At 57.7% G+C, this 41,935-nt stretch carries 40 protein-coding genes and 1 pseudogene (1 of these 41 running past the window's edge); 22 read left to right on the top strand and 19 right to left on the bottom strand.

The window, feature by feature from the left end; translation table 11 throughout:
* Positions 1-209: the 5' portion of a metal-sensing transcriptional repressor gene (locus N7422_RS09430; RefSeq protein WP_019751578.1), read on the bottom strand. It extends 97 nt beyond the left edge of the window; only the first 209 of its 306 coding nucleotides appear in the window; it begins with the start codon at positions 207-209; its stop codon lies beyond the left edge, outside the window.
* Positions 210-723: 514 nt separating this feature from the next.
* Between N7422_RS09430 and N7422_RS09435 the strand changes: the two genes are divergently transcribed.
* The 3 genes from N7422_RS09435 (at position 724) to N7422_RS09445 (ending at position 2,972) form a co-directional block, all read left to right on the top strand.
* A complete protein-coding gene (locus tag N7422_RS09435) occupies positions 724-1,461 on the top strand; it encodes a HupE/UreJ family protein (protein ID WP_023629703.1) in 738 nt (245 codons plus the stop codon).
* Between the two features lie 12 nt (positions 1,462-1,473).
* Complete coding sequence (locus tag N7422_RS09440) at positions 1,474-2,151, top strand: hypothetical protein (RefSeq protein ID WP_023629704.1); 678 nt, start codon at positions 1,474-1,476, stop codon at positions 2,149-2,151.
* 350 nt (positions 2,152-2,501) lie between these two features.
* Entirely contained in the window at positions 2,502-2,972 is a 471-nt protein-coding gene (locus tag N7422_RS09445; RefSeq protein ID WP_279806299.1) for a hypothetical protein, read from the top strand.
* Between the two features lie 542 nt (positions 2,973-3,514).
* Here the strand turns inward: N7422_RS09445 and N7422_RS09450 are convergent.
* The 3 genes from N7422_RS09450 to N7422_RS09460 all read right to left on the bottom strand — a co-directional run bounded on the left by N7422_RS09450 (position 3,515) and on the right by N7422_RS09460 (position 5,635).
* Positions 3,515-3,994, bottom strand: coding sequence for a hypothetical protein (locus N7422_RS09450; RefSeq protein WP_004577578.1), 480 nt, complete (start codon positions 3,992-3,994; stop codon positions 3,515-3,517).
* Positions 3,975-4,619, bottom strand: coding sequence for a DUF6036 family nucleotidyltransferase (locus N7422_RS09455; protein WP_004577577.1), 645 nt, complete (start codon positions 4,617-4,619; stop codon positions 3,975-3,977). Before N7422_RS09455 ends, N7422_RS09450 begins: the two co-directional genes overlap by 20 nt.
* Positions 4,620-4,753: 134 nt before the next feature.
* Complete coding sequence (locus N7422_RS09460; RefSeq protein WP_004577576.1) at positions 4,754-5,635, bottom strand: DNA-binding protein; 882 nt, start codon at positions 5,633-5,635, stop codon at positions 4,754-4,756.
* A 181-nt stretch (positions 5,636-5,816) separates the two neighbouring features.
* Here N7422_RS09460 and N7422_RS09465 point away from each other — a divergent pair, with 181 nt between their 5' ends.
* The gene (locus N7422_RS09465) at positions 5,817-6,776 is read left to right on the top strand and encodes a site-specific integrase (RefSeq protein WP_004577575.1); all 960 of its coding nucleotides are present in this window, start codon (positions 5,817-5,819) and stop codon (positions 6,774-6,776) included.
* Between the two features lie 28 nt (positions 6,777-6,804).
* Here N7422_RS09465 and N7422_RS09470 read toward each other — a convergent pair whose 3' ends face one another.
* On the bottom strand, positions 6,805-7,092 hold the full coding sequence (locus N7422_RS09470; protein ID WP_016487034.1) for a hypothetical protein: 288 nt from the start codon (positions 7,090-7,092) through the stop codon (positions 6,805-6,807).
* A 315-nt stretch (positions 7,093-7,407) separates the two neighbouring features.
* On the opposite strand from N7422_RS09470, the gene N7422_RS09475 reads away from it, so the two are divergent.
* A complete protein-coding gene (locus tag N7422_RS09475; protein WP_004374692.1) occupies positions 7,408-8,022 on the top strand; it encodes a DUF6088 family protein in 615 nt (204 codons plus the stop codon).
* A 36-nt stretch (positions 8,023-8,058) separates the two neighbouring features.
* On the opposite strand, the gene N7422_RS09480 is transcribed toward N7422_RS09475, so the two are convergent.
* Together N7422_RS09480 and N7422_RS09485 are read right to left on the bottom strand one after the other, a co-directional pair.
* Entirely contained in the window at positions 8,059-9,435 is a 1,377-nt protein-coding gene (locus tag N7422_RS09480; protein WP_016487036.1) for a heavy metal sensor histidine kinase, read from the bottom strand.
* A gap of 2 nt (positions 9,436-9,437) precedes the next feature.
* Positions 9,438-10,115: a heavy metal response regulator transcription factor gene (locus tag N7422_RS09485; RefSeq protein WP_004577572.1), complete on the bottom strand. Its 678-nt coding sequence runs from the start codon at positions 10,113-10,115 to the stop codon at positions 9,438-9,440.
* Between the two features lie 207 nt (positions 10,116-10,322).
* Between N7422_RS09485 and N7422_RS09490 the strand changes: the two genes are divergently transcribed.
* The 8 genes from N7422_RS09490 to N7422_RS09525 all read left to right on the top strand — a co-directional run bounded on the left by N7422_RS09490 (position 10,323) and on the right by N7422_RS09525 (position 18,399).
* Complete coding sequence (locus N7422_RS09490; protein ID WP_016487037.1) at positions 10,323-10,682, top strand: co-regulatory protein PtrA N-terminal domain-containing protein; 360 nt, start codon at positions 10,323-10,325, stop codon at positions 10,680-10,682.
* A 167-nt stretch (positions 10,683-10,849) separates the two neighbouring features.
* Positions 10,850-11,407, top strand: coding sequence for a plastocyanin/azurin family copper-binding protein (locus N7422_RS09495; protein WP_004577570.1), 558 nt, complete (start codon positions 10,850-10,852; stop codon positions 11,405-11,407).
* A gap of 147 nt (positions 11,408-11,554) precedes the next feature.
* Positions 11,555-12,088, top strand: coding sequence for a cupredoxin family protein (locus tag N7422_RS09500; RefSeq protein WP_004577569.1), 534 nt, complete (start codon positions 11,555-11,557; stop codon positions 12,086-12,088).
* Positions 12,089-12,167: 79 nt separating this feature from the next.
* Complete coding sequence (locus N7422_RS09505) at positions 12,168-12,416, top strand: DUF2933 domain-containing protein (RefSeq protein WP_003246761.1); 249 nt, start codon at positions 12,168-12,170, stop codon at positions 12,414-12,416.
* Positions 12,417-12,421: 5 nt separating this feature from the next.
* On the top strand, positions 12,422-14,782 hold the full coding sequence (locus N7422_RS09510) for a heavy metal translocating P-type ATPase (RefSeq protein WP_023662984.1): 2,361 nt from the start codon (positions 12,422-12,424) through the stop codon (positions 14,780-14,782).
* A 173-nt stretch (positions 14,783-14,955) separates the two neighbouring features.
* Positions 14,956-16,683 (top strand): ATP-binding protein, encoded by a 1,728-nt coding sequence (locus N7422_RS09515; protein WP_004577567.1) that lies wholly within the window; start codon positions 14,956-14,958, stop codon positions 16,681-16,683.
* Positions 16,673-18,100, top strand: a complete 1,428-nt coding sequence (locus N7422_RS09520; protein ID WP_004577566.1) for a UvrD-helicase domain-containing protein — start codon at positions 16,673-16,675, stop codon at positions 18,098-18,100. Before N7422_RS09515 ends, N7422_RS09520 begins: the two co-directional genes overlap by 11 nt.
* Before the next feature lie 98 nt (positions 18,101-18,198).
* The gene (locus N7422_RS09525) at positions 18,199-18,399 is read left to right on the top strand and encodes a heavy-metal-associated domain-containing protein (RefSeq protein ID WP_003139539.1); all 201 of its coding nucleotides are present in this window, start codon (positions 18,199-18,201) and stop codon (positions 18,397-18,399) included.
* Positions 18,400-18,418: 19 nt separating this feature from the next.
* Here N7422_RS09525 and N7422_RS09530 read toward each other — a convergent pair whose 3' ends face one another.
* The 5 genes from N7422_RS09530 to N7422_RS09550 form a co-directional block, all read right to left on the bottom strand.
* Complete coding sequence (locus tag N7422_RS09530) at positions 18,419-18,733, bottom strand: hypothetical protein (RefSeq protein ID WP_003139538.1); 315 nt, start codon at positions 18,731-18,733, stop codon at positions 18,419-18,421.
* 51 nt (positions 18,734-18,784) lie between these two features.
* Positions 18,785-19,576: a DNA-binding domain-containing protein gene (locus N7422_RS09535; RefSeq protein ID WP_004577565.1), complete on the bottom strand. Its 792-nt coding sequence runs from the start codon at positions 19,574-19,576 to the stop codon at positions 18,785-18,787.
* Positions 19,573-20,409, bottom strand: coding sequence for a DUF692 domain-containing protein (locus N7422_RS09540; protein WP_003139536.1), 837 nt, complete (start codon positions 20,407-20,409; stop codon positions 19,573-19,575). Before N7422_RS09540 ends, N7422_RS09535 begins: the two co-directional genes overlap by 4 nt.
* 44 nt (positions 20,410-20,453) lie before the next feature.
* Positions 20,454-20,714, bottom strand: coding sequence for a membrane protein (locus N7422_RS09545; RefSeq protein ID WP_004577564.1), 261 nt, complete (start codon positions 20,712-20,714; stop codon positions 20,454-20,456).
* A gap of 342 nt (positions 20,715-21,056) precedes the next feature.
* A complete protein-coding gene (locus N7422_RS09550) occupies positions 21,057-22,037 on the bottom strand; it encodes an IS5-like element ISPa41 family transposase (RefSeq protein ID WP_023662985.1) in 981 nt (326 codons plus the stop codon).
* Between the two features lie 139 nt (positions 22,038-22,176).
* Between N7422_RS09550 and N7422_RS09555 the strand changes: the two genes are divergently transcribed.
* From N7422_RS09555 to N7422_RS09580, 6 genes are all read left to right on the top strand, one after another.
* Entirely contained in the window at positions 22,177-22,383 is a 207-nt protein-coding gene (locus N7422_RS09555; protein ID WP_003139535.1) for a co-regulatory protein PtrA N-terminal domain-containing protein, read from the top strand.
* Positions 22,384-22,576: 193 nt separating this feature from the next.
* The gene (locus N7422_RS09560; RefSeq protein WP_004574334.1) at positions 22,577-24,409 is read left to right on the top strand and encodes a copper resistance system multicopper oxidase; all 1,833 of its coding nucleotides are present in this window, start codon (positions 22,577-22,579) and stop codon (positions 24,407-24,409) included.
* Between the two features lie 12 nt (positions 24,410-24,421).
* A complete protein-coding gene (locus N7422_RS09565) occupies positions 24,422-24,733 on the top strand; it encodes a hypothetical protein (RefSeq protein ID WP_003246749.1) in 312 nt (103 codons plus the stop codon).
* A complete protein-coding gene (locus N7422_RS09570; protein ID WP_023662987.1) occupies positions 24,723-25,814 on the top strand; it encodes a copper resistance protein B in 1,092 nt (363 codons plus the stop codon). The genes N7422_RS09565 and N7422_RS09570 overlap by 11 nt, the downstream gene beginning before the upstream one ends.
* 9 nt (positions 25,815-25,823) lie before the next feature.
* Entirely contained in the window at positions 25,824-26,666 is an 843-nt protein-coding gene (locus N7422_RS09575) for a cytochrome c (protein WP_023662988.1), read from the top strand.
* Positions 26,656-27,099, top strand: a complete 444-nt coding sequence (locus N7422_RS09580) for a DUF411 domain-containing protein (protein WP_004574337.1) — start codon at positions 26,656-26,658, stop codon at positions 27,097-27,099. The genes N7422_RS09575 and N7422_RS09580 overlap by 11 nt, the downstream gene beginning before the upstream one ends.
* Before the next feature lie 177 nt (positions 27,100-27,276).
* On the opposite strand, the pseudogene N7422_RS09585 reads toward N7422_RS09580, so the two are convergent.
* From N7422_RS09585 to N7422_RS09605, 5 genes and pseudogenes are all read right to left on the bottom strand, one after another.
* Positions 27,277-28,602, bottom strand: a pseudogene (locus N7422_RS09585) (OprD family porin).
* A gap of 157 nt (positions 28,603-28,759) precedes the next feature.
* On the bottom strand, positions 28,760-29,092 hold the full coding sequence (locus N7422_RS09590) for a DUF2790 domain-containing protein (protein WP_004574339.1): 333 nt from the start codon (positions 29,090-29,092) through the stop codon (positions 28,760-28,762).
* A gap of 145 nt (positions 29,093-29,237) precedes the next feature.
* Entirely contained in the window at positions 29,238-32,387 is a 3,150-nt protein-coding gene (locus N7422_RS09595; protein WP_004374632.1) for an efflux RND transporter permease subunit, read from the bottom strand.
* Positions 32,384-33,844: an efflux RND transporter periplasmic adaptor subunit gene (locus N7422_RS09600; protein WP_004374629.1), complete on the bottom strand. Its 1,461-nt coding sequence runs from the start codon at positions 33,842-33,844 to the stop codon at positions 32,384-32,386. The genes N7422_RS09595 and N7422_RS09600 overlap by 4 nt, the downstream gene beginning before the upstream one ends.
* Positions 33,841-35,103, bottom strand: a complete 1,263-nt coding sequence (locus N7422_RS09605) for a TolC family protein (protein ID WP_004574340.1) — start codon at positions 35,101-35,103, stop codon at positions 33,841-33,843. The genes N7422_RS09600 and N7422_RS09605 overlap by 4 nt, the downstream gene beginning before the upstream one ends.
* 705 nt (positions 35,104-35,808) lie before the next feature.
* Between N7422_RS09605 and N7422_RS09610 the strand changes: the two genes are divergently transcribed.
* Both N7422_RS09610 and N7422_RS09615 read left to right on the top strand, forming a co-directional pair.
* On the top strand, positions 35,809-36,543 hold the full coding sequence (locus tag N7422_RS09610) for a helix-turn-helix domain-containing protein (protein WP_004574341.1): 735 nt from the start codon (positions 35,809-35,811) through the stop codon (positions 36,541-36,543).
* Positions 36,544-36,616: 73 nt separating this feature from the next.
* Entirely contained in the window at positions 36,617-37,471 is an 855-nt protein-coding gene (locus N7422_RS09615; protein ID WP_004574342.1) for a sterol desaturase family protein, read from the top strand.
* A gap of 29 nt (positions 37,472-37,500) precedes the next feature.
* Here the strand turns inward: N7422_RS09615 and tnpC are convergent, their stop codons facing one another.
* Together tnpC and N7422_RS09625 are read right to left on the bottom strand one after the other, a co-directional pair.
* Complete coding sequence (gene tnpC / locus N7422_RS09620) at positions 37,501-37,863, bottom strand: Tn3 family transposase post-transcriptional regulator TnpC (RefSeq protein ID WP_004374622.1); 363 nt, start codon at positions 37,861-37,863, stop codon at positions 37,501-37,503.
* Positions 37,863-40,880 carry a Tn3-like element ISPa42 family transposase gene (locus N7422_RS09625; RefSeq protein WP_023662990.1) on the bottom strand — a complete coding sequence of 1,006 codons (3,018 nt, stop codon included), beginning with the start codon at positions 40,878-40,880 and terminating at the stop codon, positions 37,863-37,865. The genes tnpC and N7422_RS09625 overlap by 1 nt, the downstream gene beginning before the upstream one ends.
* A gap of 190 nt (positions 40,881-41,070) precedes the next feature.
* Between N7422_RS09625 and N7422_RS09630 the strand changes: the two genes are divergently transcribed.
* On the top strand, positions 41,071-41,935 hold an 865-nt coding region (locus N7422_RS09630; protein ID WP_279806300.1), incomplete at its 3' end, for an ATP-binding protein.

Consider the following 41,935-nt stretch of genomic DNA (forward strand, 5'->3'; position numbering starts at 1 on the left):
TCTTGAATGAGCGTGCGCTTGGCTTGGCAAACTGCCTTTTCGACAGCATGTAGCTGCTGGGCGATGTCTACGCACTCACGGCCTTCTTCGATCATGGTAATGATGCTGCGCAGATGGCCGTCAGCACGTTTCAGGCGTTTGATGATTGCTTCGTGACTCTGATGAGTATGGGTGTGGCCATGGATATGTTCATGGACTGGCTCGGTCATGGCTTGAGTCTCGGACGGCTTTACATTAGGCTTGCATGCTATCCCCCTAGGGGGGTTAGGTCAAACGTGTCCGTTTGCTAGTCCGTATCCGTTACGAAGGCGTCAGGATGTCTCGCCGTCTACTTTCAGCGACCATGACTGTGTTTCTGGCTATAGCCTTTCTGCTGGCTTGGACCGGTCACGCCTATTCGCTTTCAGTGCCGACGCAGAGCCCTGTGTACAGCAAGCAGGTAGTCCAGCACGGGCATGACCATGCTGAGTCCTCCTGGAGCTGTGCCCAGTGCGCAGACCACTATCACTCACCGCTTACCCCTGACCATCAGCACGAGACGCCTCAACTCACGTCCTCCGTCCAGCTTTTTTCTACTTTCGAGCCCTCGGTTCGCATGGGATTACCCGGCGATTCAGTGCCTCGACCGCCTATTTTCCGCATCGAGCGCCCACCTCGTCCTCTACTTGCCTGCTGACATCAGCCGCTTAGCGGCTCACGATCATTGCAAGAAAGGGTTTATCCATGCATCTGCACTCGATAACGGGTAGGGGACTGTTCGCCACGCGTTCACGCCACCCATTGTTTCTGCTGTTCCTGTTGGTTGCTTCCCTGTTCATTGGCATGCCAGAAGCCTTGGCCCATGCTGTAGCAGAGGGTGACAAGGGCTTTATCCAGGAAAGCACAGGGGTCATGTTGATCCCGTTCATCTACATGGGCGCCAAGCACATGATGACGGGCTACGACCATCTGCTGTTCCTTTTCGGCGTCATCTTCTTCCTCTATCGCCTGAAGGACGTTGGCCTTTACGTCACGCTGTTTGCTGTTGGCCACTCGGTGACCTTGTTGTTTGGGGTGCTGACGGAGATCAGCATCAGCTCGTACATCATCGACGCGATCATCGGCTTCTCGGTGGTCTACAAGGCTTTGGACAACCTGGGCGCCTTCAAGCGCTGGTTCGGCTATCAGCCTAATACAAAGGCCGCGACCTTGATCTTCGGCCTCCTGCATGGTTTCGGCCTGGCCACCAAGATCCAGGAGTACGAGATTTCGGCGGATGGCCTGATCCCCAACCTGATTGCCTTCAACGTAGGCGTCGAAATCGGCCAGCTTTTGGCGCTGAGCGCAATCCTCATCCTGATGGGGTTCTGGCGCAGCACACCAAGCTTCTGGCGCCATGCCTATACCGCCAACGTTGCCATGATGAGCGCCGGTTTCCTCTTGATGGGTTACCAGATTACCGGCCTGTTTATCTCTGCTTAAGGACCTTCGATCATGTTCAATTCTCCACTTCCTTCGGCAAGTGAACTGCCGTCCAGCCGTCAACTCGTCCGTTCCTCTGTTATCGCGTTTGCCGTTGCGATGGGGCTGCTCGTTACCGTTGTAATGCCATCGGAATACGCGGTGGACCCGACAGGCGTCGGTCGTGCCATGGGCCTCACCCAGATGGGGGAGATCAAGATCACATTGGCTCAGGAGGCTCTGGCTGATGAGTTGGCTGCGCAACAGGCCAAAGCACCTGTTGCCGCGGTAGCGGCTACACCGGCTCCGGCTCCTGCACCTGTTCAGGCACCTGCACCGGTTCAGCAGCTTGCAGCTGTGCAACCCGCTCAGCCAGCCGCTCAAAAGTCAGCCGCGAAGTCTGACGAGGTTACGTTGACCCTCAAACCTGGCGAGGGTCGTGAGATCAAGCTGGAGATGCTCAAGGGCAGCGTGGTTTCTTACCAATGGACGGCCTCCGGTCCAGTCAACCACGATACCCACGGTGAGACTTACAACGCTGCGCAAGGCGATTTCCACAGTTACAGCAAGGGGCGTCAGGTCAAAGGCGATAACGGCGAGCTGACAGCGCTGTTCGATGGAACCCACGGCTGGTTCTGGCGTAACCGCACCTCGGGCAATGTGACCATCGCGCTGCAGACATCAGGCGACTATCTGAACGTCAAGAAGTAAACCGCGACCGGCGCCCATGTCGAGTGCGGGGGGCCGGTTTTACCTACAGTCAATTTTCCGGAATTTTGCCAAATGGCTATCAAACTGACCCGTTCCATCATGATGATCTGCTTGCTCGGCCTCTTGACCGCCTGTGGCGGTACAGAAACCGAGGGCACCTCTGGTTCAGAGGGCCATGGGCACTCTCACGAGTGATTGAACGTTGCGGGGTCGCTCGGCCCCGCAACTGTCTCCGTTCATCCCCCATCGATAGGCCACCACGCTAATTACCTGACGTGTAACAGGTGGGGTGATCAGGTTGAGCTATAACCCGTAATGCACATGTCAGAAAGCCTGGGAGAGGGCCTCACATGCGTTTACGGGACTTTTTCGTTGGAAGGGATGCAACTGCGCGCCTTATGCAGTTCGATTTGCTGCGCTGGTTTTCCATTGTGAGTGTCCTGATCATCACTCTGGTCGCATTGGGCCTGGGTTTCATCGCCTCTCGATTCGTTGTGAACGAAAGCATCCAGCGCGATGCGGCCCTCACTGCACAATTCATTCAGTCGCTGGCTTCCAGTGAGTTGAGCAAACATTACTTGCCAAACCGTCAGATGGGGGAGGTGTTGGACCCTCGGGCCGATATCGTTCTATCGAACCAGGAGCGCATTCGGCGACAAACTGCCCGCCGAGAGTTTCTGGCACACATCGACAACATTTCGAAGCAACCTGATTCGTTACTGATCAACATCTACGCCCCTGACAACGTCGTGATCTGGTCAAGCAATCCAGCACTGGTCGGCATGCAAATATGGGGTCATGCCGAGATAAAGGAAAATTAGGACATACGCGCTGCAACTGATTGTATTTAAATATTTTTCTAGCGTCGCTGAGCTGCTCAGGGTGGGCTTTATAGGCTTTTATAGTCAATTATAGAAACGGCTCTGAACGCCTGATTGAGGTTATGCCGAGGCAAGGGGGAAATTCACTCATTTGTCCTGTAACTCATTGTTATTAATGAGTTTATTTCGACAAGAGGGCGTGCCGAGATAAGGCAAAAATTAGGGCATTCGCTCTGTAACTTGCCGCACTTAAACGAACAGATTGGAAATCCTGCTCAAGCGAAGGCGCGCTTAGCGTAATGGCTTCAGCCAGATACCGCTGAGGATCAGTTCGGCCTGCTGCGAATTAAGTAGGCCGATCTGGAGTTGGCAAAGGTACTGGGGTGTCGGTATCAAGGCTCTGAGCCCAAGTCTCGACCAATGCGTGATCGATCACCAAACCCTCGCTCACGTCGGCCAATGCCTCGCGTGTTAGATCAGCGAGTCGTTGGTCGTGATTTATTGAATTGGCCATTCCCCGTCCATTTTGCCGTGCTCTGCTGCTAGCTGACGGGCGTTGGCTCTGAATAGCCCGTCTTCACGCCCTGGGTGGCCGCGTAATGGCGGGTTTGGAAAGCCAGGACATCCTGCATCTGCTTGCTGACGTCCTCTTCAAGCCCCCATTCATAGGCCAGCTTGTCGAGTTGGTAGCGAGAGACAAGCTGGGTCGCACGCGGTGAGCGCTCTGCTGGTTTCAGGTTTGACCAACTGCTGACAAAGCCTTTTAGGCGCGCGGCTTTGTCCGTTGATACACAGGGAAAGCGACGCAGCAGGTCGACGAGATAGAGGGCACGCAGCTTCTGTTCAGGCTGGCGCAGCTTGCCTGCCACTTCACGCTGCAGTACTGGCACGAGGTCGCGCTCTTCGTACCACAACTGCTTGGCGAGCTCCACAAGAGCATCGGACGCAACTTGGCTAAGACGCTGCTGGGTGACAGTCTCCAGAAGCGTGCCAAAGCTTTGTTTACGATCCAGACGTGGCATCTCGCCCATCCTCCAGGTACTTCGCTGTGACCAGTTTCAGGCAGCCTAGCATTGCACTTCGGTTGCCCACGGCATAATCGATTGCCTCTGTTGCTAGTGTAACAAACTGGCCGACATCGACACGGCCACATTCGATGAGCTGTTCGATATCAGATTGATCGTTTTCCGTAAAGCGGCCGAGCTTGGAGATGGCCAGATCCACGCCGGCGGCAACGAAGATATGTAGCGGCTGCTCACCCTCGAAACCCTCCATGGGGATGGCGCGCTCGCGGTAATCCTCGTGCAGTGGCCCGAGGGCATTGGTGTAGTTCTGGTCCAGGTACACCTGCAAGTCGCGGCCGTCGCCGTCCTCATATCCCTCTGGCGGTGTGTAGACGGCCATGATCTCGTCCTTACGCAGCACACGGGCCGCCTCGATCTCCGCATCGATGTCCGCACTACCACGCGCATGGGTGAGCAGGTGCACCGCGCAGCCGCCGAAGACGAAGACCTTGAGTGAGCCTGGCGGATTGCCATCCAGTAGCGGCAAGGCCCGGGCGAACAGATTACCAATGGCCTGGCCCAGCGGCGTAGTCAGCCGGACAGGTTCCGCAGCCCCCTCATCGGCAGTCTCAAGTAGTGTCATCTCCACCTCCGCTCAGTGCATAGGCTCAGTGTGCCGGTTCATGTGCTACGTGCGCCATCGCTGTTCACAAGCGGCACCCCGAGTAGCTTTAGCTGTGTAGTGGCTTCGACCAAGCGCTCCTGCAGGCCCTGCGTCTACTGCACCTGAAGCGCGGATGCTTCGCTCAGCCGGGACACCTCCTCCTGCAATGTGCGACAACGCTGTTCAAGGGCTTCATTCGAGCGTTCGGAGCCGGCCAGCGTGCTCTGCAGAGCCTCCAGGGCCTGAGTTTTCTGCGCCACTAGCTGTTGCTGTGCATGTCGCTCTTTTTGCAACTGCCGCGCCTCGGTGAGCAAGCGTGCATTGTCGCGGTTCAGTTGCGTCAGTTCGTCCTGCTTGATTATCAAGGTCTGCTGCAGTTGCCGCAGTTCTAGTTGCAATTGTTGTATCTGCGACTCGTGTCGGCGTTGTTCCTGCTCACGCTGTTCCTTGCTGGCCTGCCGGTAGTGCTCCAGGGTGTCGCGCGCATGTCGGTGTTTTTCCTCCAGCGAGTGGATCTGTGCGTCGCGATCCTTGTGCCGCTCCTCCAGGTCGCGATTAGCCTGCTGTAGGCGGGCGTTCTCGATCTCGGCCTGCTGCAACTCGTGATGAGTGGTCTGAAGTCGTTCCGCGTCGAGCGCGGTCTGGCCTTCCAGTTGTTGGATGCGGTTTTCGGCCTGTCGAAACCGATGCTGGTAATCGAGCCGTTCGCGGGCCAGTTGTTCGCGCTCCTGGGCCACGGCGGCCTGCGCCTCCTCCTCTAGCTGATCTGCCAGTTGGCTGACCAGATTGGCCAACTGTTCGCTGAGCGGGATCAAGGCCGCATCCCGGCCGCGCTCGGCGTCTTCAAGCTCTTTCAGGTAGCGGTGAATGGTGGTCTTTGAACCGGTATTGCCCAGCTCGATGCGCACCGCATCAATACTGGGGTGGATATCGCGGGCGAGTAGAGAATTCCGGGCTTTCTGCACGATTGCTTTGTTGATGCCACCGCGGGCCATAAGTGGAACTCCTGACGATTTCGTTCTGTGGTATGTACTATGTAAATACATAGCATATTATCAAGAACTTCGTTTTTTTCCGCTCGTATTCTAGAATTGGATAATCATGAATTATCCAAGGTGATGCGGTGTTTTTGTCGTTTGGCAGTCGCTCACCGGTACACCAAGGGGATGCGCTCAGATGAGCCAGGAGATCGAGCGGTACCTGCAGGCCGGCACTCGTGCCAACACCCGGCGGAGCTATCAGCAGGCGCTTGAGCACTTCGAGGTGACGTGGGGTGGCTTTCTGCCGGCGACTAGCGATACAGTCGTGCGCTATCTGGTCGATCACGCCGCCACCCTGTCCAGCAATACCTTGAAGTTGCGCCTCGCGGCGTTGGCGCAGTGGCATGTCAGCCAAGGCTTCCCGGATCCGACCAAGACTCCGCTGGTCCGCCAGATCCTCAAGGGCATTCGTACTTTGCACCCACGCCAAGAGAAGCAGGCCGAACCTTTGCAGCTGCGCCAGTTCGAACAGTGCGTGTTGTGGCTGGAACAAGCTTTGGAGCAGGCCCGCGCGGAAGACGACTTGCCACGGCTACTGCGCTGTTGCCGCGATCGCGCTCTGATACTGATCGGCTTCTGGCGGGCCTTTCGCAGTGATGAGCTATGTCGCCTACAGGTCGAGCACATCCAGGTGCGGACCGGGGAGGGCATGCAACTGTTCCTGCCCTGGAGCAAAGGTGATCGGGACAACCAAGGCCAGACCTTCAACGCGCCGGCGCTGGCCAGGCTGTGCCCAGTACAAGCCTACGTCGACTGGATCAGTCTTGCGGGTATCGCACGCGGGCCGGTATTCCGTGGAATTGATCGCTGGGGGCACTTAGGTGAGCAGGGCTTGCACCCAAATAGCGTTGTCCCACTCATGCGCGCCGTACTGCAGGCAGCAGGGCTGCCTTCGGAGCTGTACAGTAGCCACTCGCTGCGCCGCGGGTTTGCCACCTGGGCCACCCGCAGCGGCTGGGATATCAAAGCGCTGATGCAGTACGTAGGCTGGAGCGATGGGCAATCCGCATTGCGCTATGTCGAGAGCACAGGAGTGTTCCCTGGGCAACTGAGTGCGCTACAACACATCTCAAACTGGCCCGAGGGACTGCCATAAGACCGCCTTCCGCGGCCCCGATCTGCACCTAGCTGCGCACTGGGAACACCAGCTCGTCATGTGCGGTGCAAATGAGTCGATGATCCAGCACATGGAAAATTGCAGGGTTCTTGGCATCCTGGGCACCCACAAAGAAGAGGTAACTGCGGGATGCCTGCTTGTCTTTTTTGGCTTTTATGTTCTCTTGCCGGGCTATTTCCAGCTCATTTTTCAGTCGCCCGCGGGCAGCTGCTGACCACTCGCTCCAAAGGACGACCACCTGGTAAGGCGTTAGTTTTTTCTCTTCCCATTCGCCCGCGTTGAGTGAAATGGTCAAGTGTTCATGCTACAAAGACGCGCTGAGGGAACGCTGGTCGAGGCAGTCCAGGTTGTACTGCCTGCGAGGCTGAATGGATCCAATGACTGGACGATGGAGAAGCTGACCGAGCTGATAAGGGTCTATGACCGGGACGAACGAGTCTTGGGCTACGACTTCCAAACGGCATCAGGCCAGACCTACTCGCACAGAGATTGCCTGTACTCACAGGACGGAGCCAAGCACCAGGTCTATTGTTCGATGATGTGTCCCGCATGAGATGGTCGCCACCTCTGGTGGTTCTTGGCAGGGCCACTCACGAGGTTTGACAGGACAATGAAGGCTCTTCCCGAGAAAATCCTGGACATCATTCAACAGCTTCCAGAAGGTGAGGTTCTGACACCTAGCAGATTCCTGCATCATGGTTCTCGCCATGCTGTGCAGCGAGGACTCTCTCGCCTGGTCGAAGGTGGAAAGCTGTTTCGCGTTGCTCGGGGCATTTATGTTGCCGCAGTCGAAACTCGGTTCGGCGTGCGCCCGCCGGCACCGGAGAAGGTTGTCCACTCGCTGGCTAATGCGCTGGGTGAAGTGCTGGTCGACCACGGGGCTCGTGCCGCGAATAAATTAGGGCTGAGCACACAGGTTCCAGTTCGCTATGTCTTTCTAACCGACGGACGCTCTAGGGAGCTTCAGGTAGGCAAGACCACCGTGTCGATTCGGTATGCGCCTCGATGGTTGATGGCTCTAGGCGCTACTGGAGCGGGGGAAGCCATTCGAGCATTGGATTGGATTGGCGAGGCAAGCGTGGGGTATGCCGTTTTCAAACTTCATAAACTACTACCCGAGAGCGAATGGGGTGATCTGGTGTCAGCTCACCGCTCGTTACCTATCTGGATGGCGAATGCAATCTGCGCTCAGTCGAGTTGCACCCACCCTGTCAAGTTGGGCTAGCGGTTTAGCTGTAGCCTACTTACCGCCAGATCGGCATCATCTGGAATGGGGCAATTCGATGTGAAAGCCCGTGAGGCCGGCGGCTGAGGTGCACCAGATGCGGCCTTTGTGAGCCTCAATGATGGATCGGGTGATGGCAAGTCCGAGCCCGGCGTTGCTCGGGCTTCCCTCCCGCCGAGCGGGGTCGACCCGGTAAAAGCGGTCGAAGAGCTTCTCTAAATGCTCTGAGCTAATTGTGTCCCCTGGGTTCTCGATGCTGAAGGTTGTGGAGTCCGCTGTCTCGCGGATCAAAACCGAAATTGTATGTCCCACCGGCGTGTAGCGCAGCGCATTGGACAGCAAGTTGGAAAGTGCACGATCAAGCATCAGCCGATCTCCCAGCACTTGGCCTGTGCCTGTGAGCGATAGTTCAATGCCATGTTCTTCGGCCAGAAGGTGGTAGTAGTCAAACAGCTTGAAGACTACGTCAGCCAGTTCGATCCTGGCCTGCTCGGGGATGATCAGGCCATTATCAGCCTTGGCCAAGAAAAGCATGTCATCAATCATCCGAGACATGCGCTTCAAGTCCTCCAGGTTGGAGTAGAGATTCTCTTCATAGGCATTGATATCGCGTTTCTTGCTCAGCACGACCTCGGTGTGGGTCATCAGGTTGCTAACGGGCGTGCGTAGCTCGTGGGCAATGTCGGCCGAAAAATTGGAGAGCCTAACGAAGGCATCCTCTAGCCGAGCCAACATCGCATTGAAGGATAGAACCAGTTGCTGAAGTTCCCGCGGCACTGGTTCGAGAGGGATTCGTTCCTGTAACGAGCGAGCGGACATCCCGGAGGCCACATGAGTGACTTGCCGCAGAGGCCTAAGGCCGCTGCGAGCAACCACCCAGCCGAGCGCGGCACTGAACAGGGCACTGATGACCAATCCAATCCAGAACCATCGTTGCAGCGTGTCGAAAAAGTGTGTGTGATTGGTGACGTCAAGAATCAGCAAAGCTGTGAGCGGCTCAGCCTGATCGGCTACCGAGATTTGCGCCGTCATGCCGCGGTACATGTGTTGGCCGTTCTGCCACTCCCACATGCTCTGCTCATTTTCACGTCTGAAACGCTCTGGTACTTCGACTGCTCTGGGGTCGGAGAACAGTACAGAACCGTCACTGGCCAGGATAGTGGCCGCCAGATCCTGATGGGCTCCCAGCAAGGCTCGCAACTGCGGTAATTCTTCCGAAAGGCTCGCTTCACCGCGAGCATTGTTGAGGATATGTTTGGCGGATTCGAGTTTCTCCACCAGGGCCTGCCGATCCAGCATCTTGAAGTGGTGCTGGCTGAGCATATTGAAACTCAGCCCTGCTACCGTCAGGACTGCAATTACCGCGGACATGAACATCAGGCTCATGCGTGCTGTCAGCGAAAGGTGCTTCATATTCACTCCGGCGCATCCATCATGTATCCCATGCCGCGGGCGGTATGAATCAGCTTGAGATCGAAATCGTCATCGATTTTTGCGCGTAGCCGGCGTACCGCAACCTCAATGACATTGGTGTCGCTGTCGAAATTCATGTCCCAAACCTGAGAGGCAATCAGCGACTTCGGGAGCACCTCGCCGCGCCGGCGCAGTAGCAGTTCCAGCAGTGAAAACTCCTTCGCGGTCAGGTCAATTCTTTTCCCGCCACGGATCGCACGCCGCTTCATCAGATCGACTTCCAGATCGGCAATTTTCATCGTTGTTTGCGTGGGTGAGCCATTGCCTCTACGCAGCAGCGTTCTGACCCTGGCCAGAAGTTCTGAAAAAGCAAATGGCTTGATTAGGTAGTCGTCCGCACCTAGCTCCAACCCTTTAACGCGGTCCTCCACACCATCGCGTGCCGTCAAGAACAATACGGGAACGTCTTTTCCTGCGGCGCGCACCATGCGCAGCACTTCCCACCCGTCCAGCCCAGGCATCATCACATCCAGGATCAGGAGGTCATAGGACTCACTCAGCGCGTGCTGTAGAGCATCTGTACCGGTCATAACCCGATCGACATTGAAGCCCGCTTCACTCAGGCCTTGCTGCAGGTATGCACCGGTTTTGGGTTCATCTTCAGCTACCAGTAGTTTCATGCGAGCAGACTCCAAAAATCGGGTGGCCTGAGTTTGCAGGCAAACCGCGGCCCCAACCAGAAGCTTACGAAAATGTAATTCTGACTTCAGGTCTCTGACAGGGTGGCTTGTCTAGGGTGCTAGCATGAGCATTAGGTTGTGCTCTCGGCCCTCGACAGACCAAAAGCAGAGGTGCCGGCCATAGTTTGCACTGATGGAGACTGCCCTATGAAATCGCTGAAACCTTTGCTTCTGGTTGGTTCGCTACTGCTGTCTTCTATGGCTTGGGCCGAAGGGGGCAGCGACCGTGTATTCGAGCGCATCCAGCAGATGCGCGACAAAGCAGAAGCCGTGCTGATCCAGGCGGAGAAGGCCCCGGTCGGCGAGCGGCATGTGCACATGAAGGAGCATATGAACATGCTCGAAGAGATCATGAGCCAGCTGCACAACGAACATCCCGCGCCAGACATGTCAGCCGAAGAGCATCTAGCCTGGATGGAAAAGCATGACAAGCTGGTAGACGACGTGCTGGGTCAAATGATTCGAGAGCACAAGCTGATGATGGCCGACAAGGAATGCCATCAGTAAAGATTTCCCCCATCTTCCAGGCCTTTCGTGATTGCTCCTTTGGCCTAGCGGCGCCTTTATGGCGCCGTGCTTTTTCCCAGCTGACGCAATTGTAGTTTTGGGGTCAGCGGCCTGGCAGCAAGCGGGGAATAGCATGAGATTTCCAGCATCCATCGCGAGGTCTCACCATGAAACGCATACCCCTTAAGCTGCTGATCAGCACTCTGTTCATCAGCACCACTTTTCCGGCATTTGCCGAGGCCGGCGGCAGTAGCAATGGCATTGGGCAGCAGGCCCAGGCGACGCCAGCGACTCGTACCATCTTGGTAAAGATGGACGACATCAACTACAGCCAGAAAACGATCGATGTGAAGCCAGGTGAAACCGTGCGCTTCGTTCTGAAGAACGAGGGCGCGTTGATGCACGAGTTCAACATCGGGCAGGCAGCGTCCCAGCTGGAGCACCAGCGCAAGATGGCGTCCTTGTTCAAGGACGGCACACTGACCCCGACCGGCATGGCCGAGCGCATTGTCTGGCATGAGCGTTATGGCACGGGAGACTCCAACCCTCCAGGCTATCCGAAAGTCATCAAAGCCAAGCATGACGACCCGAACGCGGTTCTCGTCGAGCCCGGCACAACCAAAGAGTTCGTGTGGACCTTCCCTAAGGCGGGCAGTTTGAGCTTCGCCTGTACATTGCCTGGGCATTACCAGGCGGGGATGGTCGGTGAGTTTGCTCTGCGTTAGTCCGGCACCGGTGCTACCCGTTGGCCGCGAGCTGGCTAGCACCGATTTGACGAACCTTACTGCGATGTAGTTTTCACGTCAGCGTACCGCCAGCTGCACCTCATTAGCATCGGGACTCATCCCTCCTCAACACCTCAGAGGCACACCATGAAACTCAGACCCGCTTTCATAATCACCACCCTTGGCTTGCTGCTCAGTGCTGCCAATGCGCTGGCCAGCCCGGGCCACAAGAAAGACAGTATTGGGCAACCGGGAGACGGTCAGGCAGTAGATCGCACCATCGAAGTCCGGATGGGGGACATCTTCTTCGAACCCAAAGCAATGGAGATCAAAGCAGGCGAGACAGTTCGCTTCGTCCTGAAAAATGACGGTGCACTGCTACACGAATTCAATCTTGGCAAAGCGGCATCCCATGCCGCGCACCAGAAAGAGATGGCCGCGATGTTTCAGAACGGCACGCTGTCCCCTACAGGTGTGCATGACATGAGCAATATGGGCCATGCCATGGGCGGCATGAAGATGGTCGGTATGGAACACGATGACCCCAACAGTGTTCTTGTCGGACCTGGAGCAAGCGAAGAGTTGATCTGGACCTTCTCCGCCGCCACCGAACTGGAGTTCGCCTGCAATATTCCAGGACATTATCAGTCGGGAATGGTCGGTAAGGTGACCGTACGCTGACGTTTATTGATACTCGCCAACTCCGTCCAGTCTGAGACACCTATACTGATCCGGCCGCCATTGAAACGAGGCTATTGTCGTGGACCATACCCATCACACCAGTACCACTGAGCCGCCTTTTTGGAAGAGCAAGATTGGCATTGCGCTGATCATGCTGGCCGTAATCGGCATCTTCTATGTAGCGCGTGAGCATTACGGTCATCTTTCGCAGGCCCTGCCGTACCTCATCCTGCTGCTATGCCCGCTGATGCATCTGTTTGGCCACAATCACGGCGGGCACTCCCACTCCAGCAGCACCGCTGTTTCCAAGGACGAAGAAAGGACATAGATCGCATGCAAAAGACCTCCTGCCATCATGACCAGGATCATTCACATAACTCGCACGCCCACTCCGAGAGCCAGCGCGACCCGGTGTGTGGCATGGAGGTGAAATCTGATAGCCCATACCGCGAGAGCGTTGAAGGGAAGACCTATCGCTTCTGCAGTGCCAAATGCCTGCAGAAGTTTCAAATTGATCCCCACTCGTACATGGGCCACTCGTCTCATGAAGCACATCAGCATACGAGTCACCCTACGATATCGGCACCAGAAGGAGCCGCATATACCTGTCCGATGCATCCAGAGATTCGCCAACCGACCCCTGGCAACTGCCCGATCTGTGGCATGACGCTGGAGCCTGTCATCCCGGAGCTGGAAGAGGAGGAAAACCCGGAGCTGAAGGACTTCTCTCGGCGATTCTGGTGGACCCTACCGCTGACCGTCATCGTGACCGTGCTGGCGATGGCTGGCCATTCCTTGCAACTGTTTCATGGCACGACCCAGAACTGGGTCGAGCTGGCTCTGGCGACGCCCGTGACGCTATGGGGTGGCTGGGTGTTCTTCGCCCGCGGCATTGACTCCATCCGGCACCGCAGCCCCAACATGTGGACGCTGATCGGATTGGGAACTGCAGCTGCCTACCTCTACAGCGTGGCCGCTACCTTGGTTCCGCAGTCGTTTCCGGCGGCCTTTGTCCAGGACGGACGTATCGGCGTCTATTTTGAAGCAGCCGCGGTGATTATCTCACTCACGCTGTTGGGCCAAATGCTCGAACTAAAGGCCCGCTCGCAGACGTCCGCAGCTATCAAATCGCTGCTGGGACTGGCACCAAAGACAGCGCGGCGCATCATGCCCGATGGAGTAGAAGAGGACATTCCTCTAACCCATGTCCATCAGGGCGATCATCTGCGTGTCCGGCCAGGCGAGAAGGTTCCTGTAGATGGCACTGTGCTGGAGGGTGAGAGCGCAGTCGACGAATCGATGCTTACTGGAGAACCGTTACCCGTGACCAAACGGGCAGGGGATGCCCTTATCGGTGCCACCCTAAACACCCACGGCAGCCTAGTTATGGAGGCGCAGAAAGTCGGTGCCGAAACCATGCTGTCGCAGATCGTGCTGATGGTGGCCAAGGCCCAGCGCTCTAAGGCACCCATGCAGCGTATGGCCGATGCCGTTGCGGGGTATTTCGTGGTCGGGGTGATCCTGATCGCGATTCTGACCTTCTTCGGCTGGGGGCTGTTCGGGCCGGAATCTGGCTGGGTATTTGGCCTGATCAATGCGGTGGCGGTGCTGATCATTGCGTGTCCCTGCGCCCTGGGTCTGGCAACCCCGATGTCCGTCATGGTTGCGACTGGCAAGGCCGCTAGCAGCGGTGTGTTGTTCCGCGATGCCAGCGCCATCGAAAATCTATGCAAGATCGACACGCTCATCGTCGACAAGACCGGAACCCTGACTGAGGGGTGCCCCGTATTCCATAGTGCGGAAGGGACAGGCGGTTACGACTCCAATGAAGTGCTGCGCCTGGCTGCCAGTCTCGACCAGGGTAGTGAGCACCCGCTGGCTCATGCCATCGTCGATCATGCGCGGGGTCAAGGCATTGCACTGGTCAAGCCGGACACTTTCGAGTCGGGCTCGGGTATTGGCGTGCGCGGTCAGGTCGATGGCCATCAGCTGCAGCTCGGCAACACCGCACTGATGGACGAGGCGGGCGTCGATATTACCCCGCTGCGCAATCGCGCCGAGCAACTGCGTCTGGAAGGCATCAGCATCATCTATTTGGCCGTTGATGGTCGCCTGGCGGGACTCCTGGCCGTTTCCGATCCGATCAAGCCTACTTCTCAACAGGCTGTCTCCAAGCTTCAAAGCGAAGACGTAAAGGTCATCATGGCCACTGGTGATGGCCTCACCACAGCAAGAGCCGTGGCGAAGCAGCTCGGAATCGAGGAAGTGCATGGTGAGGTCAAACCGCAGGATAAGGAGAAACTGGTCGCCGATTTGCAGGGCTATGGCCGTCGTGTCGCCATGGCGGGTGACGGCATCAACGATGCGCCCGCCCTGGCCAGGTCTGACGTAGGTATCGCCATGGGCACCGGTACCGATGTGGCGATGAACAGCGCCCAAGTGACGCTGGTCAAGGGAGATCTGATGGGCATCCTGCGAGCGCGCACCCTGTCAGTGGCAACCGTGAAAAACATGAGGCAGAACCTCGCCTTTGCGTTCCTCTACAACGCGATGGGAATCCCGCTAGCAGCGGGGCTGCTGTACCCGCTGACGGGGCATCTTCTGTCGCCCTTGATTGCTGCGCTGGCGATGAGTGTCAGCTCGGCGTCGGTGGTCTTCAATGCTCTGAGGTTGAAATCAACGGACATCGGATAGGCTTCCATACCACCGACCAGGTGATTATTCAGAAGCGCATCTGACCGGAAAATGCCGTACGGTAGTTTCCGGTCCGACCTATCTGTCGCAACACATAGTGACGAGGTGACGTTCGATGGACTGTTGCCGCTGCGGGTAGGAGACTGGTCGTCGTTAACCCATGAGGACTCTCGGTGGCCCGCATTCGCAGACTGATTATCAGCAACTTCCGATCTATCCAGGCGCTCGACTGGGTGCCGGCCCCAGGAATTAACTGCCTCATAGGTCCTGGCGATAGTGGAAAGTCCAGCATTCTAGATGCGATTGACCTTTGCGTCGGTGCCCGCCGGGGCGGCACGTTCGGCGACATGGACTTCTTCGCTCTGAACGTCGAAACACCCATCACCATCAGTGTGACGCTTGGCGATTTGCAGGTATCGCTGATGGATATCGATGTTTACGGCGAGTTCTTGCGTGGATTCAATCCAGGAACGGGAGAAGTCGAAGACGAACCGCGAGCGGGGCTGGAGACCGTTATCACCTTGCTTCTGCAAGTTGGTGCCGATTTGGAACCTACCTGGACACTTTTTTCTGAGCGTGCGGAGCAGCAGCAACTCGAACGCACTCTTCCCTGGAAGGAACGAGCGGCACTAGCACCCGCCCGTATCGGCAGCTTTGCGAGTTCGAACTTGTCGTGGAGTCGTGGCTCAGTGCTCAATCGACTTACTGACGAGCGTGCAGAGCTAGGTGCCGAACTTGCGCGCGCCGCGAGGCAAGCAAGAGCGAACTTTGGCAATCAAGCCGTCGGACATCTAACTCAGACGCTTGAGGTGGTGCAACGCACGGCTCAGCATCTTGGGGTTTCGGTTGGAGCGATGCCACAAGCACTCCTTGACGCACATTCTGTGTCGATTGGCGAGGGTGCGATCGCGCTGCACAGCGACACAGGCATTCCCCTTCGCTCCCTTGGCACGGGCTCGTCGCGATTGCTAGTGGCAGGGTTGCAAAGAGCTGCAGCTAGCGCCGCGCCAATTGCTCTTGTCGATGAGGTGGAATATGGGCTTGAACCTCATCGGCTCATGCGATTCCTGGACTCCCTGGGCGCAAAGGACGCTGCCGCTCCGCTGCAGGTCTTCATGACGACTCACTCACCGGTCGCGCTGCGCGAATTGTCCGGCAGCCAGTTATTCGTTGTTCGGTCTGGGCCTCAACGCCACAGCGTTATGGCGGCAGGGGAGGCCAACGAAGTACAAAGTACCCTTCGGAAGGACCCAGAGGCATTCCTCGCCAAATCCATTATCGTTTGCGAGGGTGCCAGCGAGGTTGGCTTCGCGCGTGGCCTTGACCAATGGTGGGGCAGCCTTGGCGCTACCTCATTCCTGGCTCATGGTGGCGCTTATGTGGACGCCGGCGGGGGAAGTCCCGATAACAGTCTTATCCGCGGAACGGCACTTCAGAACCTAGGCTATCGCGTGATGGTTTTTGTAGACGCCGACAAACCTTCGACCGCAGGGCTACCTGAAGCATTCTTGGCCGCAGGCGGACAAATTCTGACATGGCGACCAGGTCTCACTCTGGAGGACGAGATCTTCCGCCATCTCAGTGACCAAGCACTCGATGCACTTCTGGCGAAAGCCGAAACAATAGTGGGTGCAGAGCTGATGAATGCGCACATCCAGACGAAGTCCCAAGGACGTATGACACTACATGACATCAAAGCTGAAAGACTTATTCAGGGCTACTTGCCCGCGACGCGAGAGCTTTTGGGAGCTGCATCTCGTATCCGCAACAGCGGGTGGTTCAAGTCGTTGACAACCTATCAGGAGGTTGCAAGGGACATCGTCGGCCCGTCTCTACAGAACGCCGACCAGGGCTTCATGGCAGTCACGAATCAGCTCTGGACGTTTACAAGTGCCCCTTGAGATCGATCTTTTCGCTATCGAGCGTGGCTCCATAACAGCCCCCGCAGGTTGTGGAAAAACGCAATTGATTGCCGAGACGCTCATCGCGCATAGGCAGAGCAAACCCATACTCGTACTAACGCACACGAACGCAGGCGTTGCGGCCTTACGGGCACGCCTGAGACGAGCCGGCGTTCCTAACTCCGCATATCGAGTCTCCACCATTGATGGATTCTCGATGCGCCTCATCGCTAAGTTCCCAGCGCGAAGCGGCCATAACCCACAGATCTTACAGCTCCACCAGCCCAACACCGACTACCCTGCAATTCGGCACGCCGCCATGCTGTTACTGCAGGCAGGCCACCTTGCTCAGCCTCTCCGTGCCACTTACGCGCGCTTGCTTGTCGACGAATACCAGGACTGCAACGTCGTCCAGCACGCCATCGTGTCAGGTTTGGCCCGGGTGCTACCGACCTGCGTGCTCGGTGACCCAATGCAAGCCATCTTCGACTTTCGTGGCAATCGACTGGTGCATTGGGCGAATGAGGTGCAGCCCCTGTTCCCCGCGGCAGGAGAGCTGAGGATACCCTGGCGCTGGCGGCTGGCCGGAGCTGAGAACCTTGGGCAGTGGCTACTCGCCATACGGCAGCAACTTCAAGTTGGCCAGCCGGTGGATCTGCGCACGGCTCCGGCAGAAGTGCGCTGGGTGCAGCTCAACGCCGGGACCGAAGTCCAGCAGCGGCTGGTGGCCGCTAGAACCGAGTCACCCAACGCTCGGGGCAGCGTCCTCATCATCGGGGACTCCATCAACGTGCAAGGTCGCCATCAGCTCACGAGCCAGACACCCGGCGCCATGGCCGTCGAAGCCGTCGACCTAAGGGACCTCGTCAACTTCGCCAGGAACTTTAACCTGCAGGGTGCCAATGCTCTGGCACAACTTGCGGAATTTGCTTCAAGCGTGATGACGGGGGTAGGTGCAGCAAACCTGCGAACGCGTGTGGAGTCTCTGCGCACAGGACGTGCCCGAACGCCACCGACCCCAGCCGAGGCCGAGGCCGTCGCATTCGTCGGGGAGCCAACACCGCAGCGAGCACTCCTTGTGCTCAACGCCCTCGCCGAACAGCCGGGGGCACGGGTGTACCGACCGGAAGTTCTGCACTGCTGCCGGTCCGCTATGCAAGCTGTGGCGGGAGGTACAGCCGACTTTCTGAGTGCAGCCATTCAAGCGCGAGAACGCAATCGACACCTTGCCCGCCCCATCGCAAGACGCTCGGTAGGCAGCACATTACTTCTCAAGGGGCTCGAGGCGGATGTCTCGGTTGTTCTGCATCCTGAACTTATGACCGCTCAGAATCTGTATGTCGCCCTTACGAGGGGCGCAAGGCACGTAGTGGTGTGTTCATCGAACCCCATCCTGATGCCTGTGAACAACGGCTGAGCCTTACTGTTGCGTTTGCGCACTTGACCTTGCCATCGTGTCAAGGTCGATGCTGTCTGTGCGGTAACTTGAGCCGCGGACGAAATGAGGTGAGAGAGATGTTCAGCCTGAATGTTTCGGGTATGGGTTGTGGCAGTTGTGTCAGCAAAATCACGAAGGCCATCCAGACGCTGGATCAGGACGCACGCGTAGAGGTGGATCGGGCAGCCGGCAAGGTCACTGTAGAGAGCACAGAAAGTGCCGAATCGATCCGCGAGCTGATCCAGGAGCTTGGTTATGCGGCCCAGGTCAGCGCTTGAGCGCTGGCCTGCCGACCGACTAAATCTCCAGTTCTGAGAGCTCTTTCAGCCCGTGAATACTGGTGACCTCGTTAGTAATACCTTCATCCCCATCTCGGCCGCGAAGCCAGTTTGAGTGATCGCCTGGCTCGCGCATTTCCAGCGTGTCATAGGAGTAGCGCTTTCGCTTGAACAGGCTTTTCAATGCGGCGAACTCGTGGCTTTTCTCGTCTTCTATTCCGACGACTTTTCCTACAAGCGCCTCCCAATGACCGACGCCGTCGGCCAGCATCGCCTGGTAAGTCTCTGGGTCCAGCAAGGCTTGCTGTTTGAAATGAATGATGCGGTGTGTCATAGACGCGCTCGGGAGTGGCCAAAGAGAAGCCGCTAGCCTATAGGTTCCGGGTCATTCGTGAATAGTTGCCCTGAGCTTTAGCAAACCTTCGTTGACCCACAATTTCAACCAAGTTGCGGCCTGCAGGGGGGCTTGCTCTCCATGTGTTGCGCTCAATGACTCGCAGAGTTCGGCGAACGATCCACCCTCGACGAAAAACCGCAATGCTGACGCCTCTTCTGGCTCCAGGCTTCGGTAATGGCATACGAGGTTATGACGCCAGACCAGACAGTCTCGATTCCCGGCTGGTTGGGTGGCAACGGGAAGCAGATCCCCAGACTTGGCAGCCTTCCACAGCGCCAGGGTGTTGTACTGCAATCGCAGCCATCTGGCAGATGGAGTCAGGGAAACCCTGAATGAAACCCAGTCTTCAGCCGAAAACTCACTGATGGCCTGCAGTGAAAGCGCTTCGACATCCTGAGCATCGAAAGCCAGTGTAAAAGCCCACTCCAGCTCCGCGAGTTCGCGCATCGGTGAAAGTTGAGGTTCCGCAATGTAGCTGCGAATGAACTCGGGCAGCTTTTCACCCAGCCAGCGAATGCTGAAATGCCGCGGTGGCCAGGCGGCGATATAGGCCAGTGCGAGTTGCTCGAACGACTGTTCTCCCAGCCATTGCTGCAGCGCCGGGAAATCCTCGCGCAGCACCGCCAGCAGGCGCGAGCGATAGGCGTTATGGTAGATCCGCAGGCCTTCGAGGGCACTCAGCGCAGTGCAACCCCGGACTTGCTCCAAAAGCTCGTTGGAGGGCAGGGCACCATCTGTCAGGTAAGTTTCAAATGCAGTCTGTAAGGCGCTTAGGCTCAAAGGGTTGCCCTCGATATCACGCCATTGGCGATAGCTCGGGCATGCTCCAACTCGGATAACAGATCCTCGAACGGTGGAAAATGATCATCCCGCTCGATCAACGTCGACGTTGGACCCAAGTAGCTCAAAGTCTTGCTGTAGAGCGCCCAAACCGGGTCAGCGATGGGCTGGTCGTGGGTGTCGATGAGGTATTGCCCGTAATCGCTATGCCCGGCCAGGTGAATTTGACGAATCCGCTCGTGCGGCAATTCCAAGATGAACTGCCATGGGTCGAAATCCTGATTTCGTGCGCTGACGTAGACGTTGTTCACGTCAAGGAGCAATTCGCAACCGGTCAGGAAACTCAGTTCCGAGAGAAACTGCGATTCGCTCATGCTGGACGTCTTCCACTGCACGTAAGAAGAAACGTTCTCCAGCACAATGGGACGTTCCAGAACATCCTGCACTAGACGCACCCGCGCGGCGACATGCAGCAGGCTTTCTTGGGTAAACGGCAGCGGCAGCAGGTCGTGGAGTTGATGGGCGTTGCCGCGACTCCAGCACAAGTGGTCGGAAACCCACTGGGGCTGTACCCGGTCCGCCAGTTGCTTGAGCTGTCGTAGGTAGCCCATGTCCAGGTTATGCGAACCGCCGATCGACAGCGATACTCCGTGCATCACCAACGGGTATTGCTCGCCAATCGCATCGAGAAAGTAGAGGGCCTTGCCACCGCCCACCAGGTAATTCTCGGAAATGATCTCAAACCAGTCGACCGCAGGTCGCTGTTCAAGAATCTGCTGGTAATACTCACTGCGAAGGCCAAGACCGAAACCCAGTGTTTTGCGCTTACTCATTCAAGACTCCAGCAGGGGAGTGGCAGGCACTCCCCGCAACGGCATTATTCGCTGGTCTTGCCACCGGCCTCATCGCACTTGGCCTGAGTCATCAGCTTGAAACCCTGGCCTTTACATTCTCCCTGGCCTTTGCAGGCATTTTTGGCGGTCATGCAGTCGTTCTGGCCCTTGCAACCGTTGACGCCGAAGCACTTCACTTCAGCTGCTTTGGTGTCCTGGGCGGCCTGGACAGGCAGGGTAGCAAACAGGCTGGCGGCCACGAGAGCCAGAGCGGCACCGGTAGCGACGTTGGATTTATTCGACATAGTGACAATCTCTCTTAATTGTTGGTGGTCTTATCCGCGGGTGCGAATGACCCTGAGTAGCTTAGGCATCGCTGCCGAGCATGCCCTCTCAAGAAATTCGCAAGGCTTTATGAGGGCATGAAAGACAGTACCGAGCCTTCTGGATGGGCTACAAGAAAGAAATAGCAACCTGACAGAACTGTAATGTTCGGCTCAGGTTGCTGACAGGCCCTCTTAGGGATGCTCCGATCAACTTGTCGTGCAGCCGCGGCAAGTTGCAATTTTCCAGGCACCTACAGCGTCATTGGACGAAAAGTGACCGAAAAATCATGTACGGAGAGCTTTTTCGACCGGTTCTCCGTGTTAAACGCGAACCTCACCCATACCCATGAGCTGTTTTCGAACCCTCCACAGGTTTGCCAGGGCGAACAGCGTGGTCAACTGAGCCGTGTTTTTCATCAGCCCACGAAAACGTACTTTCACGTAACCAAACTGCCGCTTGATCACGCGAAACGGATGCTCGACCTTGGCCCGTGTCTGAGCCTTGCAGAACTCGATCTTGCGCTTGGCTTTGTACAGTACGCTGCGCTGGTTCAGCTTGGAATAGGTGCTGCGACGCGCTGCAATCTGCCAGATCACCCCCCGATTTTCATGCTCTTCGCGCCTTTCGACACCGGTGTAACCGGCATCTGCATACACGGCGTTTTCTTCGCCATGCAGCAGTTCAGCCACCTGCGTGACATCGGCCACATTGGCAGCGGTGCCATGGACGTGATGCACCAGGCCGGACTCGACATCGGCACCGATGTGCGCCTTCATCCCGAAGAAATACTGACCGCCTTTCTTGGTCTGGTGCATCTCGGGATCACGCTTGCCTTCTTTATTTTTGGTCGAGCTGGGGGCATGAATAATGGTGGCATCGACGATGGTGCCTTGGCGCAGCGACAGGCCTTTTTCCTGCAGATAACCATTGATGACCGCAAGGATTGCCGGTGCGAGCTGATGCTTCTCCAGCAAGTGCCGGAAGTTCATGATCGTGGTGTCTTCGGGGATTGGCGCGCTCAGCGTCAGGAGTGCGAACTGGCGCATGGGCGTGATTTCGTAGAGCGCTTCTTCCATGGCCGGGTCGCTCAGGGAGAACCAGTTCTGCAACAGATGGATGCGCAGCATGGTTTCCAGAGGATAGGGTTTGCTACCGCCGCCGGCCTTGGGGTAGAACGGTTCGATCAGCTCCAGCAGGCCTGCCCAGGGCACCACCTGATCCATTTCGGCGAGGAAGCGCTCTCGGCGGGTTTGCTTGCGCTTGCCGGCGTACTCAAAGTCGGAAAAGCTCATCTGGCTCATGGGCGGCTCGGATCAGGTGTTGCGGGGATTCTCGCATAACTGAAGGCTTGTTCGGAGATTCCTTAGTTAACGTGACATCGAGCCTAAAGCTCGGCCTCTGCAGTTGCAGGGACCACTTAACTTACGAGGAATACCCAAAATGAAATCGATCAAAGCTCTGCTTGTAGTTACTGCTCTGAGCATCTCCAGCTTGGCAATGGCTGAAGGTGGTGCTGACCGAACCTTCGCGCGCATGGAGCAGGCACGCCAGACGTCTCTGGAGGCCTACCGGGTGGCCCAGCAGCAGAAAGTTGAGGCTCCTGTAGCCAGCAGTCCAACCGAGCAAGCAGAGCACACCAACTGCTGAAGTCATCTACCTTACAGAAATGTAATCACCCGGATGGTTGGGATATGGCAGTTTCATACTGCTCATCGTCGGTAAGGCTTGTGCAATGCACCGACGTGGAAAGTTGAGGGGTAAATACCCGACATTGAAGCAGCCATGAACCCGAGACCGGGCACACCATCACCGGCTCATTTGACGGATTGGACAAAACGGCATGCAAAGCAAAACCACAAGGCGCACCTTCGTCAAAGGCCTGGCAGCCACCGGTATTATCGGCGGACTTGGCCTGTGGCGCACGCCGGTCTGGGCGGTGAACAGCCCCGGCCAGCCCAACGTACTGACTGGTAACGAATTCGACCTATTCATCGGTGAAACCCCGGTGAACATCACCGGCGCAGCGCGCACGGCCATGACCATCAACGGCTCGCTCCCTGGGCCGATTCTTCGTTGGCGCGAAGGCGATACCGTCACATTGCGCGTGCGCAACCGCCTCAAGGAGGACACCTCCATCCATTGGCACGGCATCATCCTGCCGGCGAACATGGATGGCGTTCCTGGCCTGAGCTTCCATGGCATCGCCCCTGATGGCATGTATGAGTACAAGTTCAAGGTCAACCAGAACGGCACCTACTGGTATCACAGCCATTCTGGGCTCCAGGAGCAGGTCGGCGTATACGGTGCGCTGGTCATCGATGCCAAGGAGCCCGAGCCCTTCAGTTACGACCGTGATTACGTCGTGTTGCTGAGCGACTGGACGGATGAAAATCCAACGCGGGTACTGGCCAAGCTCAAGAAACAGTCGGACTACTACAACCAGCACAAACGCACCGTTGGTGACTTCATCGATGACGTAAGCGAGATGGGTTGGTCCGCCGCCGTAGCCGACCGTAAGATGTGGGCCGAAATGAAGATGAGCCCGACTGATCTCGCCGACGTCAGTGGCTACACCTACACCTACCTGATGAACGGCCAGGCACCTGATGGCAACTGGACCGGCATATTCAAACCGGGCGAGAAGATTCGTCTGCGTTTTATCAATGCCTCGGCCATGACGTACTTCGATGTGCGTATCCCCGGCCTGAAGATGACGGTAGTCGCGGCCGATGGCCAGCACGTCAAACCAGTCAGCGTCGATGAGTTCCGTGTCGCCGTAGCCGAGACCTACGACGTGATAGTCGAGCCCGATAGCGAGCAAGCCTACACCGTCTTTGCTCAATCCATGGATCGCACTGGCTATGCGCGCGGCACCCTTGCGGTACAGGAAGGGTTGAGTGCACCGGTACCAAGCCCTGACCCGCGCCCACTGATTGCCATGGGTGACATGGGCATGGACCACGGCAGCATGGGCGGCATGGATCATGGGAGCATGGCCGGGATGGATCAGGGCAATATGGCGGGAATGGATCATGGCAGCATGCAGGGTGGCATGGCTGGTATGGATCACAGCCAGATGGCCGGAATGGATCATTCAAACATGGCTGGCATGGCTGGCATGGCTGGCATGGCTGGCATGGCTGGCAACATGCAGGCACACCCGGCCTCAGAGACCAACAATCCTTTGGTCGACATGCAGACCATGACGCCGACGCACAAGCTGGACGACCCAGGTATCGGCCTGCGTGATAACGGCCGGCGCGTCCTGACTTACTCTGACCTGCGCAGCACCTTCCCTGATCCGGACGGGCGTGAGCCAAGTCGCACCATCGAGCTGCACCTCACCGGGCATATGGAGAAATTCTCCTGGTCCTTCGATGGAATCAAGTTCTCTGACGCCGAGCCTCTGCGCCTCAAGTACGGCGAGCGTGTTCGCATCACGCTGGTCAACGACACCATGATGACTCACCCGATCCATCTTCATGGCATGTGGAGTGATCTGGAGGATGCGAACGGCAATTTCCTGGTGCGTAAACACACCATCGACATGCCGCCAGGTTCCAAGCGCAGCTATCGGGTGACCGCCGATGCGTTGGGGCGTTGGGCCTATCACTGCCACCTGTTGCTCCACATGGAAATGGGCATGTTCCGTGAAGTCCGTGTGGATGAGTAAAGGAGATTTCTGATGAGTACTTTTATGAAGCGTAATGCCCTGTTTGGCAGCGCAGCGATGTTCAGTCTTTTGGCTGTTCTGCACGCGCCGACGTCATTGGCAGGTGAGGGGCACAGCGAGCACGAACAACATGCTGCCGAGTCGGCTGCGCCCGACGCCAGTGACAAGCCTGCAGATCAATCGAAAGGCAAGGCCGCTGGCCATCAGATGGATCATGGCGCCATGGATCATGAGGGTATGAACCATGACGATATGGGGCACGAGAAGATGATGGATAAGCATGGCGGCACCGAAGCCGAAGCAGGTTCGAACCATGACCACTAGGTTTTCACGCCCGTCCCTCATAGCGCTGGCCGTGTCGCTGAGTGCACTCAGCGGCGGCGTTACCCAGGCTGCGGAAGAAATGGATCATTCGGCAATGGGGCACGGCTCCATGTCGATGGACCACAGCCAGATGGGCCACGGTTCCGCCAAAGCGCCGATGGTGGGCATGGATCACAGCAAGATGGATCATGGTGCCATGCAGAGCGAATCGGGCAGCATGGACCATAGCCAGATGGGCCACAGCCAGAGCCAAGAGAAGGCCCCAGCCATGGACCACAGCAAGATGGGACACGGCACCATGCAGGGACAGATGGAGGGCATGGATCATTCGAAGATGAACCATGGCTCCGCTGAAGCCCCGAGAACTACCAGTCGTACGCCGATTCCCGTTCTGACGGATGCTGATCGCCAAGCGGCTTTCCCGCCACTGCCTGGCCACAAGGTGCATGACAGCGCCATCAACAGCTTTTTCCTGCTCGATCAGCTCGAATACCAAGACGCAGATGAGGGCAGCACCCTGGCCTGGGATGCGTCGGGTTGGGTAGGCGGTGATATCAACCGGGTCTGGTTCCGCTCCGAAGGCGAGCGTACCAACGGCGTTACCGAGGACGCTGAATTACAGCTGCTGTACGGCCGCTCGATCGGCCCTTGGTGGGATGTCGTCGCGGGCGTTCGCCAGGACTTTAAACCGGAGTCGCCGCAGACTTGGGCTGCCTTCGGTATCCAGGGCATGGCGCTTTACGCCTTTGAGGCCGAAGCCACGGCCTTCGTCGGCGAGAATGGCCAAACTGCTGCCCGACTGGAGGGCGAGTACGACATTCTGCTGACCAACCGGCTGATTCTCCAGCCAACTGCCGAAATGAACTTCTACGGCAAGAACGATCCTGAGCGAGGTGTGGGGTCTGGGTTGGCAAATACCGAGCTCGGCTTGCGTCTGCGTTACGAGATTGTCAGACAGTTTGCTCCCTATGTCGGGGTTTCCTGGAGCCGCTCCTATGGCAACACGGCAGACATGGTGCGCGACGAGGGCGGTGATGTAGACGAGGCGCGTTTTGTCGCCGGTATCCGGATGTGGTTTTGAGAACCTGACATGAAAAGAACAATTAAAACTTTGGTGGCGGCCGGCGTGGTCGGTAGCACAGCTGTCCTGGCCGGCGCCTACTTTGGCGTGGTCAACGTGGGGGCCGATGATCCCCATTTTCCTGCAGTGCATGCGTTTCTCACGATGGCCCGCGACCGCTCTATCGAAGTCCGTTCGCAGGACATCGAGGTTCCCAACCTGGATGATCAAGCTCTTATTCGCGCCGGTGCGGGCAACTACAACTCCATGTGTATCGGCTGTCATTTGGCGCCAGGTGTGGCGGAGACCGAGCTAAGCCAATCGCTTTACCCTGCGCCTCCCAACCTCGCCAAGATCGGTGTCGATGGCAATCCGTCAGCAGCGTTCTGGGTGATCAAGCATGGCATCAAGGCAACGGGTATGCCTGCGTGGGGCAAGAGCATGGGCGATGAGTACATCTGGGGCATGGTTGCCTTCATTGACCAATTGCCGACGATGGATGCCAAGCAATACCAAGCACTCGTCGCATCCAGTGGCGGCCATCAGCATGGTGGTGGGGAAACGCAAATGCACAATCATGAAGGTCAGCACGGCGACAACAAGCCTGGCCATCATGGCAATAGCGGCGGTGGCGAAGACCATCATGGAACAGGTGATGCCGGAGAGCCTGGCCATCACGATGCCGCGGCTACTGATAGCGAGGGTGGCTCCGCACCTGAGGCAGGTCACCATTCGGACATGAGTGGCGATGATCACCATGCCGGGGATGAGGCCGCCCCAAGCGGCGGAGACCATCATTCCGAGCAAACTCCGAATGCCTCGCCCAAGACCCACACCCACGCCGATGGCAAAGAGCACGTGCATGAAAGCTAAATATCTGGCCTTGCTGGCCGCTCTCTCCGTCACAACTGGAGTTCAAGCCGCTGATGCCCTGACGATTGATGTCCATCGTGATGCTAATTGCGGATGTTGCAAGAAGTGGATCTCACACCTCGAAGCGAATGGCTTCAAAGTCGTCGACCATGTCGAAAGCAACATGTCGGCAGTGAAGCAAAGTCTGGGCGTTGCGCCGCGGTTGGCGTCTTGTCACACCGCGGTGATTGACGGCAAGTTCGTCGAAGGTCATGTGCCGGCGGCTCAGGTCATCGAGCTCACCAAGCGCGATGATCTCGTGGGCATCGCTGTTCCCGGGATGCCGGCGGGCTCCCCCGGTATGGAAGTCGATGGCGTACAGCATGCCTACCAGGTCATTGGCTTGACCAAGGCGGGGTCTGATCAGGTCGTTGCAGAATATCCCGCTCAGTAGTACTGCCTGCCAGCACGGCCGCTTGTGTGTAGTGGCCGACTCTTTTTCATACGCCATTTAACCTAAGTAAAAAAGGCGCCCGAGGGCGCCAAGGGCTGTCTCCAAACCAAAGGAGCACTACGAGGGGACAGCAGGACCAAGGCGCGAGCGGGCAATCAACCCGCCCGCTTGCCAGGGTTAGAGAACTTCCAGCGGGTACTCGACAATCAGGCGGACTTCATCCAGATCCGACTCGTAATCGGTCGCGCGAGTGGTCATTTGGCGAACACGGAAAGACATATCCTTCAGTGATCCAGTCTGCACAACGTACTTGGCCTCGATGTCCCGCTCCCAGCGCTTCTGGTTGGTCAACGGATCGCCGTTGTCATCACGGCGCATATAGACTTCGTTGGCCTTGCTGTAGTCGGCATCCCAGCCCTGGGCATATCGAGTCATGAAGCTCAACCCAGGCACACCGAAAGACTCCATATCCAGGTCGTAGCGCACTTGCCATGACTTCTCCTTCGGCGAGTTGAAGTCGCTGTACTGGATGGAGTTGTCGAGGTAGATGGAGTCCGATTGGCGCAAGTAATCGAAGTCATCATCGCCATTGTTGCGCTGGAGACCCACCAGTACTGTGTGAGCGCCGAATTGGATGCCGACCTTGCCGCTCCAGATGTTGTTATCGAAGCTCCCGAGGAGCTGCTTCCCTTCATCGACCGCCTTGTAGTAGTTCAGCCCGCCGATCAAGGCGACATCGTCCGCAAGCGGGTAGCTCAGCGTGGTGCCCGCGTAATATTGATTCCAGGCATCCTTGAGGCGGCTGGTGTAGAGACTAAAGCCGACGTTGTCATTAAGCGTGTAATCACCACCGAAATAGGCGATCCATGGCGAGTCCACTTCGCCTGCGTAGAAGGTAGCGAAGCCGTCGCGCATGCTGCTGGTATTGGGTTGGCTCATCGAGTGGAGGCGACCGCCTTGAAGCGACAGTCCTTCCACGCTGCTGTTGAGCACGGTGATACCTCGGAAACTCTCCGGTAAAAGCCGCGCATCACCGTATTGGACGACAGGGCTGACAGGAAAGACGTCGCCTACCTTGATCTCGGTATCCATGAACCGAGTTTTCACCGCGCCCCCCAGTTTTGAGTAGTTGTCCTCAGCCTGCCCGAGGCTGTTGTAAGGCATCACGTCGACTGAGCCGCCTGCTCCAGAACGGCCGTCGCCGGTGTCAAGCTTGAGCCCTAGCATGGCAAAGGCATCGACACCAAAGCCTATGGTGCCCTCGGTGAAACCAGACTCGAATCTGCCTATCACGCCATGCGCCCACTCTTCCGAATAGCCATTACCCGAGCTGCTGGACTGGCCTTTACGGAAATCGCGGTTGAAGTAGAGATTTCGATTGAGAATGGTCAGGCTGCTGCCTTCGATAAATCCCTAGCCTTTCTCGCCGGCGGCCATCGCAGCTTGCCCGGTACTGACGCTCAGAGTGAGCAGAGAAAGTCCTAACAGGGTTCTGTTATTCATAAATGCTCCTGATGTTATTGGCAGTTGTCATTGTGTGGTCGCATATATGTGCCAAGCGCGCCGGGCATAGCCAGGCACGCCTTGGTCATATTTCCACATGCCAAATAACGTCAGGGTGACTTGGAAATTACATTTCAGTCAGCGCGATGTCATTTATCTAGTTTTGATTACGGCAACCTGTCCCGGCTGCCCGGTATTCAAGAATATTCAGATCGCCATTGGAGTCCTCGTAGGTCATCTGGGCCGGCATCACACCGCAGCTAGAGTCCGTCGGGGTAGTGGCCACGACCCTGGCGATATCGAGTTTCATGCCGTAGCGGTAATGAATAACTTCAGGCGGATTCTTTCCGTTAGCGGCAGCATACTCTTGCATGGCCTGCTCATTGGCCTGAATCATCCGACCATAAACACGATCAGCGCCGCCTTCTGCCAGAGTGGCAGAGGAAACAACCATAGCGGCAAGGGCTGCAATAACTTTGAGGCTTTTCATGTTTAATCACTCCTTCAAAGTGGTGATTAAAATATATCCGCTCAACCTGTCATAAAAATGAAGTCAAAGTTACATCGCCGTAATGCTTCCTGCCGCGTTACCCGGGCGAGTCAGCTTGGCGCGTGGCTTGCCCGGGTTTGTAAAGCTATAGCTCCTGCGGTGCGCGAACCTTCTGTGTACGCTGCCTTCGCATCAGCCAGTACGCGGCCGGCAAAACCAACATGGACATCAGCGGCGCGGTAATCATGCCGCCGACCATGGGCGCGGCGATGCGCTTCATCACTTCAGATCCGGCACCTCCGCCCCAGAGGATTGGCAACAGGCCGGCGATGATCACGGCCACCGTCATCACCTTGGGCCGCACGCGCAGCACTGCGCCTTCACGAATTGCCTCCAGTAGTGCCGGGTCACCGCTGCGCCCGGCATCCATACGTGCATGCCAGGCATTCTTCAGGTACAGCAGCATGATCACCCCAAATTCCGCCGAGACGCCGGCCAAGGCGATAAAGCCGACCCCAGTGGCAACCGACAGGTTGAAGCCGAACCAGTAGAGCAGCCAGATGCCGCCCGATAGGGCGAAGGGCAGGGTTGCCATGATCAGTAGGGCCTCACCGAAGCGGCTGAAGGTCAGGTAAAGCAGCACGAAGATGATCAACAAGGTCGCCGGTACCACCCAGGCCAGCCGTGCATTGGCGCGCTCCAGGAACTCGAACTGACCGGAGTAGGAGACGGTCATGCCAGCATCGAGTTGTACCTGCTCAGCTACGCGTTGCTGCAACTCGCGCACGGTCGATGCCAGGTCGCGCCCACGGACATCGACATAGACCCAACCGGACAGACGCCCGTTCTCGCTGCGCAGCATTGGCGGCCCTTCGGTCAGACTAACCTGGGCGACGGTGCCCAAGGTGATCTGCTGGCCGGCTTGCGTGAGGATCGGCATACGCCGTAGTGCCTGCGGACTGTCTCGCCACTCCTTGGGATAGCGCAGGTTGATCGGGAAGCGGGCCAGTCCTTCAACCGTCTCACCAATATTGCTGCCGCCGATGGCGCCCGATACCACCGCCTGCACATCGGCGATGCTCAGGCCATAGCGCGCCGCGGCCAGTCGATCGATCTGGATGTCCACGTAACGGCCGCCAGTAAGGCGTTCTGCCAAGGCCGAACTCACCCCAGGCACCTCTTTGGCCACGGCCTCGATATCGCGCGTTATGCGCTCGATGTCGACCAAGGAGGTTCCGGACACTTTCACCCCAATGGGGCTCTTGATCCCCGTCGCCAGCATGTCGATGCGGTTGCGGATGGGCGGCACCCAGATATTGGACAGCCCCGGAACTTTTACCGCGCGATCCAGTTCCTCGATCAGCTTTTCGGGTGTCATCCCCGCGCGCCATTGATCGCGTGGTTTGAACTGCACCGTGGTCTCGAACATTTCCAGCGGTGCTGGATCGGTGGCGGTCTCTGCTCGCCCGGCCTTGCCGAATACCCGTGCCACTTCGGGCACCGTGAGGATCATCCGGTTGGTTTGCTGCAGCAGCTGGGTGGCCTTGCTGGCCGGCAAGCCGGGCAGGGCTGATGGCATGTACAACAGGTCGCCCTCGTCCATCGGCGGTAGAAACTCTCCTCCGAGTCTGCTGAGGGGCCAGAGACTGGACAAAAACACTAGCAAGGCCAGCGCTAGGGTCACCTTAGGCCAAGCCAGCACCCACTCCAGCACCGGCCGGTATGCACCGATCAGCCAACGATTCAAGGGGTTCTGTTGTTCGCTGGGGATATGCCCACGAATCCAATAGCCCATCAGCACCGGTACCAAGGTGATCGAGAGGCCAGCAGCGGCAGCCATGGCATAGGTCTTGGTGAATGCCAGCGGGCCAAACAGGCGACCCTCCTGGGCCTCCAGGGTGAAGACCGGGAGGAAAGACAGGGTGATGATCAAAAGGCTGAAGAACAGCGCCGGCCCGACCTCGGCCGCAGCTTCGCCGATCACCCGCCAGTGCGCCTCGCCCTGAAGCGGTTCACCGGGGTGTCGAGCCTTCCAGGCCTCGATGTGCTTGTGCGCGTTCTCGATCATCACCACGGCGGCATCGACCATGGCGCCGATGGCGATTGCGATCCCGCCGAGCGACATGATGTTGGCATTGACGCCCTGGTAGCGCATGACGATGAAGGCCATCAGGATGCCCAGGGGCAGGGTGATGATCGCGACCAGCGACGAGCGCAGGTGCCAGAGGAAGATCAGGCAAACCAGGGCAACCACCGCGAACTCTTCCAGCAGCTTGTAGCTGAGGTTATCGATGGCGCGGTCGATCAATTGCGAACGGTCATAGGTGGTGACCACCTCGACGCCGGCCGGCAAGCTGCCCTTCAGGCTGTCCAGCTTGGTCTTCACCGCGGCGATGGTATCGCGGGCATTCTTTCCGGAGCGCAAGATGACCACGCCACCTACAACTTCACCCTGGCCATCCAGCTCGGCAATGCCACGACGCATCTCTGGCCCCAGCTGAATGGTGGCCACCTGACCCAGCAGCACCGGAACTCCGCTGGCCGAAGCCCGCAGCGGCACATTGCGGAAATCCGCCAGGCTCTCTAGATAGCCTGAAGCCCGGACCATGTACTCGCGCTCTGCCAGCTCCAGGATGGCGCCGCCGGTTTCCTGATTGGCGCTCTTCAGCGCCGCTTCGACCTCCTGCTGAGTTACCCCATAAGCCACCAGCTTCTGGGGATCGAGCAGCACTTGGTATTGCTTGACCATGCCGCCGAGGGTGGCCACTTCGGCTACGTTGGGCAGGCCCTTGAGTTCGTACTTAAGGAACCAGTCCTGCAGTGCCCGCAGCTGGGCAAGATCATGCTGGCCGCTGCGGTCGACCAAGGCGTACTGGTAGATCCAGCCCACGCCGGTGGCATCCGGCCCAAGGGTGGTGGTAACACCCTCGGGCAGGCGTTCCTGCGCCTGGTTGAGGTACTCCAGCACCCGCGAGCGTGCCCAGTAGAGGTCGGTATCGTCCTCGAACAGCACATAAACGAAGGAGTCGCCGAAGAACGAGTAGCCGCGCACTGTCTTCGCCCCCGGCACCGAGAGCATGGTGGTGGCCAGCGGGTAGGTCACCTGGTTCTCGACAATCTGCGGTGCCTGCCCGGGGAAGCTTGTGCGGATGATGACCTGGGTGTCGGACAGATCCGGCAGTGCATCCAACGGCGTGTTGCGCAGCGACCAGATGCCCAGGGCGGTGATGAACAGGGTCGCCAGCAGCACCAGAAAGCGATTGCCGATAGACCAGTGGATCAGGCGTGCGATCATGGCTGGTCTCCTTCCTTGCTGAGCTGCTCGATCATCAGGCCGGAGTTTTTCTGGCGGGCGCCGATACGTACGTGATCTCCTGGCTTAAGTCCCACAGCTACTTCTGAGCTGACCAATGGAAAAGCCATGGTCATACCTGGCATATTCAGGCTCTCGAAGGGCCCGTGCTCCAGGGTGACTGACTCCGCGTCCAGAGCACGAATCACACCATGGGCCTCATGTAGTTCCTTCTTATTGTCCTGCTCGGCATGGCTGGCCATGACACCCTGTAGGCTGGCCTCCGAATCGATGAGGAACTGGCCGGAGGTAACGACCGCCTGACCCTCCTCAAGACCGGACAACACCTCCAGACGCCCATCAGCCTCGCGGCCCAAGGTTATTTCCAGGGGGCGGTAGCGCCCATCGCCTTCTACCAGCATCACCAACGCACGCTTCCCGGTGCGAATCACGGCTTCACTCGGCACAAGAAGCGTGGATTGTTCGACGGCACTGTTCAGGCGTACGGCGGCGAACATGCCGGGGCGCAACTTACCGGCAGGGTTGGGTAGCTCGCTGCGTACCGTGAGCGTGCGTGTTTGCGGATCGGCACTCGGCAGCAAGGCTATGACGCGGCCCAGCAGCGGTCGATCAGGAAAGGCCGTCAGGTTGGCGCGGATCTCGTCCCCGACCTGGATACTTCCGGCCATGGCCTCGGGTATCGCCGCATCGAGCCAGACACTGGATAGCCCGTTAATCAACGCCAGATCCTGCCCGGCTTCGACGGTCATCCCGGCGCGTACCTGCAAGGCTTGGAGCTCGCCGCTGATAGGTGTGGTGAGGGTTTGCACCGCCCGTGGTCTGCCGCTGCGGCGGACCTGCTCGATCAACGTTTGAGGCATGCCAAGCAGGCGCAGGCGCTCTTGGGCCGCACTTATCAAGCGAGTGTCAGCGGTACGCAGTACCGCCAGGAACTCCAACTGCGCGGCGGACCATTCGGGAATCAGCAGGTCGACCAGGGGGGCTCCGGCAGGCAGCACATCGCCCGGGGCGCGACCGTAAACCCGCTCGACGAATCCGCCGGCGCGGGCCTGGAGGTTCGCCACTTCTCGCTGGTTATAGGCCAGGGAACCCACCGCCTCGATATCCGAGGGCAGTACACCTCGGATCACCATCGAGGTTCGCATTCCGAGGTTCTGCACGGCTTGAGCGGGGATGCTCAGAACAGACGGATCCTGCTCGGATCCTGCGTATTTAGGGACAAGTTCCATATCCATGAAAGGTGACTTGCCCGGCTTATCGAAGCGCTGCTCAGGCTGCATCGGGTCGTACCAATAGAGCACCTTGCGCTCGTCCGTCGGTGCGGAGCTAGGCAGGATCTCGTGTTTGGCTTGCCGCTGGGCCAGCCAGTAGCCACCGCCCGCCGCGCCAATGCCCACGGCCAGCAAGGCGACCGCAAAACCAAATGCCGATATCTTCATTTCAGTCCCTCCACATAGGCGTAGTACAGGCTTGCGGAGAGCTGGCTCAGCTTGCGCTGCTGTTCAATCTGCCGTAGCTGAGCCTCGATCAGGTCGCGCTGGGCGGTGAGGACGGATGTCAGCTGGCTGTTGCCGGCCTGGTAAGCGGCAAGTTCGAGATCGGCACGTTTGCTTGCAAGCGGGATCAAGGTTTTTTCGGTGCGTGACAAGGTCCTGCGCAGTTGCTCAAGCTCGGCAATACCGCCTTCCAGCTCAGCCTGATGGGCGCGCAGTAATGCTTCCTGCTCGGCTTCCATCTGCGACACGCTTTGTTGTCTGGCGTTGATCTTGGGCCCCTGACGTGTGCCTACGAACAACGGCAGGTCGAAGGTAAATTGCACCATCACCATATCGCCGAATTGGTTGTCGCGATTGTTGTAGGCAAACTCAACACCCCAGTCGGGGGTCTTCTCGGCGATGGCCTCGTTCAGCTCGGCGCTAGCCTCGCCGACTCGGGCGGAGGCAGCGCGCAACTCAGGGTGTGAGGCAATGCGTTGCTGCAGGTGCGGTACCACCAGGTTCAGATTGGGAACACCTCCTTGCAAAGGCTGGTCAGCCTCGTTGCCTATCCAGCGGCGCAGCTTGGCACGAGCTACTGCCACATCGCGATTCAGTTCATCTCGCCGATCTTGTAACGCCAAAGCTTCCTGGTCGGCCTGCAACAGCTCGCCAGGCTGAGCACTACCGCCGGCAATCAGCGATTGCACGGTCGAGCGGAGCATCTCGATCTGACGGTCCAGTTGATCGAAGAGGCCAACACTGCGTTCGGCGTAGTACACGTCCAGCCAGCTCACTGCTGTCTGGCGCTTGATCTCCAACTGCATGGCACGCTGCTCGGCCTCGGCTCGGACAACTGAAGCCTCGGCCACCTGGCGCCGAGCCTGACGCTTGTCACTGTTGGGGACTTCCTGCATGAGCCCAATGCGGCGCATGGTCATGGAGTCACGATTAAGTGTGTAACGGTCAGGGCCTTCGATCGGCAGGTTGTCGATGCCTAGAATCAGCTTGGGATCGGGCAGGGCGTCTGCGGGCCCTACAGCCTGTTGTGCCGAAGCCACCTGCGCCTGGCGCGCGAGGTTCTCAGGGGCACTCTGCTCGGCCAGAGCTTGGGCTCGTTCGAAGGTTAGGGGCTGCGCCTGCGCGGCAAGCCAGGGAGCTGCCCAGAATGCGGCAGCCAACACACCGAGATAGCCACGGCGTGGAAAAAGGAAAGCGGACATGCTTTCGCCTCCAATGCGATTGATCGAGGTCGCAGCTACGAAACGTGGCCGCGACGATGCGCCTGACTGTAAGGCGCGGGATGATCACTGCATTAGACGAAACGAGGAGGGCGCCAGAGTCCTGCTGGCTCTCGCTTAATCACCGACTGTGTCAGCAATATTTCGGAGCGTGAGGGAAGAGGGGATATGCTCTTGATCACATTGGTCTGGAGAAGTCCTCCGGTCTTGCATTCCTGGCCGGATTTGCAGGGAGACTTATTGGCCACCCCATCAGACGTGTCCATTTGCTCGCAGCACGGAGCATCGGCCGTTGCATGGCCCTGATGATCGGCGCTCTGCATCGGGCAAGGTTGTGCCGGCATGCTGAAAGCCATACCGCCGAAGGTCGGCAGCACGAGGCTAGCAATCATTACCAGGATCAATCCAATCCGACGCACAGCAATTCACCAAGCGGGGCTATAGGGCGACTATAGCAGATTGCCTCGAGGCATGAGCGCTCCTTTTGACGATAACAGCACTTCGTTGATTTGGATCAAATAGAGTGTCTAATCTCAAAGGGGGAGCTGATTTTGTAGCGGGTGAGATTTCAATCGAGCAAGCGATAGAGTTCAGGCCAAAGAGGATTCTATAATCACTCTATAATTAGCTATAAAGCTCATTAGTGCACAAAATGCAGCTGGATGTGGAACCCTGAGGTGCCGCTGAATGAACGCAACGCAGGGTATCGGCTGGCATGGCAGAGCCTGGATTTCACCCGGGCTGGGCATTTTTCTGGGGCAGGCGGGTAGCCAAGATTGGCATGGCCACATGGCGCATCAAATTACCGTCAGCTTGAACGGCCGCTTGACGGTGAAGTGTACATCCTCGTCGGTGACGGCAAGGGCCATCTGCATCAGGGCAGGGGTGGCCCATCAGATCGAAGCTGACGAAGTGTTGTCGATCTACCTCGACGCGCTGTCCGATGAGGCGCGAGCACTTCCCGATAACATCGGGGAGGGCATCACTCCGATTCAGATGGGCGATACAGCATCGCTGCGAAAATTGCTGAGCAGCTCCGATCCGTCAGCCCAGCAAATTCGGGAAATGGTGCGCCTTGCTCTCAACCTTACGACTCCGCCGGCCTCCGATCCGCGACTGCAATCGGTCCTCGCTGCGTTAAAAGAGCCGATTAGTGGCAGGCAGGCGTTGGCAAAGCGCGTTCATCTGTCGCCTACCCGATTCTCACATTGGTTCGTCGAACAGACCGGCCTGCCGCTGCGCAGCTACCGGAAATGGAATCGCCTGGTCATAGCGCTCCAGCATATCGCCAGCGGCGCCAACCTGACTGCGGCCGCCCACGCTGCCGGATTCGCCGATGCGGCCCACTTTTCCCGCACCTTCCGCGAACTGTTTGGCCTCGACCCGTCGTCTGCCTTGGGTCATGTCAGTCTGAAAGGCTGAATTCAGCTTTTTCGTTCAAGCGCCAGCACAGGTAATTGGCACAAAGTGGAGTCATCTTAGGGAGGGCTTCACGATGGGCAATTCACTCAGGTTCATGATCCGCTGGCTCAGCTACCCAGCAATCTTTGGCGGGGCCGCAGCCTGGATGATCTGGTTGCTCTACACGGGTATTCCGTATTGGCCCAGCACGCCGATCATTGCCGCCCTAGGGATTCTGCTGGTGGCGTTGCTGGAACGCGTGCAGCCTTTCCGGGGCGACTGGTTGGAGGACCACCAGGATACCCTTACCGATATCATCCATATGGTCGTGAACCTGTCTGTGATCCAGTTTACGGCGACCGTGCTGGCCCGGCTGGGCGATTGGGTGTCCGCAGAGTTCCGTGTCTTCCCAACAGATTTACCGCTGTGGGCTCAGCTAGTCATTGTCGCCGCCGTGCTGGACCTTAGTTTGTACGCCATGCACCGCTTCAGCCATCAGGTTCCATGGCTGTGGCGTTTGCATGAGCCACATCACAGCGCTGAGCGGCTCTACTGGATGAACGGCGAGCGCCGGCACCCGTTGCATGCCGCTATCATGGCAGGGCCTGGGCTGCTCGTGCTCTTTTCGATGGGCACTCCTTCTGCACTCGTGGCCACCTGGTTCGGCATCCTGACGGTACATTTGGCCTTTCAACACTCAAATCTGGACTACTCGTTGGGCTGGCTACGGCGCGTCATCGGTGTTGCAGAAACACACCGCTGGCATCACAACCGCGACTTCGAGGATGCTCAGGTCAATTTCGGTGAGTTCTTGCTGGTGTGGGATCAGTTGCTTGGAACCTTCTATGACAGCGCAAGCAAGCCCGGCAGCGCCGAAGTAGGACTGCGTGACCGGAACTATCCGACAGGCTATGTGGGTCAACTTGTTGAGCCGTTCAGAAGCCAGTAGCTTGCTCGGTGTTGCTGGCGACTAGTTGGTTAATGAGGATCGGCCGGCATGAGTTCAATCAAAGGCCTCAGTTGAGCTCTGACGCTGGCCAGCCAATTGCCCAGTTCCACCAGATCCTCATCAAGCGACTCGGCTTCCTCCCAGATACTGCCGCCTTCCGTCACAGACACCGATAGTGCCGCACCATCGAGCACCGTTTTCGCCATGGCATGTACCCGCAGGAGGCCATCCCTGAGGCCGCCGATGTTGTTCATATCCTTAAGCAGCAGATCCAGCCCATCGACTAGACACAGCAACTGGGTGGTGTCGTAGACGTCATGCAAACGCTCCAGCGCCTCGGCATCTACCTCGCCGTAGGGCGTGACGCGAAATGACGCAGGAGGAATGTTCATCAGGTCATCTCCTCGGTTTCCGCAGTACCGAGCTTGCCAGTGCGGATGGACCCGGCTGCCTGCTGGAACACCGAGTCTTTGATCCAGGGCTCCGGCGGCCGGTTGAGCTTGAGGTTGAACTCGCCGAAACGCTTGACGTTGCTGGTCAGGTAGGGGCTGAGGAAGGACACATCCTCATCGGAGAACTGCCAGCCCTCGCGAGCCAATTTCTGCAGGATCCGCATCATGTCCACAGTGTTCTGCAGGATCACCGACGAGGCCACCATGTCGTTGTAGCGCAGTCGCTTCTGTTGCTCGTCCGGATCGTTCTCGGCGATCACGTCGCCGCCGAAGGACAACCACTTGGAGAATCCGTTGTAGGACTCGATCTTGTTGGTGTTCGCGGTAACCTCCTGGCGCAACTCGCGACTGCCGATCCAGTTGAGCAGGAAGATCGTACGGATCACGCTGCCCAGTGCCTGTGCCGCGTGGTAGAGCTTGTTACGCCGGCTGTAGGAACCGAGTTTTCGCAGCAACATAGGCGAGGAGATTTTGCCCGCCTGGATCGATAGCGCGACCTGCATCAAATCCTGCCAATGGGTTTCAATCAGGTGCCAGTCGGCGGTGTCGGTGAACAGGCGGTTGATATGCTTATACGCAGCGCCGCGATCCGGCCGGCACATCACCAGGTCGCGCCAATTGCGGATGCGTGGCATGAGGTTGATGCCAAGCAGATGAGTGAAGGCGAACACCGTGGCCGACTGGCCCTGGGTATCGGAATACACCGTATCAGCTTCGACGCTGAGATCGGCCTTGAGCAGCCCCTCGATTACATAAATTGCCTCCCAGATGCCCGGGGGGATGAAGTGCTGGAATACAGCGATGTAGTTGTTGGCCACATGCCGATAGGCCACGGCTCCCATCTTGCGGTAGCGGAAGTGGTAGCCGGCCAGCAGGTTGTCGTCATAGAAGTCGAACTGGGTGCCGTCCGCAGCCACCGCCTTGCCATCGCCCCAGAGTTTGGGCAGATCGAGCTGCAGGTAGAGTTCCACCAGCTCGCGGTTAGCCTTGTCCAGTTTCTCCAGCGAGAGGTGACGGCGATTGGTATAGGAAAGCATGTGCGGGGTGACATTACCGGCCAGATGCCGCGCGGCCTGGCTGGGGCCGAGGTTGCAACCCATGGCGAAGATCGTCATCAGGTAGCGCTCGGCAGGTTCTTTGAGCTTTGGCTCGTTGCCGGACATCGGCCCGAAATGTCGAGTGAACTGAATCCAGTGCTCGATGTTGGCCATGATGTCGAGTACGTGCCTGGCCGGCATGCGTTGCATGAGGGCCGTCTGTAGCGAGATGGCCGATGGCGGGATGTCGCGCGCCGTCACTCGGCGCAATACCGGTTCGCCGGCTTCGTTGATCGATACGTCCCCTCGGCAAGAGGGGAATTTGTCATCCAGTTGCTGCGCGGTTTCCTCCAACTGGGTCTTGAGGGAGGCAACAAACTCCTTTGCCGTGCCAGGCAGTTCCATTTTTTCGCAGTAGGCCGGGAGTCGCTGGAGACATTCCTCCCAGGGTAGCAACTGCTTGCGATAGTCGGCGAAGGATTCCGACCCTTGTACGCACATGTCACCGGATCGCAGTTCGTTGGCCAGGTAGGAGAATACGCAAACTTCCAGATAGCGCCGGTTGGTCGGTGGCCCCTCACTGGCAGGACGACGAACGACCTTGACCCAGCGCTCCGACGCAAACGACAAGTCGACGTGCTCGTCGATCCACTCGCGGTGCAAATTCTCGCTGTCCTGTATCAGTTGAAGTGCCTGAACCAGCGACCTATCCTGAGTCGTGGGCTCCAGTTGGAGAAGGTGGCTGAGACGGAACAACAGCGAGCGATGGGACCTGAAATGCTTCCAGATCAACGGCAGGTAGTTATTACCGCCGGTAGCCTGGACTTCGGCACAGGTTTCGCGCAACCGTTCCAGGTTGCCGTCGGGGGAGAGGTATTCCCGAATCAGGCTGCCTGCCTCTTGGTCATCCGGTTCATGAACCAAAATCTGCACCACACCGTCCAGGGTGGCCGCCAGTTGCTCCAGTTTCTGACGTTGCCGTGCTTGGATGTGCTCCAGTTCTTCCTTGGCGCGTTTGTGAATCGTAGAGATTCGCCGGATGAACATCTCGGCTAGGTGATCGCGAGTCCGTACGCGCATCCGATATATCAGGGCAAGCATCAGCGTGTAACGCTTCGGCAGCGAACAGTCCTTAAGCTCGGCGACGTCCGACGCCGCAGCTTGGGCAGCGAAGTGGCGGATTTTGGTATCGACGATTCCATCAAAAATGACATCTAGATTCCCAAAGCTCTCGAGCCAAGCCATGTGATCTATCAGCACATCCAAGTGTTTGCGGGATGGTTTCTTGGGTGCCTGTTTGAGGGCGTTGAAGTCACTTTGGCGTCGCCCGAAATCCGTTTCGAGCAGTTCTTTCAGTTTGTAGACCGCCTCAATTGGCGCCCTGGTCACAACGAGATTGAATAGCCGCTCCTGCATTGCAACTAAGGCATCCTCAGCAGCGTCATTGAGGGTGGAATAGGCTGGGAGTTCGTAGCTGCGCTGCAGCAACTCGCCGATCAGCACATTGATGATATCCGCCCGCTGGTCGAGTACCTCGGCAGATTCGTGCGCAAGGTGGAGAGCTATGGTGAGCGCTTCACTACCATAGAAAGCCTTGATCTGGAGGTACTCACGAATGGCCGCCTGATGCCTATAAAAAGTACGCGGGTTGGTGTAGCGGGAAGTGATACGAGGGCCAAAACCGAGGGTATTCCTGATGTGATCAGTAATTTCTGGAGGTATCTCGTCTAGGGGAGGAAAGTAATGGAGCTCTTGGAATACCTTGAGCTGGACTGCCAGCCCAAGGGAAAGGGCAGGGCTACGAGCTGCCCTGGAAATCCAGTCAAGCTCTCCTGCGGAAAGCGAATAGTTGCGGTGTAAATCCTTAGCACTGAGGGTAGTTGCTAGTCGTGGATATGCCGTTCTCTCCAAAGCCGCCATCGCTCAGCCCCCATGTAAATAGATCAGCATAGACGCTTACGAGCATGAGGCAGGCGAGACAAACAGACCAAATAGAATTCTTTTTATATCAATACGATAGGACCCCTATGTCCTAATTTTCCTTTATCTCGGCATGACCCCAATATGGGATGACGAGGAACTGGCCCGTTCCTTCGCAACCAGAAAGCGTGTGTTCGCGACCTATCACAGTGCGGTACCTGAAAGAGAGGAGCAGAACTTCCCAAGGCCTCCACAAGGGCTGTTCATTGAAAACTACATTCCCATGCTCAATGCTTCTGGCGAAGCGGTTGCCCTTATTGAAATTTACAAGGAGCCCTCGGATCTGATCGCCAGAACGCAGCGCGGCTATTTGTTGATGTGGCTGGCCACTTCGATTGGGGGAGCGCTGATCTACCTGGCTTTGTACCGGGTCGTGCGGAAAGCGGCAGGCCTTCTCATCGCCCAGCAAAAGCAGATTATCGAAAATGAAACGCTAGTCGCGATGGGTGAGATGTCTTCCGCTGTTGCCCATAGTCTGCGTAATCCTCTGGCGAGTATTCGATCGAGTGCGGAGCTCATGCAGGCGATGGCACCCGATGGGCTGCAACGTAACCTGAATGACGTGATCAATCAGGTTGATCGCATGTCGCAATGGGTCCGCGACCTCCTTGTGACATCCGGCCCATCAGCCGGAGCCAGCGAAAACGTTGATCCCATGGCCGTGGTAGAAGAGTCTTTGGCTTCTTTCCAGTCGCAAATCCGCAGTAGCGGCGTTGAAGTTGAACTTGTAGCAGCCAATGACCAGCCAGCGGTTCTGAGCCAGCGCCTCCTGCTCCTGCAGGTCCTGAACAGCCTGTTCTCCAACGCTCTTGAGGCAATGCCAAAAGGGGGCCTTCTCACCATCGAAGTGCTCAGACATTCCTCCGAACCGAAACTGACCATCGCGATCGCCGACACCGGTAGCGGGATGTCGGTATCACAACGCAAAAGGCTCTTTCAGCCATTCACAACGACCAAGCAAGGTGGTTTGGGCATTGGGTTGGTGATGGTCAAAC

The organism is Pseudomonas sp. GD04091 (genome assembly GCF_029836165.1).
Classification (GTDB): Bacteria; Pseudomonadota; Gammaproteobacteria; order Pseudomonadales; family Pseudomonadaceae; genus Aquipseudomonas.

Bases quoted from the DNA above. Each gene is read 5' to 3' on its own strand.
- N7422_RS09455 (WP_004577577.1), bottom strand. From the start codon at position 4,619: ATGACACTACTTGAGACTGCCGATGAGGGGGCTGCGGAACCTGTCCGG.
- N7422_RS09445 (WP_279806299.1), top strand. From the start codon at position 2,502: ATGCGTTTACGGGACTTTTTCGTTGGAAGGGATGCAACTGCGCGCCTT.
- N7422_RS09545 (WP_004577564.1), bottom strand. From the start codon at position 20,714: ATGTCGAATAAATCCAACGTCGCTACCGGTGCCGCTCTGGCTCTCGTG.
- N7422_RS09500 (WP_004577569.1), top strand. From the start codon at position 11,555: ATGAAACTCAGACCCGCTTTCATAATCACCACCCTTGGCTTGCTGCTC.
- N7422_RS09615 (WP_004574342.1), top strand. From the start codon at position 36,617: ATGGGCAATTCACTCAGGTTCATGATCCGCTGGCTCAGCTACCCAGCA.
- N7422_RS09540 (WP_003139536.1), bottom strand. From the start codon at position 20,409: ATGAGTAAGCGCAAAACACTGGGTTTCGGTCTTGGCCTTCGCAGTGAG.
- N7422_RS09590 (WP_004574339.1), bottom strand. From the start codon at position 29,092: ATGAAAAGCCTCAAAGTTATTGCAGCCCTTGCCGCTATGGTTGTTTCC.
- N7422_RS09580 (WP_004574337.1), top strand. From the start codon at position 26,656: ATGAAAGCTAAATATCTGGCCTTGCTGGCCGCTCTCTCCGTCACAACT.
- N7422_RS09490 (WP_016487037.1), top strand. From the start codon at position 10,323: ATGAAATCGCTGAAACCTTTGCTTCTGGTTGGTTCGCTACTGCTGTCT.
- N7422_RS09625 (WP_023662990.1), bottom strand. From the start codon at position 40,880: ATGGCGGCTTTGGAGAGAACGGCATATCCACGACTAGCAACTACCCTC.
- N7422_RS09575 (WP_023662988.1), top strand. From the start codon at position 25,824: ATGAAAAGAACAATTAAAACTTTGGTGGCGGCCGGCGTGGTCGGTAGC.
- N7422_RS09550 (WP_023662985.1), bottom strand. From the start codon at position 22,037: ATGAGCCAGATGAGCTTTTCCGACTTTGAGTACGCCGGCAAGCGCAAG.
- N7422_RS09605 (WP_004574340.1), bottom strand. From the start codon at position 35,103: ATGTCCGCTTTCCTTTTTCCACGCCGTGGCTATCTCGGTGTGTTGGCT.
- N7422_RS09485 (WP_004577572.1), bottom strand. From the start codon at position 10,115: ATGAAACTACTGGTAGCTGAAGATGAACCCAAAACCGGTGCATACCTG.
- N7422_RS09465 (WP_004577575.1), top strand. From the start codon at position 5,817: ATGAGCCAGGAGATCGAGCGGTACCTGCAGGCCGGCACTCGTGCCAAC.
- N7422_RS09495 (WP_004577570.1), top strand. From the start codon at position 10,850: ATGAAACGCATACCCCTTAAGCTGCTGATCAGCACTCTGTTCATCAGC.
- N7422_RS09565 (WP_003246749.1), top strand. From the start codon at position 24,422: ATGAGTACTTTTATGAAGCGTAATGCCCTGTTTGGCAGCGCAGCGATG.
- N7422_RS09440 (WP_023629704.1), top strand. From the start codon at position 1,474: ATGTTCAATTCTCCACTTCCTTCGGCAAGTGAACTGCCGTCCAGCCGT.
- N7422_RS09530 (WP_003139538.1), bottom strand. From the start codon at position 18,733: ATGACACACCGCATCATTCATTTCAAACAGCAAGCCTTGCTGGACCCA.
- N7422_RS09555 (WP_003139535.1), top strand. From the start codon at position 22,177: ATGAAATCGATCAAAGCTCTGCTTGTAGTTACTGCTCTGAGCATCTCC.
- N7422_RS09570 (WP_023662987.1), top strand. From the start codon at position 24,723: ATGACCACTAGGTTTTCACGCCCGTCCCTCATAGCGCTGGCCGTGTCG.
- N7422_RS09435 (WP_023629703.1), top strand. From the start codon at position 724: ATGCATCTGCACTCGATAACGGGTAGGGGACTGTTCGCCACGCGTTCA.
- N7422_RS09560 (WP_004574334.1), top strand. From the start codon at position 22,577: ATGCAAAGCAAAACCACAAGGCGCACCTTCGTCAAAGGCCTGGCAGCC.
- N7422_RS09480 (WP_016487036.1), bottom strand. From the start codon at position 9,435: ATGAAGCACCTTTCGCTGACAGCACGCATGAGCCTGATGTTCATGTCC.
- N7422_RS09460 (WP_004577576.1), bottom strand. From the start codon at position 5,635: ATGGCCCGCGGTGGCATCAACAAAGCAATCGTGCAGAAAGCCCGGAAT.
- N7422_RS09525 (WP_003139539.1), top strand. From the start codon at position 18,199: ATGTTCAGCCTGAATGTTTCGGGTATGGGTTGTGGCAGTTGTGTCAGC.
- N7422_RS09600 (WP_004374629.1), bottom strand. From the start codon at position 33,844: ATGAAGATATCGGCATTTGGTTTTGCGGTCGCCTTGCTGGCCGTGGGC.
- N7422_RS09475 (WP_004374692.1), top strand. From the start codon at position 7,408: ATGAAGGCTCTTCCCGAGAAAATCCTGGACATCATTCAACAGCTTCCA.
- N7422_RS09595 (WP_004374632.1), bottom strand. From the start codon at position 32,387: ATGATCGCACGCCTGATCCACTGGTCTATCGGCAATCGCTTTCTGGTG.
- N7422_RS09610 (WP_004574341.1), top strand. From the start codon at position 35,809: ATGAACGCAACGCAGGGTATCGGCTGGCATGGCAGAGCCTGGATTTCA.
- N7422_RS09450 (WP_004577578.1), bottom strand. From the start codon at position 3,994: ATGCCACGTCTGGATCGTAAACAAAGCTTTGGCACGCTTCTGGAGACT.
- tnpC (WP_004374622.1), bottom strand. From the start codon at position 37,863: ATGAACATTCCTCCTGCGTCATTTCGCGTCACGCCCTACGGCGAGGTA.
- N7422_RS09510 (WP_023662984.1), top strand. From the start codon at position 12,422: ATGCAAAAGACCTCCTGCCATCATGACCAGGATCATTCACATAACTCG.